At 67.2% G+C, this 55,742-nt stretch carries 53 protein-coding genes and 1 pseudogene (1 of these 54 cut by a window edge); 36 read left to right on the top strand and 18 right to left on the bottom strand.

What is annotated here, in order from left to right; all coding sequences use genetic code 11:
- Positions 1-545 carry the start of an FAD-binding protein gene (locus tag G9E11_RS11690; RefSeq protein WP_190605741.1) on the bottom strand. The gene continues 742 nt to the left of window position 1, outside the view, so 545 of the gene's 1,287 nt are visible here — the first part of the coding sequence; its start codon is at positions 543-545; its stop codon lies off the left edge, out of view.
- A 198-nt stretch (positions 546-743) separates the two neighbouring features.
- Here G9E11_RS11690 and xylA point away from each other — a divergent pair, with 198 nt between their 5' ends.
- The 3 genes from xylA to G9E11_RS11675 all read left to right on the top strand — a co-directional run bounded on the left by xylA (position 744) and on the right by G9E11_RS11675 (position 5,460).
- Entirely contained in the window at positions 744-1,934 is a 1,191-nt protein-coding gene (xylA, locus tag G9E11_RS11685; RefSeq protein ID WP_190605739.1) for a xylose isomerase, read from the top strand.
- A 4-nt stretch (positions 1,935-1,938) separates the two neighbouring features.
- Positions 1,939-3,444, top strand: a complete 1,506-nt coding sequence (locus G9E11_RS11680) for a xylulokinase (RefSeq protein ID WP_190605737.1) — start codon at positions 1,939-1,941, stop codon at positions 3,442-3,444.
- 162 nt (positions 3,445-3,606) lie between these two features.
- The gene (locus G9E11_RS11675) at positions 3,607-5,460 is read left to right on the top strand and encodes an HNH endonuclease (protein ID WP_190605735.1); all 1,854 of its coding nucleotides are present in this window, start codon (positions 3,607-3,609) and stop codon (positions 5,458-5,460) included.
- A 3-nt stretch (positions 5,461-5,463) separates the two neighbouring features.
- On the opposite strand, the gene G9E11_RS11670 is transcribed toward G9E11_RS11675, so the two are convergent.
- From G9E11_RS11670 to G9E11_RS11640, 7 genes are read right to left on the bottom strand one after another with little or no spacing between them, the layout of a single operon-like run.
- On the bottom strand, positions 5,464-6,594 hold the full coding sequence (locus G9E11_RS11670) for a Gfo/Idh/MocA family protein (RefSeq protein WP_190605733.1): 1,131 nt from the start codon (positions 6,592-6,594) through the stop codon (positions 5,464-5,466).
- Positions 6,579-7,277: a ThuA domain-containing protein gene (locus tag G9E11_RS11665; protein ID WP_190605731.1), complete on the bottom strand. Its 699-nt coding sequence runs from the start codon at positions 7,275-7,277 to the stop codon at positions 6,579-6,581. Before G9E11_RS11665 ends, G9E11_RS11670 begins: the two co-directional genes overlap by 16 nt.
- 38 nt (positions 7,278-7,315) lie before the next feature.
- Entirely contained in the window at positions 7,316-8,320 is a 1,005-nt protein-coding gene (locus G9E11_RS11660; RefSeq protein WP_190605729.1) for a sugar phosphate isomerase/epimerase family protein, read from the bottom strand.
- A gap of 28 nt (positions 8,321-8,348) precedes the next feature.
- Positions 8,349-9,542: a Gfo/Idh/MocA family protein gene (locus tag G9E11_RS11655; RefSeq protein ID WP_190605727.1), complete on the bottom strand. Its 1,194-nt coding sequence runs from the start codon at positions 9,540-9,542 to the stop codon at positions 8,349-8,351.
- Positions 9,543-9,589: 47 nt separating this feature from the next.
- Positions 9,590-10,492, bottom strand: a complete 903-nt coding sequence (locus G9E11_RS11650; protein ID WP_190605725.1) for a carbohydrate ABC transporter permease — start codon at positions 10,490-10,492, stop codon at positions 9,590-9,592.
- Positions 10,492-11,394, bottom strand: coding sequence for a carbohydrate ABC transporter permease (locus G9E11_RS11645; protein ID WP_190605722.1), 903 nt, complete (start codon positions 11,392-11,394; stop codon positions 10,492-10,494). Before G9E11_RS11645 ends, G9E11_RS11650 begins: the two co-directional genes overlap by 1 nt.
- A 4-nt stretch (positions 11,395-11,398) precedes the next feature.
- The gene (locus G9E11_RS11640; RefSeq protein ID WP_246468856.1) at positions 11,399-12,688 is read right to left on the bottom strand and encodes an extracellular solute-binding protein; all 1,290 of its coding nucleotides are present in this window, start codon (positions 12,686-12,688) and stop codon (positions 11,399-11,401) included.
- A 309-nt stretch (positions 12,689-12,997) separates the two neighbouring features.
- Between G9E11_RS11640 and G9E11_RS11635 the strand changes: the two genes are divergently transcribed.
- The 5 genes from G9E11_RS11635 to G9E11_RS11615 all read left to right on the top strand — a co-directional run bounded on the left by G9E11_RS11635 (position 12,998) and on the right by G9E11_RS11615 (position 17,935).
- On the top strand, positions 12,998-14,083 hold the full coding sequence (locus G9E11_RS11635) for a LacI family DNA-binding transcriptional regulator (RefSeq protein ID WP_190605719.1): 1,086 nt from the start codon (positions 12,998-13,000) through the stop codon (positions 14,081-14,083).
- A gap of 245 nt (positions 14,084-14,328) precedes the next feature.
- Entirely contained in the window at positions 14,329-15,858 is a 1,530-nt protein-coding gene (locus G9E11_RS11630; protein ID WP_311764360.1) for a sensor histidine kinase, read from the top strand.
- A 30-nt stretch (positions 15,859-15,888) separates the two neighbouring features.
- Positions 15,889-16,707, top strand: a complete 819-nt coding sequence (locus G9E11_RS11625) for an HAD family hydrolase (RefSeq protein WP_190605715.1) — start codon at positions 15,889-15,891, stop codon at positions 16,705-16,707.
- A 107-nt stretch (positions 16,708-16,814) separates the two neighbouring features.
- Positions 16,815-17,057 (top strand): hypothetical protein, encoded by a 243-nt coding sequence (locus G9E11_RS11620; RefSeq protein ID WP_190605713.1) that lies wholly within the window; start codon positions 16,815-16,817, stop codon positions 17,055-17,057.
- 20 nt (positions 17,058-17,077) lie between these two features.
- Positions 17,078-17,935, top strand: coding sequence for a glycerophosphodiester phosphodiesterase family protein (locus tag G9E11_RS11615; protein WP_414635190.1), 858 nt, complete (start codon positions 17,078-17,080; stop codon positions 17,933-17,935).
- Here G9E11_RS11615 and G9E11_RS21105 read toward each other — a convergent pair.
- Positions 17,932-18,399, bottom strand: a complete 468-nt coding sequence (locus G9E11_RS21105) for a hypothetical protein (protein WP_246468854.1) — start codon at positions 18,397-18,399, stop codon at positions 17,932-17,934. The two genes, G9E11_RS11615 and G9E11_RS21105, sit on opposite strands and share 4 nt — an antisense overlap.
- A 172-nt stretch (positions 18,400-18,571) precedes the next feature.
- On the opposite strand from G9E11_RS21105, the gene G9E11_RS11605 reads away from it, so the two are divergent.
- Genes G9E11_RS11605 through G9E11_RS11595 form a run of 3 tightly spaced genes read left to right on the top strand, consistent with a single transcriptional unit; the run spans position 18,572 to position 21,887 of the window.
- Positions 18,572-18,799, top strand: coding sequence for a DUF6480 family protein (locus G9E11_RS11605; protein WP_190605711.1), 228 nt, complete (start codon positions 18,572-18,574; stop codon positions 18,797-18,799).
- 28 nt (positions 18,800-18,827) lie between these two features.
- Positions 18,828-20,708 (top strand): thiamine pyrophosphate-requiring protein, encoded by a 1,881-nt coding sequence (locus tag G9E11_RS11600; RefSeq protein ID WP_190605710.1) that lies wholly within the window; start codon positions 18,828-18,830, stop codon positions 20,706-20,708.
- Positions 20,709-20,762: 54 nt separating this feature from the next.
- The gene (locus G9E11_RS11595; RefSeq protein ID WP_190605708.1) at positions 20,763-21,887 is read left to right on the top strand and encodes a glycerate kinase; all 1,125 of its coding nucleotides are present in this window, start codon (positions 20,763-20,765) and stop codon (positions 21,885-21,887) included.
- Here G9E11_RS11595 and G9E11_RS11590 read toward each other — a convergent pair.
- Positions 21,884-22,381 (bottom strand): DUF6328 family protein, encoded by a 498-nt coding sequence (locus G9E11_RS11590; RefSeq protein ID WP_190605706.1) that lies wholly within the window; start codon positions 22,379-22,381, stop codon positions 21,884-21,886. The genes G9E11_RS11595 and G9E11_RS11590 overlap by 4 nt on opposite strands.
- Positions 22,382-22,558: 177 nt before the next feature.
- Here G9E11_RS11590 and G9E11_RS11585 point away from each other — a divergent pair, with 177 nt between their 5' ends.
- The gene (locus G9E11_RS11585; RefSeq protein ID WP_190605704.1) at positions 22,559-23,458 is read left to right on the top strand and encodes an SDR family oxidoreductase; all 900 of its coding nucleotides are present in this window, start codon (positions 22,559-22,561) and stop codon (positions 23,456-23,458) included.
- 48 nt (positions 23,459-23,506) lie between these two features.
- The gene (locus G9E11_RS11580; RefSeq protein WP_190605702.1) at positions 23,507-24,055 is read left to right on the top strand and encodes a hypothetical protein; all 549 of its coding nucleotides are present in this window, start codon (positions 23,507-23,509) and stop codon (positions 24,053-24,055) included.
- Between the two features lie 40 nt (positions 24,056-24,095).
- Here the strand turns inward: G9E11_RS11580 and G9E11_RS11575 are convergent, their stop codons facing one another.
- Complete coding sequence (locus G9E11_RS11575) at positions 24,096-25,448, bottom strand: uracil-xanthine permease family protein (RefSeq protein ID WP_190605699.1); 1,353 nt, start codon at positions 25,446-25,448, stop codon at positions 24,096-24,098.
- 276 nt (positions 25,449-25,724) lie between these two features.
- On the opposite strand from G9E11_RS11575, the gene G9E11_RS11570 reads away from it, so the two are divergent.
- Positions 25,725-26,330, top strand: coding sequence for a malonic semialdehyde reductase (locus tag G9E11_RS11570; protein ID WP_190605697.1), 606 nt, complete (start codon positions 25,725-25,727; stop codon positions 26,328-26,330).
- A gap of 218 nt (positions 26,331-26,548) precedes the next feature.
- Here G9E11_RS11570 and pgm read toward each other — a convergent pair whose 3' ends face one another.
- The gene (pgm, locus tag G9E11_RS11565) at positions 26,549-28,210 is read right to left on the bottom strand and encodes a phosphoglucomutase (alpha-D-glucose-1,6-bisphosphate-dependent) (RefSeq protein ID WP_190605695.1); all 1,662 of its coding nucleotides are present in this window, start codon (positions 28,208-28,210) and stop codon (positions 26,549-26,551) included.
- A 404-nt stretch (positions 28,211-28,614) separates the two neighbouring features.
- Here pgm and G9E11_RS11560 point away from each other — a divergent pair, with 404 nt between their 5' ends.
- Entirely contained in the window at positions 28,615-29,562 is a 948-nt protein-coding gene (locus G9E11_RS11560) for an NERD domain-containing protein (RefSeq protein ID WP_190605693.1), read from the top strand.
- Between the two features lie 89 nt (positions 29,563-29,651).
- The gene (locus tag G9E11_RS11555) at positions 29,652-30,194 is read left to right on the top strand and encodes a DUF4190 domain-containing protein (protein WP_190605691.1); all 543 of its coding nucleotides are present in this window, start codon (positions 29,652-29,654) and stop codon (positions 30,192-30,194) included.
- A gap of 99 nt (positions 30,195-30,293) precedes the next feature.
- Here G9E11_RS11555 and G9E11_RS21500 read toward each other — a convergent pair whose 3' ends face one another.
- Positions 30,294-31,139, bottom strand: a complete 846-nt coding sequence (locus G9E11_RS21500; RefSeq protein WP_190605689.1) for a phosphotransferase — start codon at positions 31,137-31,139, stop codon at positions 30,294-30,296.
- Between the two features lie 42 nt (positions 31,140-31,181).
- Positions 31,182-32,612, bottom strand: a complete 1,431-nt coding sequence (locus tag G9E11_RS11545) for an amidase (protein WP_190605687.1) — start codon at positions 32,610-32,612, stop codon at positions 31,182-31,184.
- A 122-nt stretch (positions 32,613-32,734) separates the two neighbouring features.
- Between G9E11_RS11545 and G9E11_RS11540 the strand changes: the two genes are divergently transcribed.
- From G9E11_RS11540 to G9E11_RS11530, 3 genes are all read left to right on the top strand, one after another.
- Positions 32,735-33,061, top strand: a complete 327-nt coding sequence (locus tag G9E11_RS11540) for a rhodanese-like domain-containing protein (protein WP_190605685.1) — start codon at positions 32,735-32,737, stop codon at positions 33,059-33,061.
- A gap of 47 nt (positions 33,062-33,108) precedes the next feature.
- Positions 33,109-34,086, top strand: a complete 978-nt coding sequence (gene pheA, locus G9E11_RS11535; RefSeq protein ID WP_190605682.1) for a prephenate dehydratase — start codon at positions 33,109-33,111, stop codon at positions 34,084-34,086.
- A 92-nt stretch (positions 34,087-34,178) separates the two neighbouring features.
- Positions 34,179-34,394: a hypothetical protein gene (locus G9E11_RS11530; protein WP_190605680.1), complete on the top strand. Its 216-nt coding sequence runs from the start codon at positions 34,179-34,181 to the stop codon at positions 34,392-34,394.
- 50 nt (positions 34,395-34,444) lie between these two features.
- On the opposite strand, the pseudogene G9E11_RS11525 reads toward G9E11_RS11530, so the two are convergent.
- Positions 34,445-35,467 (bottom strand): annotated as a pseudogene (locus G9E11_RS11525) (diacylglycerol/lipid kinase family protein); the annotation flags it as partial.
- Positions 35,468-35,522: 55 nt separating this feature from the next.
- On the opposite strand from G9E11_RS11525, the gene serS reads away from it, so the two are divergent.
- Positions 35,523-36,803, top strand: a complete 1,281-nt coding sequence (gene serS / locus G9E11_RS11520; protein WP_190605676.1) for a serine--tRNA ligase — start codon at positions 35,523-35,525, stop codon at positions 36,801-36,803.
- Between the two features lie 139 nt (positions 36,804-36,942).
- Entirely contained in the window at positions 36,943-37,788 is an 846-nt protein-coding gene (locus G9E11_RS11515; RefSeq protein ID WP_190605674.1) for an HAD family hydrolase, read from the top strand.
- 28 nt (positions 37,789-37,816) lie between these two features.
- Here the strand turns inward: G9E11_RS11515 and G9E11_RS11510 are convergent, their stop codons facing one another.
- On the bottom strand, positions 37,817-38,416 hold the full coding sequence (locus G9E11_RS11510; protein WP_190605672.1) for a hypothetical protein: 600 nt from the start codon (positions 38,414-38,416) through the stop codon (positions 37,817-37,819).
- A gap of 195 nt (positions 38,417-38,611) precedes the next feature.
- On the bottom strand, positions 38,612-39,100 hold the full coding sequence (locus tag G9E11_RS11505) for an inorganic diphosphatase (protein ID WP_190605671.1): 489 nt from the start codon (positions 39,098-39,100) through the stop codon (positions 38,612-38,614).
- Between the two features lie 154 nt (positions 39,101-39,254).
- Between G9E11_RS11505 and dacB the strand changes: the two genes are divergently transcribed.
- The 4 genes from dacB to hpt all read left to right on the top strand — a co-directional run bounded on the left by dacB (position 39,255) and on the right by hpt (position 43,663).
- Positions 39,255-40,757, top strand: coding sequence for a D-alanyl-D-alanine carboxypeptidase/D-alanyl-D-alanine endopeptidase (gene dacB / locus G9E11_RS11500; protein ID WP_190605669.1), 1,503 nt, complete (start codon positions 39,255-39,257; stop codon positions 40,755-40,757).
- A gap of 57 nt (positions 40,758-40,814) precedes the next feature.
- Positions 40,815-41,933 (top strand): zinc-dependent metalloprotease, encoded by a 1,119-nt coding sequence (locus G9E11_RS11495; protein WP_190605667.1) that lies wholly within the window; start codon positions 40,815-40,817, stop codon positions 41,931-41,933.
- A gap of 99 nt (positions 41,934-42,032) precedes the next feature.
- Entirely contained in the window at positions 42,033-43,082 is a 1,050-nt protein-coding gene (gene tilS, locus G9E11_RS11490; RefSeq protein WP_190606029.1) for a tRNA lysidine(34) synthetase TilS, read from the top strand.
- 29 nt (positions 43,083-43,111) lie between these two features.
- A complete protein-coding gene (hpt, locus tag G9E11_RS11485) occupies positions 43,112-43,663 on the top strand; it encodes a hypoxanthine phosphoribosyltransferase (protein ID WP_190605665.1) in 552 nt (183 codons plus the stop codon).
- Between the two features lie 121 nt (positions 43,664-43,784).
- Here hpt and G9E11_RS11480 read toward each other — a convergent pair whose 3' ends face one another.
- Positions 43,785-44,618: a type IV toxin-antitoxin system AbiEi family antitoxin domain-containing protein gene (locus tag G9E11_RS11480; RefSeq protein WP_190605663.1), complete on the bottom strand. Its 834-nt coding sequence runs from the start codon at positions 44,616-44,618 to the stop codon at positions 43,785-43,787.
- Positions 44,619-45,008: 390 nt separating this feature from the next.
- Between G9E11_RS11480 and ftsH the strand changes: the two genes are divergently transcribed.
- The 11 genes from ftsH (at position 45,009) to G9E11_RS11425 (ending at position 55,674) form a co-directional block, all read left to right on the top strand.
- Positions 45,009-47,075: an ATP-dependent zinc metalloprotease FtsH gene (gene ftsH, locus G9E11_RS11475; protein WP_190605661.1), complete on the top strand. Its 2,067-nt coding sequence runs from the start codon at positions 45,009-45,011 to the stop codon at positions 47,073-47,075.
- A gap of 10 nt (positions 47,076-47,085) precedes the next feature.
- Complete coding sequence (gene folE, locus G9E11_RS11470; RefSeq protein WP_190605659.1) at positions 47,086-47,724, top strand: GTP cyclohydrolase I FolE; 639 nt, start codon at positions 47,086-47,088, stop codon at positions 47,722-47,724.
- A 10-nt stretch (positions 47,725-47,734) separates the two neighbouring features.
- A complete protein-coding gene (folP, locus tag G9E11_RS11465; protein WP_190605657.1) occupies positions 47,735-48,655 on the top strand; it encodes a dihydropteroate synthase in 921 nt (306 codons plus the stop codon).
- Positions 48,656-48,680: 25 nt separating this feature from the next.
- Positions 48,681-49,040: a dihydroneopterin aldolase gene (gene folB, locus G9E11_RS11460; protein WP_102973367.1), complete on the top strand. Its 360-nt coding sequence runs from the start codon at positions 48,681-48,683 to the stop codon at positions 49,038-49,040.
- Positions 49,037-49,633 carry a 2-amino-4-hydroxy-6-hydroxymethyldihydropteridine diphosphokinase gene (folK, locus tag G9E11_RS11455; RefSeq protein ID WP_246468853.1) on the top strand — a complete coding sequence of 199 codons (597 nt, stop codon included), beginning with the start codon at positions 49,037-49,039 and terminating at the stop codon, positions 49,631-49,633. The genes folB and folK overlap by 4 nt, the downstream gene beginning before the upstream one ends.
- The gene (locus tag G9E11_RS11450; RefSeq protein WP_190605655.1) at positions 49,630-50,157 is read left to right on the top strand and encodes a DUF3180 domain-containing protein; all 528 of its coding nucleotides are present in this window, start codon (positions 49,630-49,632) and stop codon (positions 50,155-50,157) included. The genes folK and G9E11_RS11450 overlap by 4 nt, the downstream gene beginning before the upstream one ends.
- Complete coding sequence (locus G9E11_RS11445) at positions 50,138-50,650, top strand: PH domain-containing protein (RefSeq protein ID WP_190605653.1); 513 nt, start codon at positions 50,138-50,140, stop codon at positions 50,648-50,650. The genes G9E11_RS11450 and G9E11_RS11445 overlap by 20 nt, the downstream gene beginning before the upstream one ends.
- Positions 50,647-52,128 carry a PH domain-containing protein gene (locus G9E11_RS11440; protein WP_190605651.1) on the top strand — a complete coding sequence of 494 codons (1,482 nt, stop codon included), beginning with the start codon at positions 50,647-50,649 and terminating at the stop codon, positions 52,126-52,128. Before G9E11_RS11445 ends, G9E11_RS11440 begins: the two co-directional genes overlap by 4 nt.
- Positions 52,121-53,038 carry a Rossmann-like and DUF2520 domain-containing protein gene (locus G9E11_RS11435; RefSeq protein ID WP_190605648.1) on the top strand — a complete coding sequence of 306 codons (918 nt, stop codon included), beginning with the start codon at positions 52,121-52,123 and terminating at the stop codon, positions 53,036-53,038. The genes G9E11_RS11440 and G9E11_RS11435 overlap by 8 nt, the downstream gene beginning before the upstream one ends.
- A 32-nt stretch (positions 53,039-53,070) precedes the next feature.
- Positions 53,071-54,000: a 4-phosphopantoate--beta-alanine ligase gene (locus tag G9E11_RS11430; RefSeq protein WP_190605646.1), complete on the top strand. Its 930-nt coding sequence runs from the start codon at positions 53,071-53,073 to the stop codon at positions 53,998-54,000.
- 162 nt (positions 54,001-54,162) lie between these two features.
- A complete protein-coding gene (locus G9E11_RS11425) occupies positions 54,163-55,674 on the top strand; it encodes a DHA2 family efflux MFS transporter permease subunit (RefSeq protein WP_190605643.1) in 1,512 nt (503 codons plus the stop codon).
- Positions 55,675-55,742: the final 68 nt, after the last annotated feature.

Raw genomic sequence — 55,742 nt, 5'->3', positions numbered from 1 at the left:
TCGATGTCGAGGGTCAGGCTGCTGACGATGCCCAGGGCGCCGAGGTTAACCACCATGCCGTCAAAGTCGGGTTCCCCGCGGCGCAAGGTGAGGAGCCCGCCGTCGGCCGCCACCAGCTCAAGGCCGGCGACGGCGGTGGCCAGGTTTCCGTTGCGGTCGCCGGAGCCGTGGGTGGCGGTGGCGACGGCGCCGGCCACGGAGATGTGGGGGAGGGACGCCAGGTTGTGGAGCGCATAGCCCTGCCGCTGCAGCTCGGCCGCCAGGGTCCCGTAGCGTGTGCCGCCGCTCACGGTCACCGTCAGGTTGGCGGCGTCAACCTCGATGGCCGGCTCGAGGTGCTCGAGCGAGACCAGAGTGCCGGTGGTGTCGGCGATGCGGTTGAAGGAGTGCCGCGAACCTAGCGCCCGAAGCTTCCGGGCGCCGGCCACCAGGTCCTGAAGCTCTGCCACGGTGGTCGGCTCGAGCACGTCGGCGGCGGCGTACCTGAGGTTGCCGGCCCAGTTGTGCCCCGCGGTGTGCAGCTCAGTTCCTGCTTCGCTAACCATTGCCTGCCCTTCGTTTGGTGTTTAGGAGAACATAACACCCGGCGCTGGACTGGGGATAGAGGTTCTGCACATCAATACTGCCTGTCCAATTAGGGAAAAACGGTTGACAGCCTCGGAAAATCTAATATGTTTGTTTCTGGAACATATTACGGATCGTCCCGCGGGGACCGATCCCTCCAAACCAAACGGGAGCACTCAATGGCGATTCAGCCCACGCGCGACGACAAGTTTTCCTTCGGCCTGTGGACCGTCGGCTGGGAGGCGCAGGACCAGTTCGGCTCCGCGACCCGCCCGCCGCTGGACACCGTGGAGGCCATCAACCGGCTCAGCGATCTGGGCGCCTACGGCATCACCTTCCACGACAACGACCTGTTCCCGTTCGGCTGCTCCGCGGCTGACCGGCAGCGGGAGATCGACCGGCTGACCGGCGCGCTGAAGGCCACCGGCATGGTGGTGCCCATGGTGACCACCAACCTGTTCAGCCACCCGGTCTTCAAGGACGGCGGCTTCACCAGCAACGACCGCGGTGTGCGCCGCTTCGCCCTCCGCAAGGTCCTGGAGAACATCGACCTCGCAGCCGAGTTGGGCGCTGAGACCTTCGTAATGTGGGGAGGGCGCGAAGGCAGCGAGTACGACGCCGCCAAGGACATCCGCGGCGCCCTCGAGCGCTACCGCGAGGCCGTGAACCTGCTGGGCGACTACGTGACGGACAAGGGTTACAACATCCGCTTCGCGATCGAGCCCAAGCCCAACGAGCCGCGCGGCGACATCCTGCTGCCCACACTGGGCCACGCCCTGGCATTCATCGAGACCCTCGAGCGGCCGGAGCTTGTCGGCATCAACCCCGAAACCGGCCACGAGCAGATGGCCGGGCTGAACTTTACCCACGGCATCGCCCAGGCGCTGTACCAGGGCAAGCTCTTCCACATCGACCTCAACGGCCAACGCAGCATCAAGTTCGACCAGGACCTGGTGTTCGGCCACGGCGACCTGCAGAACGCCTTCTCCCTGGTAGACCTGCTGGAAAACGGCGGTCCGCAGGGCGGTCCGGCCTACAACGGCCCGCGCCACTTCGACTACAAGCCCAGCCGGACCGAGGACATCAACGGCGTCTGGGATTCCGCGGCCGCCAACATGCAGACCTACCTGCTGCTCAAGGAACGCGCCAAGGCCTTCCGCTCCGACCCCGAGGTGCAGGCTGCCCTGGAGGCGTCGCGGGTTTCCGAAATCAACGTCCCCACCCTGAACCCGGGCGAAGGCTACGAGCAGCTCCTCGCCGACCGCTCGTCCTACGAGGACTTCGACGCCGACGCGTACTTCGGCGGCAAGGGCTTCGGGTTCGTGAAGCTCCAGCAGCTCTTCATCGAGCACCTGCTCGGTGCCCGCTAGTCACATGGTGTTGGTTGCCGGGGTCGATTCCTCGACCCAAAGCTGCAAGGTAGTGGTGCTGGACGCGGACACCGGCGCGCTGGTGCGCGAGGGCCGTGCCGGCCACCCGGACGGCACGGAGGTCCACCCGGACCACTGGTGGCGGGCGCTTTCCGAAGCGTTCGACGACGCCGGCGGGTTCGCCGGGGTCAGCGCGCTTTCCGTGGGGGGCCAGCAGCACGGCATGGTGCTGCTGGACCGGGAAGGCAACGTGCTCCGGCCGGCCTTGCTCTGGAACGACACCCGTTCGGCAGGGTCAGCCGCCGCCCTCACGGAAGAAGTGGGCGCGGAGGACTATGCCAAGCGGACCGGCCTGGTACCCGTAGCCTCTTTCACGGTCACCAAGGTCCGTTGGGTCCGCGACCACGAGCCGGAGATCGCCAGCCGGGTGGCCGCCGTCGCACTGCCACACGATTGGCTGACGTGGCGACTGCGGGGATACGGCCCCACCGGCGCCAGCCCGCTGGGACCCGACCTCGGCCAGCTCACCACCGACCGCTCGGACGCCAGCGGCACCGGCTACTGGAACCCTGCTACGGGTGCGTATGACCTGGAGCTGTTCAGGCTGGCCTTCGGGCGGGATGCTGTTGAAGCCGGGACTGATGGAACCGGTGCCGGCTCGGCGGGGGATGGTGCAGGCGTTGGTGATGCCGTGATCCTGCCCCGCGTCCTGGCCCCGGGCGCTTCGCCCGGGATTGTCCACGCTGAAATTGCGGGGCAGCCGATTTTGCTTGGTGCCGGTGCGGGGGACAATGCCGCAGCGGCACTGGGCCTTGGCGCTCGGGCGGGGGACGTCGTCGTATCCGTTGGCACCAGCGGGACGGTGTTCGCCGTCTCCGACGAGCCCATTGGCGACCCGAGCGGGACGGTGGCGGGCTTCGCGGACGCGAGCGGCCTGTTCCTGCTCATCGCCGTGACCCTTAACGCGGCGCGGGTGCTGACGTCCGTTGCCGGGCTGCTGGGAGTGGACTTCGACGAGCTGTCCCGGCTGGCGCTGGAAGCAGAGCCGGGGGCGGGAGGCGTGGTGCTGGTCCCGTACTTCGAGGGGGAGCGGACGCCGAACCTGCCGCACGCCACGGCCAGTTTCTCCGGGCTGACCATCGCCTCGACCACACGCAGCAACATTGCGCGGGCCGCCGTCGAAGGGATGCTGTGCGGGCTGGCCGGAGGTTTGGACGCCCTCCGGGGCCTGGGTCATCCGGCCGAACGTCTCCTGCTGATCGGCGGCGCGGTGCAGAATCCCGCAGTTCAGCAGATTGCCGCTCAAGTATTCGATCTGCCCGTGCGGGTTCCGAGCCCCGGCGAGTATGTGGCCCGGGGAGCGGCCGTGCAGGCGGCCTGGGCGCTGGCGGGGAAGCGGCCGGACTGGCAGGTGGCGCTGGACGGCCACCCCGAGCCGGACTTCCGGCCTGCCATCGGGGAACGGTACAGGGCGGAGCAGCGCAAAGTGGAGCAGGGTTGGGTGCAATAGCACCCAACTGGGTAGCACCTCACGGCGTTCTCAGGCCCGAGAACGCCCTGAAATGCTACCCAGTTTCCGCTCGCACGTGAATCAAAAAAAGTTTTTTGAATTCCGCCTGACTCTGGTCCTGGACCGGCCTTTATTGTCGTACCCCCTCCTCAGACTGTATCTATGGATGGAATCGGGAAATCGGAGCTGGCTTTGGCAGCGGTGCCGCACGGCGGCGTCCTGCAGTCTGCTGCGTTTCCTGACAGCGATTTCCACTTCCCTGACGCCCCGAGTTTCGACGCCGATCCGTACTACGGGTTGCCGTATGACGACGATCTCGGCGCCGTGTATCCGGCATCGTTTCCGGAGGATCCCTTCCCCGAGGTCCTGTTGGCGGACCGTCCTTTCGACGGGTACCTTCTTGACGCCAGCCCTTTCGACGCCGGAACTTATCACGGCGCTTTTCGCACCGGTCCCTCCGGCGCCGCTACTGCCCGGCACGCGGCCGGTTCCATTGTCCAGGACAGTGGAACGAGGCCCGGGTGGTTTCTCCCGGCAGTTGACCTCACCGCCGACGGTGCCGGGTTGATCGCTCAGGTCCGCGCGTATGAGAACGTCAAGTGCTGGGCCGCCGGGCAGCAGGCACGGCTTTCTGTGACCTTCGAGGCGCGGCTCCGCCAGGAACAAACGGAGCGTGGGAACCACTCGGATCGGACGCTGTCGGCGGCGGACCTGGGCAAAGACCGGGACCTGGGCGCGGCCGAGCAGATCGCGCTGGCCCGGGGCGAGTCCCCGCACCGCGGCGGGCGGCTGCTCGGCATGGCCAAAGCCCTGGTCACCGAGATGCCGCACGCCTTGGGCGCCCTGGACACCGGCCAGCTGAATGAAGAGCGCGCCATGTATTTCGTGCAGGAAACAGCTTGCCTGAACGTGGAAGACCGGACCGCCGTCGATGAGGAGTTGGCTGCGGATATGGGGACTTTCACCGGGGTCGGGACCCGCGGCGTCATCGCCGCGGTAAAGGCCGCCGCCACCCGCCGGGACCCGCGCTCCGTCACCCGGCGCGCGAGCCACGCGGCCTCGGAGCGGTCCGTGAGCCTGCGCCCGGCCCCCGACTGCATGACCTATTTCACCGCGCTGCTGCCCGCCCACCAGGGCGTCGCCGTCTACACAGCCCTGACAAGGCGTGCCGAAGCCCTCCATTCCGCCGGCGACCCCCGGGCACTGAATCAGATCAAGGCCGACACGCTCGTCGAATGGACCACGGGCACCCCCGGCGGCATCACCGGGATAGACCTCAACCTCGTCATGACCGACCGCACCCTCCTCCAAGGCGACAGCGAACCAGCCCGCCTCACCGGCTACGGCATCGTCCCCGCAGCGTGGGCACGCAACCTCATCGCGCAGCCGGATCGCATTCGCCCGGCGGCGGGCAGTTCAGCCGGCGACCACGAGGACGCGGTAGAGGAACTCAAGATCTGGCTCCGCCGGCTCTACACCGCCCCGGAGACCGGTGACTTAGTCGCCATGGACTCCCGACGGCGGCTCTTCCCGGCACCGTTGCGCCGCTTCATCCAGGTCCGCGATGACACCTGCCGCACGCCCTATTGCGACGCCCCGATCCGCCACCACGACCACATCATCCCCTGGCACAACGACGGCCCCACGTCACTGAGTAATGGCGCGGGACTGTGCGAAGCCTGCAACCACACCAAAGAACTCCCCGGCTGGAAGGTGAAACCACGGCCAGGATCGAGGCACGCCATCGAAGTCACCACACCTACCGGCCACACCTACCGCTCCACCGCACCGCCACTTCCCGGTAGCAGGCTGCGGACGAATCCACAGCCGCGAACCAGCGAATTCGGAACCGGGCCACCCGTAGTCAGCCAGCCCGGCACCGGACAGTCTGGCACCGGACCGCCTGGCACCGCCCCGTGGGAACTATTCAGCCCGAACGAACAGGACCCACCCCACAACCGGTGTAGCGGCGGCGGAAATACCGCCGCCGCCGAACCCGGCCAAGGGAGGGAGTAGCTCCTACGAGCTGACTTCGGCGACCTGTGCTGCCAAGGTCGTCAGTTCCACCGGCTCCGGACGGACCGCCGTGCTCTTGATCTGCACCGCGGAACCCGTCCGGGCCGAAACCAGCATGGACTCCATCACCTCGAGGACGTGGTATGCCAGCTGGCCGCCGGCACGTGGCTCCCATCCCTGAGGTGTTGCGGCGATGTCGGCGATCCCGAAGCCGCGTCCGGAGTCGACGTAGCCAGCCGAGACGGGCAGGGTTTGCCAGTCGTCGGCGCCCAGCGGGAAGACCTGGACATCGCCGTCGAAATGGTTCGGGTCGGGCACGGCCAGGGAACCGCGCTCACCGTGGATTTCGATGTTGGGCGACTTGGACTTCACGGCGTCGAAGCTCATCAGGAGCGTGGACAGGGCACCGGAAGCGTGCACCAGCACGCCGGTGACATGGGAGTCGATGGCCACCGGAACCTTCTCGCCAGTGCGTGGACCCGAACCGATGGTCCGCTCGCTGCGGGTGTGGCTGGCAGCGCCGACCACGGAGACGACAGGACCCAGCAGCGTGACCAGCGCGGTCACGTAGTACGGACCCATGTCCAGCAGGGGACCCCCGCCGGGCTGGTAGTAGAAGTCCGGGTTCGGGTGCCAGCGCTCATGGCCGGGCGTCACCATGGTGGCGGTTGCGCTGATCGGTGCGCCGATCAGGCCGTCGTCGATCGCCTTGCGGGCGGTCTGGATTCCGGTGCCGAGCACCGTGTCAGGGGCACAGCCAACGACGACGCCCGCCTCGCGTGCCGCATCCAGCACCTGCCGCGCCTCGGCGGTGGTCGCCGCGAGCGGCTTCTCCCCGTAGACGCTCTTGCCCGCTGCGATGGCCTTCAGCGCCACCTCCGCGTGGGCCGCGGGGATGGTCAGGTTGAGGACGAGGTCGACGTCGTCCGCGGCCAGGAGGCCGTCCACGGACAGTGCGCGGACGCCGTCGTAGTCGTTCGCAACAGCCTGGGCGCGCGCGGGATCCAAGTCGGCCACTGCCACCAGTTCGATCTGGTCCAGCCGGCGGAAGTTCGCCAGGTACTGGGCGATGATGGCGCCGCAGCCAATGATGCCGATCTTCAGCGGTTCAGTTGTCTCTAACGGCTTGCCCACAGCAGGCCCCTTTCGATAATGGTGCGGACGTTGGTGTCCTGGAGGATGCCGACATGGTGGCCGGGGGTGGCGACGAAGATCCGGCCCGTGCCCCACTGGCGGGTCCAGATGGCCGGCGAGGTCACCTCGCGGTGCCAAGGGTCCCACTCGCGGACCTTCTGCGTGGTGGTGGCGAGGACGTCGATGTAGTCGTCGGCCAAAACCCAGTACTGTTCGGTGACAAGTTCGAAGTCGCCGATGCCCTCCGTGATGGGGTGGTCCGCGGCGGCCGGGAGCATGTTGACGGTGTAGGGCACGTAGTTGTCGGACTGCTCCCCGACCCGCTCGTCCGGATGCTTGCCGGGGTGGCAGGCGAACTGGCCACCGATCAGGTGCAGGTAGTCGGAGTTGTTGCGGTAGGAATCCGCGATCCCGCCGTGCCAGCCTGCCAGGCCGGTGCCGTTTTCGACGGCGGCCCGCAGTCCCTCGAACTCGTCCTTTTCAATCGTGGTCATGGTCATGCACTGCATAATCAGGTCCACTCCTGCCATGTAGCCGGCGTCGGCGTAGACCTTGGGCGATTCCTCCACACGGACGTCGTAGCCGTTGTTTTTCAGGTGCGGGATGAAGAGCTCGGTGGCTTCGAAGGGCTGGTGGCCGTCCCAGCCGCCGCGCACCACCAGGGCGGATTTTCGTTCAGTCATGTCAGGGGTTTCCTTTGGTTTTCAGCCGTTGGCTGGTGTCATCGGGTGGCGAAGGCGGCGTCGAATGCCGCGGCGGGCGGGGCGATGGCTGCGAGGTCCTTAACCAGGGCGAGGGCCTGGGGTGCGCCGGTCAGCCGGTCCATGCCGGCGTCCTCCCATTCGATGCTGGTAGGGCCGGTGTACGCGATGGCGTTCAGGGTGCGGAAGATCCTGTTCCACTGCACGTCCCCGTGCCCGGCGGTGACGAAGTCCCAGCCGCGGCGCGGATCGGCCCAGGCCAGGTGCGAGCCAAGCCGGCCGTTGCGCCCGTCGAGCTGGCGCACGGATTCCTTCACATGCACATGCAGGATGTGCTCGGCGAAGTCCTGCAGGAACATCACCGGGTCCAGGTCCTGCCAGATGAAGTGGGAGGGATCGAAGTTAAGGCCGAAGGCGGCCCGGTGGCCGATGGCTTCCAGAGTCCGCTTTGTGGTCCAGTAGTCGTAGGCGATCTCGGAGGGGTGCACTTCGAGCGCGAAGCGGACCCCCACCTCGTCAAAGACGTCGAGGATGGGGTTCCACCGGTCAGCGAAGTCCCGGTACCCGGCGTCGATCATGGCCTCCGAAGCGGGCGGAAACATCGCCACGGCCTTCCAGATGGAGGAGCCGGTAAAACCCGTCACGGTTTTCACACCAAGCCGCGCCGCGGCCCGGGCAGTGTCCATCATGGACTGCGCCGCCCGGGCACGTACGCCCTCCGGATCGCCGTCACCCCAGACCTCAGGCGTCAGGATGCCCTGGTGGCGCTCATCAATCGGGTCATCGCAGACAGCCTGGCCGGTGAGGTGGTTTGCGATGGCGAAGACCTGGAGGTTGTTCTTCTCGAGGAGGTCCAGCCGGCCCTGGAGGTAGGAATCGTCTTCTGCTGCGCGGCGCGGATCCAGGTGATCGCCCCAGCAGGCGATCTCCAGGCCGTCAAAGCCCCACTCGCCGGCGAGCCGGGCCACCTCCTCGAACGGAAGATCAGCCCACTGGCCGGTGAAAAGCGTTATGGGTCGTGTCATCGGGTTACCTGTTCTGCAGTCACGGGTTTCAGACTTTTTGCCATTGGCTGGAGTTGGCTGCACTGGCCTCCACCGCGGCCAGCACGCGCTGGACCTGCAGGGCGTCGGCGAAGGACGGTTCCGGCTGCGTGCCTTGCGCGAGCGCGTTGACGAGGTCCACCACCTGGTGGGTGAAGCCGTGCTCGTAGCCCAGGCCGTGGCCGGTGGGCCACCAGTTGCCGACGTAGGGATGCTCAGGTTCGGTGACGAGGATCCGGCGGAAGCCGGCGTCGGGCGACTCGGCTGCATCGTAGAAGGAGAGGGCGTTCATGTCCTCGAAGTCGAAGGCGAGGGACGCTTTGGTGCCGTTCAGCTCCAGCCGCATCGCATTCTTCCGTCCCAGCGCGTAGCGGGTTGCCTCGAAAACCCCGACGGCGCCCGCTGAAGTACCGCCGCCGTCGAACCGGGCGCTGAAGATAGCGGCGTCATCCACGGTGACCGCCCCGCGGGGTGCGTCCTGGCCTAAGTCGCCGTGCCCGCCAAGGCCCACCAGGTCCCCGGCCAGGGGCCGCTCGGGAACGAACGTCTCCAGCAGCGCGGAGACGCCGGTGATCTTCTGCCCGGTGATCCACTGGGCTGCATCGATGCTGTGCGCTCCGATGTCCCCCAGGGATCCGGACCCGGACTTGCTCTTGTCCAGCCGCCAGGTCATGGGGGCGTTCTCGTCGGACAGCCAGTCTTGCAGGTACTGCGCGCGGACATGCCGGATGGTCCCCAGCCGGCCTTCCTCCACCATGCGTTTGGCCAGTGCCAGCGCCGGTGTGCGGCGGTAGCTGAACCCGCACATCGTATAGACACCCCGTTCGGCGGCGGCCTCTGCCACAACGGTCATCCGCTCCGCCTCATCCACGGAGTTGGCCAGCGGCTTTTCGCACAGCACGTGCTTGCCGGCCTCGAGGGCGGCGGCAGCGATCTCGGCGTGGGTGTCGCCGGGGGTGCAGATGTCGATCAGGTCGATGTCGTCACGTTCGATCAGCCGGCGCCAGTCCGTTTCGGCCGACTCCCAGCCGAGCTTGTCCGCCGCTGCCCGGACGCCGCTGGCATTCCTGCCGGCGACGGCGGTGAGCTGCGGCTGCAGGGGCAGGTCGAAGAAGCGGGGTGCCGTTCGCCAGGCGTGTGAATGGGCGGCCCCCATGAAGGCGTGGCCCACCATGCCGACCCGCAGCGGCTTCGTGCTTGTCATCCAATGTCCTTTCGTGAGGAATCCGTATGTTTACTTGCTGAAGCCGGTTACTTGCTGAAGCCGGCGGTCAGTCCGCTGATCAGCTGGCGGCGGGCCACGATGTAGAGAACCAGCAGCGGCAGCGTGGCCAGCACCACCGAGGCGAGCACCGCGGGGATGTTGACGCTGAATTCGCCCTGGAATGTCCACAGCGAGAGGGGCAGCACGCGGGTGGCCGGGCTCTGGGTGAGGATCAGCGGGAACAGGAAGCCGTTCCAGACGTGCAGGGCGTTGTAGATGCCAACGGTGATCACCGCCGGCTTGGTCATCGGCAGGGCCAGCCGCCACAGCATGGCCCAATCCGAGCACCCGTCCAGGCGCATCGACTCGAACAGCTCGTTGGGCACGTCCCGCATGAAGTTCGAGAGGATCAGGACGGAGACCGGAATGGCGAACGCGATGGACGGCAGGATCAGGGCCAGCAACGTGTCGTAGAGATGGGCGCGGGTGATCATCCAGTAGATCGGGATGATGGTGGCGTGCAGCGGAATGGCCAGGCCCAGGAGGAACAGGTTGTTGGTCCAGTTCACGAACCGGCCCTTGCCCCGGACGATCGCGTAGGCAGCCATGAAAGAGACGAACAAGGCAGGAATGACCGTGCCCAGTGTGACGATGACGCTGTTAACGAAGTACCGCGCAAAGTCGTTTTCCAGCACCAGCTTGTAGTTGTCCAGCGTGGGCTCGGTGGGCGGAAGCATCGGGTTGGTGGTGAAGAACCCGGCCTGGTTCTTCAGGCTGGTGATCACCACGTAGTAGATGGGCAGGACGATCACCGCGAGCCAGAGCCACCCGCCGAGGCCGCCCGGAAGGTTTGGCCGGCGCCGTCGGGCGCGACTGGAGCTCTGGCGCGGTGTGGCGGGGGTAAAGGCAGGTGCCTCCGGAGCCGCGGGGAGCTGGGTTGTGGAAGCCATCAGGCTCCTTCCAATTGGCTGTCGTTCCGGTTCTTGCCGCCGAGGCGCTGCAGCAGCAGGGCCAGGCCCAGCCCGATGACGATCAGGATGACGCCCAGGGCGCTCGCAGCACCCATGTCGTTGGCCTTGAAGCCGGTCAGGTACATGTGCAGCGGCAGCAGCCGGGTGCTGTAGCCCGGGCCTCCGCCGGTGAGGACGAAGATCAGGTCGAAGTAAGCCAGGCTCCCTACCACCATGAGCGTGGAGGAGGTGATGATCGTGTATTTCAGCTGGGGCAGCGTGATGTTCAGGAACTGCCGGACCCGGCCCGCGCCGTCGATCTCCGCCGCTTCATAGAGGGAGGTGGGGATCTGCCGCACGCCGCCTTGGTAGATGAGCGTGTGGAACGGCACGAACTGCCACGCGATGACGAAAACCACCACGAACAGAACGAGATCGGAGTTTCCGAGCCAATCTTGGATCAAAATGGGCACCTGAAGGCCCGGGCCGAGGCCGAAGTTAGGGTCCAGCAGCGCCTTGAAGGCGATGGCGACGGCGGCCGAGGAGAGCAGGAGCGGCAGGAAGTACAGGACGGCGAGCGCAGCCCGGTACTTCTGGCTTCCTGCAGTGAAGACGCCGAGCAGCAGGCTGATGGGTGCCTGGACGATGAACGAGAAGAACATGATCTTGGCGGTCACCAGCAAGGCGTTGCCGGTGACGGGATCGGTGAGTACCGTGGTCCAGCTGGCCAGACCCTCAAGCCGGATCTCGCGCAGACCGTCCCAGCTGGTGAAACTGAGGAAAACGACGCCGGCGAGCGGGACGACGGCGAACACCAGGAAGAAGACAAGGGCTGGCGCTGCCAGCCACCCCGACGGGCCCGCGTCGCGGGCCCGTCGGCGGTTGGAACTGGTGATGGTCACGCTGTTACTTCCCGATCGTGGCGTTCATCGTGGAGACGAACTGCTGCGGGGTGATCTTCTTGAGGAAGATTTGGTCAAGGTTGGACAGCATCGCGTCGCCCTGCGCCGGGCTCAGCGCCTGGTCCCAGGACAGCGTGAAACTCGGGGCGTTCTTGGCCAGGCCGTAAACGAAGGTCAGGAAGTCCTTGTCGGGCGAGGCCGCGAGCTTGCTTTCGATGCCGTTGATTACCGGGACGGCTCCCGAGGCGATGAGGGCGTCGGTGTCAGCGTCCGTGAACATGCCGTCCTTGACGTAGTTGAGGGCGGCCTTCTTCTGCTCGTCGGTGGCTTTGGCGGAGATGGACCAGAAGTTGGAGGGGTTGCCCACCACGTTGGCGGGGTCGCCCTTGCCGCCTTCGACGGTGGGGAAGGTGGTGAAACCGAGCTTTCCGCCGGTGACGAAGCTGCCCGCGTCCTTCTTCATGCCCTGGTAGATCCAACCACCCTGCAGGACCATGGCCGCCTTGCCCGTGTAGAGCAGGGCCTGGTCGGCGTTGCTGTCCGCGGCGATGGAGGAGAAGCCGTTCACGAAGCCGCCGGCGTCCGCCAGCTGCTGGATCTTGGTCAGCGCCTCGGTCACGGCGGGATCGGACCAGGCGCCGGGCTTGTCCGCGGCGATGTTAGCGAAGACCTCGGGGCCTCCGATGCGCTCAACGAGGTACTCCAGCCACATCAGGTCCGGCCACTTGGACTGGCCGCCCAGGGAGAACGGGGCGATTCCGGCCTCCTTGAATTTCGGCACGAGCGCCATCAGCTCGCCCCAGGTCTTCGGCGGCTGTGCGCCGACCTTGTCGAAGACTTCCTTGTTGTAGTACAGAACCACGGGCTGGACGTTGTTGTTCGGCAGGGCGTACGTCTTGCCGTCGATCTCGCCGTTCTTCAGGACGGCGGGAAGATAGCGCTCCTTCACCTCGGGGTTCTCCTTGACGAAGGCCGAGAGGTCCTCCACCTGGTCCGCATCAACGTAGGACTTTAGGACACCGCCACCCCAGCCATAGATAAAGGTGGGGCCTTCGCCGGCGCCGACGGCGGTGCGCACCTTGGTCTTGTAGGCATCGTTCGCGAAGAAGTCGAGTTTGATGGACTGGTCAGAGTGTGCACTGTTCCAGGCCTCGACCGACTTCTGCAGCACAGGCTGGTTTCCGCCCGTCAGGCCCCACATGGAGGCACCGTCACCGGCGGCGGTGGATCCCGCGGGGCCGCTGGAGCCGCACGCGGCCAGGCTGACCGAGAGGGCGGCTGCGGAGATTGCCATCGCGACAGAGCGCAACTTTCGAGTAGTCATCTAAACATTTCCATTCATCCATCGGGCTCGACGCTGATAGCCCGGCTTGTAAGTACGGGAGGCCGGCCTGGGGCCAGGCGGCACTGCCCATGAACTGTTTGCTGAGACATTGGCCGCAGTTCCGAAATATTTCGATAAAACTTGCGGTGTGAGATAAAACATAACCATGTGGCTCGGATGCGTCAAGCATTTTTTTGGCGCTGTTGGCGCGGCGCAGCGTTGACGAAACCATGGGAAGCCTGCAGACTGAGGTCTCGAAATCTTTCGAAAAGGGAACGGATGTCCAAGATCGAATCTCAAGGCAAGCTGACGTTGGCTGCCGTCGCACGGGAAGCTGGAGTCTCCACGCCCACAGTCTCCAAGGTGATCAACGGCAGGGACGACGTCTCTGCGGACACCCGTGCCAAAGTGCTGACCGCGCTGGCCCGGACCGGCTACAAGTCTCCGCTGCAGAACCGCCGGAACGTCTCGGGGCGGCAAATTGTCGAGGTGGTCATCGACAGCCTCGAATCCGGCTATGCGGTAGAGGTCCTCAACGGGGTGGTGGAGTCCGCAGCCGTCTCGGATATCGAAGTCCTGCTGAACGTCACCGGAAAGCAGGGGGCATCAACCCTGACCCCGGAACAGCGTGCCCAGCGGATCGTTGATGAGGGCCGCTGCGGCATGATCGTCGTGACATCGGCCTTCGGGGACGCCCAGCTGGACGCCTTTCACCGCCGGAAAATCCCTGTCGTGGTCATCGACCCCCTGAATCCGCCTCCGGGGGACGTGGTCAGCGTCGGTGCAAGCAACTGGGCGGGGGGAAAGGCTGCGACCTCCCACCTGCTGGAGCTTGGCCATCGCAGGATTGCCTACCTCGGCGGCCCTGATGCAGCCGAATGCAACCAGGCGAGGCTGCACGGCTACATGGCAGCCATGAGATCGGCCGGCGTGGGCGTCGAGGACGAGTTTGTGCTGTCGGGTCAATTCCGGTCGGAACACGGCGCCAATGGCATGAAGCACCTGCTTGGATTGGCCCACCCTCCCACTGCCATCTTCGCCGGTAGCGACAGCATCGCCCTGGGTGTGCTCGCCGAAGCGCGCCGGCAGGGCATCCGGGTGCCAGAGGACATGAGCCTGGTCGGCTTCGATGGCACTTACCAGGCCGAGGAGTCGGTGCCGCCGCTGACGTCGGTTTCCCAGCCGCTGCAGGAGATGGGCGCCACTGCCCTGCGATTCGTCCTGCGCCAAATGCGTGGGGAGTTGCTGGATTCGCGGAGAGTGGAGCTGGCCACCCAGCTGGTCGTGCGGGAGTCCACCGCCCCGCCGCGGGAAGATGCTCCCCGAAAAGACGCGCCCCGTAAAGATGGAGCCATGTCACGCTAGCCTCTGCCCGGCCACCTGCTGCGGGTTATTCTGTGACCAGAGCCTTCAAACGGTCGGGGGGACGTTCTTCATGCTGCTCCGGGGGGAAGAGACTGATGAGTCGTGCAAGTGAACCGTGTGTCCAGCCGGAGCTTCGGCCTGGCGGCGGCAGCGGCCCTGACTTGGCCGACAAGGTTGATGCGTTATTTGGCAGCCTCGGAGAACGCGGCCGAGTCATAGTCCGGCAACTGCCCCTTTCCGCCACTGTGCTGTTGGTAGTTGCCGCAGCTGCGATCTTCCACCCCGAAACGCTGGCCGATGAACGCTTCCGGCTCGCCTTGCTGGCCCACACCGCACTCTTTGGACTGAGCGTGGGCGTGCCCTGGGGCAGGCTCCCGAGGGGGGCCTACGCCGTGATACCGGTCCTGGACTGCCTGGCCATCGGCTTCACACGGGACGCTGGCGGATCCAATTTCAGCGTCTTGAGCCTCCTGCTCGTCTTTCCGGTGATCTGGCTGTCCGTGGACAGCAACCGATCCGGCGTCGTCCTCGCCGTGAGTGCAACCGTCCTCAGCACACTGCTGCCCGCAATGGCCTTCGGTGCCCCGCCCTCCCAAGGGGCGATGATTAGGGCGATATTCCTGCCGCTGGTCATGGCCGCCATCGCCGTCACCGCGCACGTAGTGGCGGGCACCCTCTACCGCCAGCGCCAGACGCTGGTCAGGAAGGATGAGGCGCTCGCGGACACCGTCGCCGAGAGTGTGCACCGGCAGCGGCTCCTGGACGCAGTACTTTCCACCGTCAATGTTGGCGTGTGGGTGGTGGACCAGGACGGACACGACGTCCTGACCAACGAAGCCCTGCGGACCGACCCGGCGTTGTCCGGACCGGCGCCGTCAGCCAACCGGCCGCGGCTGTTTCAGGCCGACCGCGCCACTCCGGTGCCGCCGGAACGCTACCCGACGGCGCGCGCGGCCGGAGGCGAGACCTTTACCGACGAGCTGCACTGGGCCGGTGAGGGCGAGGACATGCGTGCGTACTCCGTCACGGCACGCACCATGGTTTCCGCGAACGGAAACCATGCAGGCGCGCTCATCACCTTCGCCGAAGTCACGGCACTGATTCGTGCCCTGTCGGCCAAAGACAACTTCGTGGCCACCGTCTCCCATGAGCTCCGCACGCCGCTGACGTCCATCCTTGGCTACCTCGAACTGGTCCTCGACGAGCCTGGCCACGAGGACATCGAGGAGGAACTGCGGATCGTGCAACGCAACGCCAACCATCTGCTCGGCCTCGTGAACGATCTGATCGCCGTCGCCTCGGAGCGCGTGGAACTGACCCTGCAGGAAGCCGATGTCGCCAGCCTGCTGGCGGGGGTGGTGGCCTCCTCTCATGCCAAGGCCGCCGTCAGCGGTGTGGAACTGGTCCTCGACGTCGAGGAACCACTGACCGCCCGCGTCGATCCCGGCCGGATCAGCCAGGTTTTCGGCAACCTGGTGTCCAATGCGATCAAGTTTTCGCCGGACGGGGGAAGGGTCACTGCCCGTGCCTACCGGTCCAATAGCCACGTTGTCTGTTCGATCGCAGACACCGGCATTGGCATGGACGGGCAGGAACAGGAGCAGGCCTTCACCAAGTTCTTCCGTTCCGCACGCTCCCGCGAAACGGCCATCCCGGGCGCAGGCCTGGGACTGCCCATCAGCAAGACCATCGTCGAGGGCCACGGCGGCTCGATCAGCCTTCGCAGTGCGCCGGGCAAAGGAACCACGGTAACGGTGAGCCTCCCCGTCTCCTGAGCATCCGGACGGCCCACGTAAACTGGCAGCATGCGGTTGGTAGCGAGTGACATAGACGGAACGATCCTTGGGCACGACGGAAAAATCAGTGACCGCACCATCCGGGCCTTCCACGCCTGCCGGAAGGCCGGCGTTGAACTCGTCTTTGTCACCGGCCGCCCGCCGCGTTGGCTGCACCCGCTCGAGGAGCAGCTGGGCCACACCGGCACCGTGATCTGTTCCAACGGCGCCGTGGTGTGGGACCTCGAGGCGGACAAGGTTGTCTCGGCGCAGACCATGGCCATCGACGACATCTTCGAAATCCGGCGGATCATCAAGAAGGTGCGTCCCACCGCCCTCTTCGCCGCCGAAACCCTCACCGGCTTCCACCTCGAACCCGGCTTCATCGAAAACGGCTCGAGCGAACTGCTATCTGAATTCACCCCTGCCCCGCTGGCCTCGACGCTCACCGCGGAAGACGCCGTCGTCAAGTTCCTGGCCATCGTCCGCGAAGGCACAGCCGACGACTTCCTCGCAGAGGTAGGGCCCGCAGTCGGGAACCTGGCCTCGGTAACGCACTCGGCACCCACCGTCGCCATGCTGGAACTCGCCGTGCCGGGGATCAACAAGGCCGTCACCCTCGCCGACTACGCCGCCTCGCTGGGCATTGATGCCGCGGACGTCGTGGCGTTCGGCGACATGCCCAACGACATCGAGATGCTCCGCTGGGCTGGCCACGGCTACGCCATGGCCAGCGGGCACCCGGAAGCGATCAGGGCCGCCGGCCAGCAGGCGCCGCATTTTGACGACGACGGCGTGGCCCAGATTCTCGAGGAAAAGCTCGCCTCGCTGGGCCTCCAGCTGCCGTAAGGCCGCCGTCGCCCGCCTGCCACCGAACTCCCGGCTGGCGGTCAACTTGCGTTCATGTCCGCACCATAGGGTGTGGCCTGTTGGGTGAGTGACCGATAGGGGACATCGTGGCCAGGAAAAAGACCAAAAATAGTGCCGAGGTTCCGCTGCGTCCCGTGAAGCCGGCCCCGCACTGGTCGGCCCTGCGTGAGGGGGACCGGGTCAGCGTGTTGCTTGCGCCGGGATTCGAAACCGGCGGCCGCGTTTCGGCCGTCACGCCGGACCGCAGCGTGGTGTGGGTGGATCTCGACGGCGGCCGCGGCCGCACGCTGCTGCACTGCAGCGACGGCGTGGAGATTCTGCCCGCCTGAGGCTGGTCTAAGCTTCGGGGATGACGGGAACCCTGCCTTACTTCTCCGCTCCCGGCCCTGAACCAGGGGCAGCTTCCGGTGTGGGTGAGCCGGGTTCCTTGCCTGGCTCGGGCAGGCCGGTGGCCATGGCCCACAGGGGATTTTCGCTGGCCGGTCTGGAGAATTCGCTGGCGGCGTTCCGCGCCGCCGTCGAGCTTGGCTATTCCCATCTGGAGACGGACGTCCACACCACGTCCGACGGCGAGCTGCTCCTCTTCCACGACCGCACCCTGGACCGGGTCACGGACGGCCACGGGAGGATCCATGACCTCACGGCGGACGAGGTGCGGCGGGTGCGGATTGGCGGGACGGAGCCCGTGCCAACGTTCGACGAACTTGTGGCGGCGTTTCCGGACGCGCGCTTCAATCTGGACGTCAAAGACTGGCACTCCGTGCCCAGCGTCGTGGCCGCGATCGAGCGCCACCAGGTCCACCACCGGGTGCTGATCGCCAGTTTCTCGGACCGCCGGCGCCGCGCAGTCCTGAAGCAGCTCAGCCGCAGGACCGCATCGTCGGCGGGGACCTTTGCGAATGCCCTCTTCCTGGTGTTGGGGCCACTGCTGTCCGTTCGCCCGCTGGCGTCCCCGGTTCGGGCGGTGTTGCTCCGGGCGCTGCGAGACGTCGATGCCCTGCAGGTGCCGGTCCGCTACCGGGCTATTCCTGTTGTAACGCCGGGATTCGTGCGCCGGGCGCATGAGCTCGGGCTGTACGTGCACGTCTGGACCATCAATGAGCCTGCCGAGATGCACCGGCTGCTGGACCTCGGAGTGGACGGCGTCGTCTCCGACCGCGCCGACCTGCTGAAGGAGGTCCTGCAGGCGCGCGGGCAGTGGCGCTAGCCGCGCCCCAGGCCGGTGCCCGGGTCCTGGTCCCCCTCGGAAGGATCTGCCCGCAGTTCTTCCGGGTCCGGTTCGGGCAGCCCGGCCGGCCCGGGTACGCCGCGCGCTGCTTCGGGGGCGTCCGTGCCTGCCGCTCCGATGCCGCCAGACGTCGCCGCCCCGGCTGACTCGTCTGTTCCCGATGACTCTTCCGTGCCCGACGTTCCGGCCGTGCCGCCGGTGCCCTGGCCCCCGCCCGTCCCGGTACCGGGGCCCTGCGGTGTGGAGGTCGTGTGCACACCTGCTCGCGGACCGTCGTCGCCATCCCTGGCATTGGAGCCCTCACTTATGGAGGAGTGGACCTGGATGTCCTCGTCGGACGCTCCCGGCTCGGGCGCGTGGGCGTCGTCGGTCGGGTCGGACGTCTGCCCCAGGTCCTCCATCGCGTTCTCCGCTGCTTTGCCAATGCTGTCGCCGATTCCCATCAGTTTGCTCCTTCGAAACGTTCCGGTCGGGCCGGACTGTGCGGCATCTGACTGTTCCAGAATTATCAGCATGCTTACAATTAGTCCAGTGTTGCCGGGCCCCGGCAGCCTGAGTCCGTCACTGAATCCGTCGCCACGCAGGCGCACCTGTTCCAAGGAGGACCGCAGAACCATGAGCAGCTACCATCCCGAAAATGACCCAGCGAACCCGGACCGCGACGCCGCCAGGACAGGCGAAGCCGGAACCGACGACGCCGCCCGCGGGGACTCGGCCGCCACGCCCAACCCCGATCCCTTGAACGGCAACGTCACGGGCCTTGAGCCGGGCGGGGGAGTGCCGCCCGGCGAGACGCCGCCCGCCGAAGACCAGATGAGCGGCGACCAGGGGCACGACGAATAAGCAGGACGACTATCAAAAGGAGTGTGCGATGGCTGACCGGCTGGTTGCCGACGTAATGGTGGAGCGCCTCAAAGCCTGGGGCGTCAACAGGGTCTTCGGCTACAGCGGGGACGGCATCAACGGCTTCATGGGCGCGCTGCGCCGTAGTACGCAGGGCGGCGGCGCCGAGAGCGGTGACAGCCCCGGCGGCGGCGGAGATGGCGTCGAATTCGTCCAGGCCCGCCATGAGGAAACGGCGGCGTTCATGGCCGTCGGGCACGCCAAGTACACCGGCCAGGTGGGTGTGGTGACATCCACCCAGGGGCCGGGCGCGGTGCACCTCCTCAACGGGCTCTACGACGCCAAACTGGATGGCGTCCCGGTGGTGGCCATCATCGGCCAGCAGAGCCGCAGCGTGCTGGGATCGGCCTACATGCAGGAAATCGACCTGCTCACACTCTTCAAGGACGTGGCGGCGCAGTTCGCGCAGATGGTCAGCACACCCGAGCAGCTTCCCATGGTGCTGGACCGCGCCTTCCGCACAGCGCTCGAAACCCGCACCCCGTGCGTCGTGATTGTCCCGCACGACATCCAGAAGGCTCCGGCGCCGGAGCTCGACCAGGAGCACGGCATCATTGTCACCGCGCCCGAATGGCAGCCTTCGCGGGTGCTGCCTCACGATGACGACCTGGCCAGGGCTGCCGAGGTGCTGGGAGACGGTAGTAAGGTGGCGTTCCTGGTGGGTCAGGGCGCCAAGAACGCCCAGGCCGAGGTGGTCGCTCTCGCGCAGCAGCTGGACGCCGGCATCACCACCAGCCTCCTGGGCAAGCCATACATGGATGAGACGCTGCCGTTCGCGGCGGGGACCATGGGGCACCTCGGTTCCACCGCAAGCGCCCATCTGATGGGGAACTGCGACACGCTTCTGATCATCGGCTCCAACGACCCCTGGACCGAGTTCTACCCGAAACCCGGGGCCGCCCGGGCCGTCCAGGTGGACATCGACGGCCGGAAGGTCGGCAACCGCTATCCCGTGGAAGTGGGTCTCGTGGGCGATGCGGCCGAAACCCTTGCCAGGCTGGCGGAGCTGCTGAACGGTGCCGGCGGGCAATCAGATGGGAACCCGCAGGCCAGCAGTCCGCAGGCACAGGCCCGCAAGCAGTGGCGGGCCGAAGTGGAGGAGCAGGTCCGCAGCTGGCGCGACCTTGCCGAGGAGCGCTCCCGCGTTCCGGCCAGCCCCGTCAACCCCGAGCTCGTGGTCCGCGAGCTCAGCGGCAGGCTCCCGCACAACGCCCAGGTGAGCGTCGACGTCGGGAGCTGCGTCTACTGGTACGCGCGCCAGCTGACCCTGCCGGCCGGAGTTCCGGCGCACCTTTCGGGGACGCTGGCAAGCATGGGCTGCTCCGTTCCATACGGGATCGCGGCCAAGCTGGCCCGGCCGGACAGGCCCGTCGTGGCCCTGGCCGGCGACGGCGCCATGCAGATGGCAGGCATCGCCGAGCTGGTCACCGTGGCGCACCGCTGGCGGCAGTGGTCCGACCCGCGGTTCGTGGTGTGCGTGTTCAACAACAGGGATCTGGCCGAGGTCACGTGGGAGCAGCGCGAGACCGAATCCGAACCGCGGTTCCCGGACAGCCAGGAAATCCCTGACTTTCCCTACGCCGGTTATGCGGAGCTGCTGGGGCTGACCGGCATCCGCGTTGACTCCCCGGAGCAGGTCGCCGATGCCTGGGACCGGGCACTCGCCGCGGAACGCCCGGTGGTGATCGAGGTGCTGACCGACCCGGATGTGCCCCTCCTGCCGCCCTTCCCGGCGGGCGCCGAAAAGCTGGACGGCATGCGCTCCGCCCTCTCCGAGGAAGGCGAAGCCGGGAAGGGTGCAGCGGCGCTGCTGGACACCTACGCGGGCCAGGAGGAGTCCCGCAGCTGACCGCATGACGGAATGGGTAAGCGCGTTCCCCGGTAGGGGTGGCAGGATAGGGGCATGCGTATCCTCATTGCCCCGGACAAGTTCAAGGGGTCACTCACCGCCGTCGAAGCCGCCGCCGCCATCGCCGAGGGCGCACTCCGGGTCTACCCGGACGCCGTGACCACGCAGTTCCCGGTGGCCGACGGCGGCGAGGGAACCCTGGAAGCCGCCGTCGCCGCCGGCTACGAGGAGCGGATCAACGCCGTCGTTGGTCCCATCCTGGCTCCGATCGGCGCCGCCTGGGCCCTCCGGAAGGACGGGTCCGGCGCCACCACCGCAGTTATCGAAACGGCGCAGGCCTCCGGTCTGGCCCACATGGAGCCGACGCCGGAGAACTCCCTGCGGGCACACAGCTACGGCTGTGGGCAGCTCATCGCCGCCGCCCTCGATGCTGGCGCCACCGAAATCGTGCTGGGCGTCGGCGGCTCGGCCATGACCGACGGCGGCAGCGGCGCCCTGCGCGCGCTGGGCCTCAAGCCGCTCGACGCCGCCGGGAACGTGGTGCCGCTGGGCGGCGGGTCCCTGGCCGACGCCGTTTCCCTGGATGTCTCCGGGCTGGATCCGCGGCTGTCCGCCGTCACGTTCCGGATCGCCGTCGATGTCCAGAGCCCGCTCTACGGCGCCACCGGTGCCGCGCACGTCTTCGGCCGTCAGAAGGGCGCCGACGACGACGCCGTTGAGAAGCTCGACGCCGGCCTGCGCAACTGGGCATCCCTCCTCCGGGAGGCGACGGGCCGGGACGTCAACGTCCCGGGCGCCGGGGCCGCCGGCGGCTTCCCGGCGTCGTTCCTTGCTTTCACCCGGGCCACGCTGGAAGGCGGCTTCGCTCTGGTGGCCGCGCTCACCGGGCTGGCCGAACGGCTGGCCGACGCCGACCTGGTGATCACCGGCGAGGGCTCCATGGACGCCCAGTCGCTCACCGGCAAGGCGCCGATCGCGCTGGCGGAGGCCGCCCGGGACCGCGGCATCCCGGTCGTCGCGGTGGCGGGGCGCATTCTGGTCACGCCGGAGGAGCTGGCTGAGCACGGTGTGGTGGCCGCGGCGCAGCTGCTGGACGTCGCGCCCAGCCCGCAGGACGCCATGTCCGACGCCGGCAAATACCTTGTATGGGCCACGCGGCAGGTGCTGGAAGGGGCTTAGCCGCCCTCTTTCTTGGCCCTCCGGTGCAGGTGCACGGGGACGTAGGCCAGGAGGATGGCCAGCACAGCAAGGAGCACGCCGCCGGCGATAAGGCCCACGGTGCGGCCTGCCGTAACGTCGAACACCAGCGCGGCGGTTCCCACGCTGAGGGAGGCCACTCCGCCCAGGGCGATCTTGGTGATGTTGTCCGCGCTGGCAACCAGGGTTGCCTTGAGCCGTTTGCGGAACAGCCGGCGGTGGACGCTGACCGGCAGGAGGATAAACGCGGTGGTCAGGGCGGCAAGGGCCACGTTCACGAGATAGAGCGTGACCTGGAAATCGTCGAGGGTCTCAAAGCGCTGCTGGAAAGGCAGCGTCAGCAGGAAGCCGGCGAGGATCTGGACGCCCGTCTGCAGGACCCGCAACTCTTGGATCAGTTCCATCCAGTTCCGGTCCAGCTGCTCCTCGCGGGTCTCGTTCCGGCCGCTGCCAGCCAGGGCGTCCGTATCGGTCATGAACCCTCCTCTGTCTGGCCCGCAGCGGGCGCGCTTGCTCCAAACCTAGGCTCAAGTCTGCCCCAATTCAACAAATGCTAAGTTTACTGACTAGTCTTGCGTTAGGTGGTGGACTTGCTCCTCAAACCTGCGTTAGGTTCGAACAACCGGCAGCCCGACAATGTGAGCAGGTGGATAATGAGCGACCCAGCCAAGCAGTCCGACCAGCCCGGTGATCCCCGGGGAACGTACCACTCAGGGCCCTTCCCCGAGCAGGAGCAGAAGCAGCCGGGCCTGACGGCACCGATGGATCCGCAGCCGGACCACGGCGAGCTGAGCTACGAGGGTAGCGGGGCGCTGGAGGGCAAGGCGGCGCTCATCACGGGCGGCGACTCCGGAATCGGCAAGGCGGTGGCCATCGCCTTCGCACGCGAGGGGGCCGACGTCGCCATTTCCTATCTCCCCGAAGAGGAGGACGACGCGCAGGACACAGCCGAATGGATCCGCAAGGCTGGCCGGCGGGCACTGCTCCTCGCGGGCGAGGGCAGGAACGAGGACTTCAGCACATCGATAGTCGAGGACGCCGTTGCCGAGTTTGGCCGGCTCGACGTGGTGGTGCTGAACGCGGCGTACCAGAAGAACCGCGACAGCCTTGAGTCCCTGCCCACCGAGGAGTTCGACCGCGTCTTCAAGACGAACCTGTACTCGCTGCTGTGGACAGCCCGGGCCGCGGTGCCGCACCTAAAGGCCGGTGCCTCGATCATCACCACGGCCTCCATCCAGGCATTCAATCCGTCTCCCGGGCTCATTGACTACGCCATGACCAAGGCGGCCCAGGTGGCCTTCACCAAGGCCCTCGCCCAGGAACTGGGACCCAAGGGGATCCGCGTCAACGCCGTGGCGCCCGGGCCAATCTGGACCCCGCTCATCCCCGCCACCGAATGGCCAGACAAGCTGCCCAAGTTCGGCCAGGACACCCCGCTGCAGCGCGCCGGACAGCCCGCCGAGCTCGCCCCCGCCTACGTGCTGCTGGCGTCCGACGCCGGTTCGTACATGTCCGGCGCGGTGGTCCCTGTCACCGGCGGCAAGGGTCTTTGAGTTTCCAGCAATTCCCAGCCAAGCATTCCCACCAAGCAGGAGGAACAGATGAGCCAGGACAACCAGCAAGCAGCCCCTGAAGAGGAAGCGGGAGGCTACGGCACGCCCACCGCGGAGCAGGAAGCCGGCGGCCGGCAGTTTGCCCAGCCCCGCGAGGAGGAAGACTTCGACGCTGCGGGCCTGAACCAGAACAGCCCCGAGGGAGAGACCTTCCAGACCGGCACCCCGAACCTCAGCCACTTCGCGGAGGAGGACCAGGACAGCTCGGGCGAACCCGGGGCCGGTCGCTTCGGCGGAACCGATGACCAGCTCCACGCCGAGGGTGAAAGTAACGTGGCGGGCTTTGACCCGGTCCCCGGTGAGTCACCGCTGCCGCGCGATCCGGACGCCTCGCCCGGGGCTGGCGCGGAGGACAGGGACACGGCCGTGCCCTCGGCGGACGCCGAGATCGACGAAGGCAACGCGGACGAATCCGGCGCCGGGCAGTTTTCCTCGGAGCCCGGGCAGGAGGCGGCCGGTATTCCGGACGGCAGCGGAAACGACCTGCCAAAGGAGGAGTCACCCAACGACGACGACGAAACGTTCGACGCCGGGTAGGCCCGGCGCGGAGTGATTTCGGAGGCAGTCCAGGAAGCGTTTAACGCTTCTTGGGCTGCCTCTTTGCCGCGGCGTTGATTGCTGCCTTGGCGGCTGGCGGCAGGCCCTGCTGCTCAGTCTCGGGCTCGGCAGCGGTGCCGCGTGCCTTCGCGATGGCCTTCATGCCGTGATAGATCACGAGGGCCGCGGCGGATCCGAGCGCGATGCCCGTGAACTTCAGGTCCCCCACGGTCCAGGTGTAGTCCGCGATGCCGATGATGAGGGAAACTGCGGCCGTGGTCAGGTTCACCGGATTCGAAAAATTGACCTTGTTCTGGACCCAGATCTTCACGCCGAGGATGCCGATCATGCCGTACAGCATGGTTGCGGCGCCGCCCAGCACGCCCGGCGGGACAGTGGCGATCAGTTCGCCGAACTTGGGGGAGAAGCTCAGCAGGATGGCGAAGATGCCGGCCACCCAGTAGGCGGCAGTGGAGTAGACCTTGGTGGCCGCCATGACGCCGATGTTCTCCGCGTACGTGGTGGTACCCGAACCACCGCCGAAGCCGGCGAGCACCGTGGCGGCACCATCGGCCATCAGGGCACGGCCGGAGACGCCGTCCAGGTTCTGGCCGGTCATGGCCGACACCGACTTCACGTGGCCGATGTTTTCGGCCACCAGCACCAGGACCACCGGCACGAACAGGCCCAGTACGCCGATGTGGAACTCGGGCGTCTGGAAGTGGGGGAGTCCCACCCAGGCGGCGGCGTCCATCTTGTCGTAGCTCACCTCGCCGCGGAGCATGGCCACGAGGTAGCCCACCAGCACACCCACCAGGATGCTGAGGCGGCCGATGATTCCGCGGAACAGGACGCTCACCACGATAATCGTGGCCAGCGTGATTAGTGCCGTTACGGGGGCGGCGTCGAAGTTGTTCTTGGCGGCAGGAGCCAGGTTGAGCCCGATCAGGGCCACGATGGCGCCCGTGACAATCGGCGGCATCAGCCGGTTGATCCAGCCGGCGCCGAACTTCTGCACGATCGCGCCGATCACGGCGAGGCCGGCGCCGGCCAGCACCACGCCGCCCAGCGCCCCGGGGATGCCGAACTGCTGCTGGGACGCCGTGATGGGCGCAATGAACGCAAAGCTCGAGCCAAGGTAGCTGGGAACGCGGCCCTGGGTGATCACGAGGAACAGGAGTGTGCCGATGCCCGAGAAGAAGAGCGTGGTGGCCGGCGGCATTCCGGTGATGATCGGCACCAGGAAGGTGGCGCCGAACATGGCCACAACGTGCTGCATGCCCACGCCGATGGTGATGGGCCACGCGAGCCGCTCGCCGGGAGCCACCACCTCGCCCGGACGTACGGCCTTGCCGTTGCCGTGCAGCTTCCATTTGGTTCCGAGCATGCTCATTGGCGGGGCCTTTCGGAGGGGAGTTTGCCCGCTCGCCGGGCTGGATCTTCAGGAGCAAGAATACCCCGCCGGACGCGGGCACGAGAGGGCATCCGGCCAACAGCCGCCGCAGCACTGTGCAGCACGCAAAGGGGTGCCGCGGTGTGTGAAACGTCACGCCGCTTATTTGTCCATTCCGGGAAGAGTGCGCCGCTGGATACGGTTGAACCCAACGAAAGCAACCAGGACTGTCCGGCTGCGCCGCAGGCGTATGTCGGCATAGTGAAAGGGGCGCGAATGACAATCGCCCATGAAGAAGCAGTGATCGATTCCGCCGCCGTGGATGCCATCTTCGCCGAAGCCCGCACCGCCAACGCGTTCACCGGCGAGGTCAGCGAGCAGCAGGCCCGCGCCATCTACGAACTGACCAAGTTCGGCCCCACCGCCTTCAACTCCCAGCCGCTGCGCGTCACCTACGTGCGCTCGGAGGACGCCCGCGCCAAGCTCGTGGCTGCCCTGTCCTCAGGGAACCGGGCCAAGACGGCCTCCGCACCCCTGGTGGCGATCCTCAGCTACGACACCGCCTGGCAGGAGCAGTGGGACAACTTCCTCCCCGGCTACAACGCCCCCAAGGCCATGTATGACGCCGCACCGGACCTGGCCACCTCCACGGGCAACAACAACGCCCACCTGCAGGCCGGTTACTTCATCCTGGCCGTCCGCTCGCTGGGCTTCGCCGCCGGCCCGATGACCGGCGCGGACTTCCCCGCCATCGACGCGGAGTTCTTCCCCGCAGGCGACCAGAAGAGCTTCCTGGTGGTGAACATCGGCCAGCCCGGCCCCGAGGCCTGGGGCGAAGCAAAGCCCAAGTTCGCCTACGAGGACGTGGTCCGCACGGTCTAAGGACCGGGTTACGGACAGCCTCCGAACACGGAATGCCTCCGGCAATATGGGGGACATTCCGGAGGCATTCTGGACAGTATTTCTGCAGTCAAAACTGCAAGGCATGCATCCGGGCCACTTCCCATGTTAGTCCTGTTTGGACTTCTTGAGCATAAGCAAAGCGCCGGATGGCCAACAGCCATCCGGCGCTTTCTTGTTCCTAGGGAACCAGTAATCTCCTAGGAAATGACCCCGTCCACCAGCGCCTTGGCCTCGGCCTGGACCTGCTTGAGGTGGTCGGCGCCCTTGAAGGACTCAGCGTAGATCTTGTAGACGTCCTCGGTGCCGGAGGGGCGGGCCGCGAACCACGCGTTCTCGGTGACCACCTTCAGTCCGCCGATGGATGCGCCGTTGCCCGGCGCCTCGGTCAGTTTCGCCGTGATGGCCTCGCCGGCCAGTTCCGTCGCAGTGACGTCCGACGGCGACAGCTTGCCCAGCGCCGCCTTCTGGTCCCGGGTGGCGGCGGCGTCGATCCGTGCATACACCGGCGCCCCGAACTGGTCCGTGAGGCCTTTGTAGAGCTGCGACGGCGACTTGCCGGTGACGGCCGTGATCTCCGAGGCCAGCAGCGCCAGCAGGATGCCGTCCTTGTCCGTGGTCCAGACGCTGCCGTCGCGCTTGTTGAACGAAGCGCCGGCGGATTCCTCGCCGCCGAATGCGCCTTCGCCGGAGAGCAGGCCGGGGACGAACCATTTGAAGCCCACGGGCACCTCCACGAGCTTGCGGCCCAGGCCGCCGGCCACGCGGTCGATGATCGAGGAGGACACCAGGGTCTTGCCCACAACGGAGTTCGGGTTCCAGCCGCTGCGGTTGCGGTACAGGTAGTCGATGGCCACCGCGAGGTAGTGGTTGGGGTTCATCAGTCCGCCGTCAGGGGTAACGATGCCGTGCCGGTCGGCGTCGGCGTCATTCCCGGTGGCGACATCGAACGCGGTGGACCCGTCCGCACCAACCGCCATCCGGTTGATGAGGGATGCCATGGCCGACGGCGAAGAGCAGTCCATCCGGATCTTCTCGTCCCAGTCCAGGGTCATGAAGGCCCACTGCGGGTCCACCGTGGGGTTGACCACCGTGAGGTTCAGCTGGTGGCGTTCGCCGATCTCACCCCAGTAATCCACGGACGCGCCGCCCATGGGGTCGGCGCCGATCCGGACGCCGGCGTCGCGGATGGCGTCCAGGTTCAGGACGGACGGCAGATCGTCCACATAGCTGCTGAGGAAATCGAACTTTCCGGTGGTTTCGGCCTCGAGGGCCTGGGCCAGCGGAATCCGCTTCACGCCGCGGAGCCCGTTCTCCAGCAGTTCGTTGGCGCGGTTGGCGATCCATCCCGTCGCGTCGGTGTCGGCCGGGCCGCCGTGCGGAGGGTTGTACTTGAAGCCGCCGTCGGCCGGCGGGTTGTGGCTGGGGGTGACAACAATGCCGTCAGCCTGCGGCGCTCCGGCAGGGGCGTTGTTGTTGTACGTGAGGATGGCGTGGCTGAGGGCCGGGGTGGGGGTGTAGCCGTGACGCGCGTCGATGAGGACGTTCACGCCGTTCGCGGCCAGCACCTCAAGGGCGGAGTTTTGCGCCGGTTCGCTCAGTCCGTGGGTGTCCTTGGCCAGGAACAGCGGGCCGGTGATGCCCTGCCCGGCGCGGTACTCCACGATCGCCTGCGTGATCGCCACGATGTGCCCTTCGTTGAAGGACGCTTTCAGGCTTGAGCCGCGGTGCCCGGAGGTTCCGAATGCCACGCGCTGGCCGGGATCCCCCAGGTCAGGCTTGACGTCGTAGTACGCGTCGAGCAGTGCGGTCAGGTCGACAAGGTCTTGGGGTTGGGCAACTGTGCCCGCTCGGCTAGCCATGGCACCAGCATGCCAGACGACGGCGAAGGTCAACACGCAGTGTCCGGAATCCGGCCCCTGTGACGCAGAATGTCACGAAATTGCGGCGCTACTTGCATTTATCCGGAAGAAAAAACTGAGTAGTGCGGAAAAAGTACTTATATACCCGCCCCTGAGGGGGCTGTTACGTTCAAACGGCAGGAACACCCGGTGCCAGTACGACGCCGGGCGTCCGGACCAGCGGAAACGTCCCGGGAGCCTGTGGCTGAATTTCTAGCCGTGCCATCCGCGGGAGGGTTAATTCCGCCCGCTGGGGCCAGCAATTCGTCCGGCCATTGGGCCGGGAAAATTTACGGCCGGGTGATGTGGTTCGGTTGAATTGGGCCGGTCATTCGGAAGACGAGCGAGCAATGCAGAGGTGAACAATGGGGGCTGGAGATGCAGCATTCGAACGGACGAGGCTCGCCTCCGAACGGATCGCGCGGCTGAAGCGCGACCTCGCCCCCAGCGGCGGGGGCCCGGTTGAGGGCGCGAGCTTCGGTCCTGCTGGCCAGTTTGGAGCGGGCAAGGCCGGAGTGGTTCCTGTTGGATCCGGCCTTGTTGGTGCCGGTTCTGTCGGTGCGGAGCAAAGCAGCCACCTGGTGGCCGAACGGCTTGCCGAGCTGGGGCCCTACGGCTGGTTCCTCCTTCACGACGTTCATTGGCCCGGCCGCCCGCTGGCCCGGCTGGAGCACGTGCTGGTGGGACCCGGCGGTGTGGTGGTGGTCAGCGTCAAGAACTGGTCCGGCCACATCGACGTCGTGGATGGCGCGCTCCTCCAAAACGGTCATGACCGGTTCCCGGCGGTGGAGACGTCGCTGGCGCAGGCAGCCGCGGTGGCCGCGGTCCTGCCGGCGCCGTGGCGGAGGCTGGTCCGCTCGCTGATCTGCCTGACAGCCCAGCCGGAACTGCGGGGCACCACCGGGTCGGGCATCGACGTGCGGGGGATCGACGGCCTGGCGGCCGCCGTGACAGGCCTGCCGGACGTGCTGGATGCGCCTTCGGTCCTGCGGCTCTACGCACAACTCGGGCAACTTCTAACCCGTCCGCAGGTGCCGGAGGCCGGCCCTGTCCGGAACCCTGCGTACCGCCCAGCCAGGGGCCCGGCCACAGGCCGCCCGAGCACCAAGGGAACGGATGACGCGAACACGTCCGGGGCAGCGCTCCGGCGTCCGGCCCACAAGCGTCCCGCCCCACCGCACTACCGGTATGGCCGGGATCAGCGGCCGGGTACCGTGCTTCGGGTGGTGGGACGGTCGCTCGTCGCGGGTCTCGTATCAGCTGCACTGCTGGCGCCGCCCCTGTGGCTGTTGTGGGAGCTGCTCCCCAAGTAAGGGCGGCCAGTGCCCTGATCAGATGCCCCCGGCATAAATGGCCGGGGACGGCGGTAGTGTTCTGTTGAGGACAGAATGAGGGGATTTCCATGACAGAGCAGCGTCCCGGAACCGGCGACGAGCCGAAACCGGACACCCACCAGCAACCGCCGTACGGTCAACAGCAGGGTTCGGACATTCCGGCCCCGCCGTTGTACAACCCGCCGCTGTATTCCCCGCCCGGCCAGCAGTTTGGCGGGCAGCACGCTGACGCGGGCACCGGCGGTGCCTACGGCCAGCCGGTGAGCCCCTACGGCCAGCACTACGGGCAACAATATGGCCAGCAGTACAATCAGCAGTATTCCAGCCCGTACGGCCAGCCGTCGTACTACGGTGCAGCGCCCCAGCCGAAGGGTCTCAGCATTGCGAGTCTGTGCTGCGGCATTGCCGTCTATTTAGGCTTCGGGGTCTTCATCCTGCCGCAGCTGGCCGCCGTGATCCTGGGCCACATGGCGCTGCGGCGTGAACCGTCAGGCCGCGGCTTCGCCATTGCCGGCCTGGTGATGGGGTATCTCGGCCTCGTCCTGACGGTCCTCGCGATTGTGGGGCTGGCCATCCTGGCGAGCGTCGCAAGCACGTCCAGCACTATCTGAAGCCCAGCACTACCTGAAGCCCAGCACGATCTGAACGAAGCCCAGCGCGATCTGAACGAAGCCCAGCACGATCTGACCGTAGGCCGTGATCTGGCCAGGCTAGCGTGTCAGTGCTGCCGTCAGCCTTGCCTCGTTGTCCTCGAGCCACTGCCGGCGGCGGCTGATCACTTCGCCAACTCCGTCGCGCCACATGCGTGCCCAGCCTCCTCCGAGGTTCCGGGCGTTATGCTCCATGCGTTCGAGCGAGAGCTCCGCGGCCTCCGCTCCGAACTGTGGAAGCCGCCGTCGTTCTTCCGGTGTCCAGCCGTAGGCGTCAGCGAAAATCCTGAGCCGCCGGAAGGGGTCCGCCATTTCCCAGCCGGCCCACGCATCGGCCGGATCCCGCAACGGAACCCAGTGCATGGCAGTGTTGTAGGAATCCTTATAGGTGGTGCTGAGTCCGGCGAGGTCGAAGTCGATGAGTCCTGCGGCGGGGCCCCCGCGGACCACAACGTTCTGCGGGGTTACATCGAGATGGCAGACCAGCGTGCCCGGGTCCTGCCTGACCGGCCGTGGCGGGAACGGATGCCTGGACGGGGTATATCCTGCGGACGTCTGATGCAGCCGGCGGAGGAAGCAGGCCACGGAGCGCAGCAGATCCTCTGACTGCGCCCACTGTTCAGGCACGGCGCCGGCACATGTGCCCGGAAGGAACGTGAGCACGTCACGGCCCGCGCTGTCCCGGCCGAGGAATCGGGGCGATCCCTCGAAGCCGGCGTCCTCCAGCCAGTCCAGGTAATCCGCCGCGGCATAGCTTTGCGGCTGGTGCGGCCGGCGCACCGTTCCGCCAACCCGCACCACGCCGTCGGTGACGTCGCCTGCCGGCAGGAGTTCGACGTCGCTCTCCTCGCCGGGGGCAGGAATGTAGATGCGGTTCTCGGCAGGGAGGCGCGTTCCAGGATCCACCCGGCAAGCGTACGCCCGGGCAAGAGGAACCCGAGGAGGCGCTCAGAACCCCAGCTGGGCCGCAACCTGCAGGAGAAGCGCCTCCGAGCCGGGCCGGCCGATCAGTTGGATGCCCATCGGCAGTCCGGCTCCAGGGCTGCCCCCGGTCCAGTGCACGGGAATGCTGACGGCCGGAAGGCCGCACACATTGACCATGGATGACCATGGTGCGAACTCGCACTGCCTGCGGTAGTCGCCGTCGGCGTCGCCTGCCCATTCCGACGCCGGCCAGCGGCCGTCCCCGTGGCCCGACCCGGTGAACCAGCCCACCGGGCGCGGTGTCTGGGCCAGGGCAGGCGTCAGGATCAGGTCCCAGGCTGAGTACTGCGCCAGGGTGTCGCGCGCGAATTGCCGCAGGAACGCCAGGCATTCGTTGAGCTTGGCGGCGCTCCGCTGCTGCGCGCGCCGCCGGAACGTGCGCGTCAGCGGCGTCAGCAGGGCCTCGCGGTGCGGCGCAATCCGGGCCGCACCCACTCCTGCCGTCCAGGCGGTGGTGAACGCGTCGGGGTAACGGTTGTCGTACCGGATCTCAGCCTCGGCGACGTCGTGCCCGGCCGCGGTGAGCAGCCGGACGCCGGCGTCCAGCGCGTCCAGTGCCTCCGGGTCAGGGGTAAACGGGAAAATTCCGGCCCAGGGGCTGTCCAGGCTGACGCCGATCCGCAGCGGAGCGGGCGCGCGGCCTACGGCGTCCAAATAGTTGGCGCCGTTGGAGGCCAGGACGTCCAGCAGCAATGCGGCATCGCCCGCAGAGCGCGCAAGCGGTCCGGCCACCACCAGTCCGGCGGGGTCCCCGCTGCTTTCACCCGCAGGGACCACGCCCCTGCCGGGTTTCAGGCCCAGCAGGCCGCATGCCGCCGCCGGGATTCGGATAGATCCTCCGCCGTCGGTTCCGGGTGCGAACGGCACCAGTCCCGCCGCCACGGCAGCGGCGCTGCCGCCGGACGAACCCCCCGAGCTCCTGCTCAGGGCATGGGGATTGCGCGACGGCGGTGCGATGCGGTTTTCGCTGTAGGCCGTCAGCCCGAATTCGGGAACCTGCGTCTTGCCGAGGGAGATTGCACCGGCGCCCCTGAGGGTTGCGGCGAGGGCGCCGTCGGCCGGGGCCGGACGGCGGTCCAGCGCTGCGCTGCCGTGGGTGGTGACCACACCGGCAACATCCGTGAGGTCCTTGAAGGCGACCGGGATCCCGTGCAGGGGCGGGAGCGGCTGGTCCGGGTGACGCCGGGCGAACAGAGCGTCTGCGGCGGCGGCCTCGGCCATCGCCCTCGGCCCGGTGACGGTGATGAAGGCCCCCAGCCTCGGGTTCGATTCCTCGATCCGCGCCAGGAAATGCGCCGTGACTTCGCGGGCGGAGACCTCCCCGGAACGCAGGGCGGCCCGCAGTTGCACTGCCGGCAGTCGATGGATGTCAGCGAGGCGGTGTGGGGCGGACACTGTGCTCCTTTGCGGCGGCTCGCGGGCTTCGGACCAGCGTAACCTGTGCCGGCCGAAGGGTACGGGGTGCTGCGCTGGCGATACGCTGGAGCTGAAAGCTTGAGGCCAAGGAGAGGACTCCCATGAGCGACTTCGATACCGTCACCGTGACGGACGTCCCCGCGGATGCCACCATCCTGGACGTGCGGGAGGACTACGAATGGGCGGCCGGGCACGCTGAGGGCGCCCTGCACATCCCCCTGGACCAGCTGCCCGGCAAGCTGGACGACCTCGATCCGGACGAGGATCTGTACGTCATCTGCCGCACCGGCGGGCGTTCCTTCCGCGCAGCCCAGTGGCTGGTGGGCCAGGGGTATACGGCGGTCAACGTGGCCGGCGGGATGGACCAGTGGCTGGAATCCGGCAAGCCGCTGGTGTCCGACAACGGCCTCAAGCCCGTGGTTCTGTAGGCCACTTCGCCGTCGCTCTGCCCTTCCCATACCCGCAAAGGAATACCATGCCCGCCCGCCGTACCTACACCTTCCTCGGCCCCGAGGGCACGTTCACGGAGGCGGCGCTCCTGCAGGTTCCGGATGCGGCCGAAGCCGTGCGCATCCCGTCCTCCAACGTCAACGCGGCGCTGGACCGTGTGCGTGACGGGTCGGCCGATGCGGCGATGGTGCCCATCGAGAACTCGGTGGAGGGCGGCGTCACGGCCACCCTGGATGCCATTGCCACCGGGCAGGAGCTCCGAATCATCCGTGAGGCCCTCGTGCCCATCAGCTTCGTGCTGGTGGCGCGGCCCGGCGTCGAGCTTTCCCGGATCCGCCGGATCTCCACGCACGGGCACGCCTGGGCTCAGTGCCGGCTGTGGGTAGACGAACATATTCCCGGCGCAGAATACATTCCGGGTTCTTCTACGGCCGCCGCTGCGATGGGCCTGCTGGAGGATGATGGGCACTATGACGCCGCCATCTGCGCGCCGATTGTCGCCGCCGAGCAGCCCGGACTCAGCGTGGTGGCCCAGAACATCGGTGACAATCCCGGCGCCGTGACCCGGTTCATCCTGGTCGGCCGTCCGGGCGTCCTGCCGGCCCGGACCGGCGCGGACAAGACAACGGTCGTGGTGCCCCTTCCCGAGGACCGGCCGGGCGCGCTGATGGAAATCCTGGACCAGTTCGCCACCCGGGGCGTTAACCTGAGCCGCATTGAGTCCAGGCCCACTGGGCAGTACCTGGGGCACTACTTCTTCAGCATCGACGCCGACGGCCACGTAGGCGATGCGCGGGTGGCCGACGCCCTCGCCGGCCTGCACCGCATCAGCCCCGCCACGCGGTTCCTCGGTTCCTACGGCCGTGCCGATGCGCAGGCGGCCATAGTGCCCGAGCACACGTCCGACGAGGCATTCCGGGCAGCGCATGATTGGGTCAAAGGGATACTCGGTGGCGGATCCCTGGGTTCGGAGTTGCCGGTGGAAGCTTCGCCTTCAGCGTAGATAAATGCCCCGCGGGGCACTTCCCTGCAAATGTTGCTGTGCGTATGCTTGCATGATCAACAAAGGGATGGCCCCAGCGAAAGGAGCGGGTCATGTCGGACAAGAATGACAATGACGGCCAGGGAATGATTGTCAACCCAAAGCCCACAGCTGAGAACCAGGACTGGGACGGGGATGAGGCCGATCGTGCGGACCGCCTGCGTTTCGAAGAGGAGCAGGCCATGATCCGCGAACAGTCCGAGGCCCGGGCAGCCGCTAAGGCCGCTGCCGAGTCCGCAAAGCACGCAGGCACCGCGCAGTCAGCCTAGGGGCGCGTCCCCAGGCGCGCGGTTTCTTCCCTGACCCGCACCAGCAGCGATCCCGGCTCCACCTGGACCGTTACCTTCGTGGCGTCCCCCGACGTGTCGCCGTCGAGCTGGGTGGGCATGGGTTCCGGGCACCTGATGACCACCTTGCCGGAACGGTACATGCTCATGACGGGCAGATGCCGCTTGTGCTTGAACAGGATCTTGGCGTACATCGCCAGCCAGCCCAAGGCGCTGCGGGGGCTCATGACCACCACGTCCAGCATCCCGTCGTCGATCATGGCCTGCGGGATGAAATCGATGCCGCCCGGCACCAGGCCGCAATTGGCAAAAAGGACGCTGCGGATCTTCCTCGACTGGTCAGGCTGGTCATCCAGCGAGATGGCTACCTTCTTCCTGCGCCCGGGAAGATGGCGGACTCCTGCTTCCGTGTAGGCAAGCCAGCCGACGGCGCGCTTGAGGCCATCGTTCGTGTCACCCACAACCTCGGCGTCCATGCCGATGCCGGCCATGACGAGGAACGAGTGGCTCGAGGAGTGGCCGGTGAGCGAGTTCTCGATTTCCATCCGCGCAGTGTCGATGAACCGCTGGTGGCCGAACAGCGCTGTCTGGATGTTGCCGTACAGGTCGTAGACGTTCAGGTCCACGTTGCGGGCCAGCAGGTTGCCGGTGCCGAGGGGGATCAGGCCCATGGCCACCCCGGTGTGCGCAAGGGCCTCAGCTGCCACGCGCACTGTACCGTCGCCGCCGCCCACAAGAACGACGTCGGCCCCGTACTCCAGCGCCGCCCGGACCTGCGAGTGGCCCGGGTCCTCTACAGTCGTTTCGAAGAACCGCGGCTCCTCCCAGCCGGCAGTCAGGCAGGCGCGCTGGATGGTGGCGCGGGCTTCATCGGCCTTGGCTTTGATGGGGTTGAGGATGACGGCGACGCGCTGGCGTTCCAGGCCGTGTTCGTGGGCCGCCTCCCGCACGGCGCTGCGGACATGCAGGGCCTTCAGCCTGCGCACGCCCCACCAACTGGAGACGGCGAAGGCCAGCGCTGCAGCGATCAAGACGTAAAGAAGCAGGTCGCTCATGGTGCTCCAACACTATCCCGCCCGGAGTGTCCCGCAGATTCGATACCCTTGTCTGGTGATCGACGTAAAAGACCTCAGCGAAAATCCGGACAAGTTCCGCGCCAGCCAGCGCGCCCGCGGTGCGGACGAAACCCTGGTGGACGCGATCATCGACGCAGACGCCGCCCGCCGCACAGCGCTGATCAGCTTTGAGAACCTCCGCGCCGAGCAGAACGTGTTCGGCAAGAAGGTGGCTCAGGCCAAGGGCGAGGAAAAGCAGGCGCTGCTAGCCGAGGTCCGCGAACTTGCGGGTGCGGTGAAGGCCGCCTCGGCCGAGGCCGACGCAGCACAGGCCAAGCAGGAAGAACTGCTGCGCACCATCCCCAACCTCATTGAAAACGGCGTGCCGTCAGGGGGCGAGGACGACTACGTTGTGGTCAAGACCGTGGGCGCGCCGCGCGAATTCCCTGACTTCGAGCCCCGCGACCACCTCGAAATCGGCGAGCTGATCGGCGCGATCGATATGGAGCGCGGCGCGAAGGTCTCCGGGGCACGCTTCTACTTCCTCCGCGGCGTGGGCGCCCGGCTGGAAATGGCCTTGCTGCAGATGGCCATGGAACAGGCGATCGAGGCAGGCTTCATCCCCATGATCACCCCCACCCTCGTCCGCCCCGAGACAATGCAGGGCACCGGATTCGACGTAAAGCACGACGCCGAGATCTACCGTCTCGCCGAGGACGACCTTTACCTGGTGGGCACCTCGGAGGTGCCCCTCGCCGGATACCACGCGGACGAGATCCTTGACCTCTCCGCCGGCCCCATCCGCTTCGCCGGCCAAAGCTCCTGCTACCGCCGCGAGGCCGGTTCGCACGGCAAGGACACCCGCGGGATCATCCGCGTCCACCAGTTCAACAAGGTGGAGATGTTCATCTACACCACGGTGGAAGAAGCCGCGGCCGAACACGAGCGCCTGCTGGCCTGGGAAGAGCAGATGCTGGCCAAGTGCGAGCTTCCGTACCGCGTGATCGACACCGCCGCCGGCGACCTCGGCATGTCCGCGGCCCGCAAGTTCGACTGCGAAGCATGGGTCCCCACGCAGGGCGCGTACCGCGAGCTGACGTCCACGTCCAACTGCACCACGTTCCAGGCGCGCCGCCTGAACATCCGTGAGCGCGTGTTCACCGAGGACGGCAGCCCCAAGGGCACCCGTGCTGTGGCCACACTCAACGGCACGCTGGCAACCACGCGCTGGATCGTGGCCCTCCTGGAGCACCACCAGAACGCCGACGGCTCGGTCAACGTGCCTACGGCCCTGCAGAAGTACCTCGGCGGCCTTGAGGTTCTCCCCGTTCTTTAGGAGCCGGTTCTCTAAGCGGAAGTCCGCCTGGCGGGTAAATACTCACACCGGGACAACCTGTGAGTATTTACCCGCTGTTCACACGCTGCTGTGCTCTGCGTCCTAGCTGGTGTCAGGGGCACCTGCTCTACTAGGAAGCATGACTACATTGACTGAATCCTCAGCCGCCGGCATCGAAGACCGGCGAGAAGCACAACAGAAACTCATGATCGCCCTGGACGTGGACGGCACCCTGGTAGACCACGACGGCCACATGTCCGCTCCGGTCCGCGACGCCGCACAGGCTGTGGTGGCGGCCGGGCACGAGGTCATGATCGCCACCGGACGCTCGCTTAACGCGACCCTTCCCATCCTCGAACAGATCGGCCTGGACCGCGGTTACGCTGTCTGCTGCAACGGCGGCGTGACGCTGCGCCTGGACCCCGGACTGCCGAGCGGCTACGACATCATCCACAAGGCCACCTTTGATCCTGGCCCGGCGCTTCGCGCCCTCCGCAAGCGCCTGCCGGCGGCGAAATATGCGCTGGAGGACGAGGACGGGAACTTCCTCTCCACCGAGCGCTTCCAGGACGCGAGCTTCGGTGTCGAGGCCATCGGCGTGGACTTCCAAACCATGCTCGAGGCCACGGCCGTCCGCGTCGTCGTCTTCAGTGCGGAGAACACGCCGGAGGAGTTCAACGAAGCCATCGAGCATATCGGCCTTGCCGGTGTGACCTACTCGGTGGGCTGGACCGCGTGGCTGGATATCGCGGCTGCCGGAGTCACCAAGGCCAGCGCGCTGGAGAATCTCCGCAGCCGCCTTGGCGTCGATCCGGCCGCGACGGTTGCCATCGGCGACGGCCGAAACGACATCGAGATGCTCACCTGGGCGGGCCGCGGGGTGGCCATGGGCCAGGCTCCGGAGGAAGTGGTCGCCGCGGCGGACGAGGTCACCAAGTCGGTATACGACGACGGCGCCGCCCACGTGCTGCGCAGCCTTTTGTAACAGGCGGCTTTAGTTGTAGCTGGCGGCTCTACCGCACGTCGAGGATCATCGAGAGGAGCCTTGCCGCTGCCGGCCGGGCTGCGTGCTCCTCGTTCCACTGCGACCTCGCCACAGCCTTGCTGACAGCCTGGGACGTAATGCCGAGTTCGGCGGCGACAGTCTTCTGCTGGCCGCGCACCCCCGGGGTCATCAGGTCAAGCACGCGCCACTCGGCCTCGCTCCTGTCCCGGACTATGTGGCCCAGCAGGCGGAGCACCGACTCGGATTCCGCCGCGACGTCCGTCAGGGGACCCTCCACGGCCACGGGGATGCGCTCTTTGCTGTTGTGGAGGCGGTCCACGGCGCGGCGGGCGTAGATGAGGCCGTGCCCGCTGGCGTCCTTGATCTGGTTCGGCAGCGGCTCATTCACCGGGCCCACGCCGATCCCCACGTACCAGCTCCCGCAGCGGAGTGCGATCAGGGCGGCATCCACCGCCTGGTGCGGGCAATCCACGATGCCCTGCACCTCGTCCTCCACGGAGCGGTCGAAGTCCAGTCGCGCCGGGATATGCCGCAGGTCCTTGAGGAGATGCGGGACCCGGTCGCCGTCGCGCCGGCTGTCTGTTTGATTGATAGTCAGCGTGAACATGGTGGACATCAGACTACCCGGTGGCCCCGTCGAGGCAAGCTGGGAGCCGACGGGACGTTACGGATCTCACGCAAACAACGACGGCGGCCGGTACCGTTCGTTTGGAACAGTACCGGCCGCCTCCCCACCGCCGCCTAACCTTGCTTCGCTCGGCCAGGGAACCCTGGCGGCATGGGCCCAGGTTTTGATGGAACGTTAGTGTGCTGCGGGCACGTAACGCTTGATGGAAGCCTCAAGTTCGGCTTCGGCAGCAGCGCGGTCGGCCCAGCCTTCGGCCCTGACCCACTTGCCGGGTTCCAGGTCCTTGTAGCGGGTGAAGAAGTGCTCGATTTCCTTGATCAGGAATTCGTTGACGTCGCTGACTTCCTGAATGTGGTCGAACCGCGGGTCGGCCGGAACGCAGAGGACCTTGGCATCTCCGCCGCCGTCGTCCGTCATGTTGAAGACGCCGATCGGACGGGCCTCGACGATGACGCCCGGGTGCAGATCGAAGTCCTGCAGGAGCACCAGTGCGTCCAGCGGGTCGCCGTCTTCGCCGAGGGTGTTCTCGAAGAAGCCGTAGTGGGTGGGGTACTGCATGGAAGTGAAGAGGACACGGTCCAGGCGGACTCGGCCGGTCTCGTGGTCGACTTCGTACTTGACGCGCGATCCCTTGGGGATCTCGATGGTCACGTCATGCTTCATGGAATGCTCCTCGGCGATTGCTTGGTGTTCGCGGCACACGCGATGATCAACCAAAAATGGACCGTCGGTGCCGCCGACTACTATTGAGGATATAGCGAGAGGCCCAGGTTTCAGGAACTAATGGGGTAATTTCAGGACTTTGAGGACCAGCAGCATGAGCGGCACCAGGGGCACGGCGAGCGGCCGCGGCAGGCTTTCCACAGTGGTCCGGAGCTGGCCCACACTCCTGATCACGGTACTCCTCCTGGCGCTGGCCATTCCCGCAGGGCTGCTCATTGCGCCCGCGCTCACCGGCCCGGCCCGGTCGACGGCCCAGCCTGCCCAGACCCCCGCCTGGCAGCTGGTCCCGAAACGCCTGTCCGTGCCGAAAGGGATCGATCCGCTCAGCACCGCCGCTCCGGTGCCGGTTCCCGCCGATGTTGCTGCCCGGCTGGACCCCGTCCTCAAGACCGACGGCGGCGGCTCCTTCACGGCCGTGGTCCAGGACGCCGCCACCGGCAAGGTCCTCTATGACCGGGAAGGCGCCGCCAACAGGATCCCGGCCTCCAACATGAAGCTCCTCACCGCCGTGGCCGCTTTGCGGGGGATCGGCCCCGAGGAACGGTTCAGCACAAAGGTGGTCGCCGAACCGGTTGCAGCGGCAACGTCGGCTGCTGCCGCCACGAGATCCGTGGTGCTGGTGGGCGGCGGCGACGTCCTGCTCGGTGCCGGCGAATCCGCCGAGGACAAAGTCATGGGGCATGCCGGGCTCGGCACGCTGGCCAAACTGACTGTGGACTCACTGCGGAAGGGCGGCTTCAAAGGACAGGTCCAGGTGCTTGTGGATGATTCCCTCTTCACCGGGCCTGCGCTGAACCCGGCCTGGAGCGCGGATGACGTTGCCGCCGGCGAGACGGCCCCGCTGTTTCCGCTCGCCCTGAATTCGGCACGGTTTGATCCTGCAGACACCACGTCACCCCGGCCGCAGGACGCCGCCATCTCCGCCGGGGAGGCGTTCGCCGCCGGCCTCAAAGCGGCCGGGGCGGCCGCGGGCCTCACGGTGGCACCCGCCGTCGTACGTCTTGACGGAAAGCCGACGGCGGACGCCAAAGTCCTCGCCGAAGAGCAGTCCGCGACGGTCAGCCAGCAGGTGGACCTCATGCTCCAGACTTCAGATAACTACCTCGCCGAAACCCTTGGCCGCATGACCGCGGTGGCAGACGGCCAGCCTGCGACCATCGAGTCGGCCAAGGCCGCCGTACTGGGCCAGCTCTCCGGCCTGGGCATTCCCACGGAAGGGATGGTCGCCGCCGATGTTTCCGGCCTGGCCCTCGCCAACCAAGTATCCGCCCGCCAGTTCTCTGAAGTGGTGCGTGCCATCACCAACGGCAAGGACACCCGGCTCAGGGCCGCGCTGGCGGGGTTCCCCGTGGCGGGGCTGACAGGCACGCTCGGGGACAGATACATCGACGAGTCCACGGCCGAGGGCGCCGGCCTGGTGCGGGCCAAAACGGGAACCCTGAACACGGTGATCGCGCTGAGCGGGTACGTGGTGGACGCCGACGGGCGGCTCCTGGTGTTCTCCTTCATCGGCAACGGCCTGACGCCGGGAGCCGAAGGCAACAAACCGGCCCTGGACACGGCGGCCACAGCGCTGGCCGGCTGCGGCTGCAGCTAGTTCGCCGGTCAGCGAACTTAAGGCGCGCTGACGGGCGGGTATGTTCTGATGGACCGTATGGAGTCCACTGCAAGCCAGTCATCCGCCCCGGCCCAGGCCCTCATCAACTGGGACCTTGCCGCGTCCGCCGCAGCACGGCTGGCTCCGCCGGGCCCGTCGCTGACTGCCGCCGAGATCGGGGACGCCGTCTCCCAGCTGCGCGAGCTGGCAGATGCCTCCGTTCCGCACGTGCACCAGATCACCGGGCTGGAAGCCGCGCGCGACCTGCGTGACTCATCAGTCCTGGTGGTGGACCGGGCCTCCTGGGCGAAGGCCAACACGCAGAGCTTCGCGGTGATGCTCAAGCCCGCAATCGAAAAGATGCTGGAAAGCCGCCGCGGCACCATCAGCCCCGGAGCCGCCACTGTCAGCGGCGCCATCACCGGCAGCCAGCTCGGCGCCGTGCTGGCATTCCTCTCGAGCAAGGTCCTGGGCCAGTATGATCCTTTCGCCGCCCTCGCCGAAGGATCGCTGGCGCCGTCGGGCGGCCGCCTGCTGCTCGTCGCGCCCAACATCATCGCCGTCGAGCGGGAACTCAATGTGAATCCCACGGACTTCCGGCTCTGGGTGTGCCTGCATGAGCAGACGCACCGGGTGCAGTTCGCCGCGGCACCCTGGCTCCGGCACCACATGCTGAACGAGATCGACAACCTCAGCGGGCACCTGCTGGGCAACGTGGACTCCCTGATGGAACGCGCTTCAGCAGCGGCGCGCTCGCTCAAGGACCGCGCCGCCACCGGTTCCACTCCTGGCCGGGGCGCCATCCTCGATCTCCTGCAGGACCCCGAGGAAAAGGCCTCGCTGTCCCGCCTCACGGCGGTCATGAGCCTGCTCGAAGGCCACGCCAACGTGGTGATGGACGCCGTGGACGCCAGCATCGTCCCGTCCGTGAAGACCATCCGGCAGCGGTTCAACGCCCGCGGCAAGGACAGGGGCGTCGTCGAGAAGTTCATCCGCAGCCTGCTGGGACTTGACGCCAAGATGAAGCAGTACAGCGACGGCGCCAAGTTCGTCCGGGCTGTGGTGGACGTGGCCGGGATGGACGGCTTCAACCGCGTTTGGGAAGCTCCGGCGAACCTCCCCACCGAGGAGGAGATCCACAACGCCCGGATCTGGCTCGACAGGATGGGTTTCTAGGTTTCCGTGCAGCACCTCCCCAACACTGCAGGCGCCCCTGTCCCCAGCGGCCGGCGGCGGCCGGGCCGGCTCGCTCCGGTTCTCGGCACGGCACGGAAAATGCTGCAGGCTGCTTTGGCTGAAGCGGGTTACCCGGAGCGGGTCCTGGTGGCCTGCAGCGGGGGCCCCGACTCCCTGGCACTGGCCGCTGTGGCCGCCTACTTCGCCCGGCGCGGCCACGTCGACGGCCGGCCGGTTGCGGTGGGCGCGGTGGTGGTGGACCACCAGCTGCAGGCCGGTTCCTCTAACGTTGCCGCGGGAACTGCCCAGACCCTGCGGGAGCTCGGCCTGGACCCGGTGCAGATCCGCACGGTCGATGTCGCTTCCACTGGCTTTGGACCGGAAGCCGCAGCCCGCGATGCCCGCCACGCCGCGCTCGACGCGGCGGCGGGGGAGTGGGGAGCCGGCGCCGTCCTGCTGGGGCACACGCTCGACGACCAGGCGGAGCAGGTGCTGCTGGGCTTGGCCCGCGGCTCGGGGACACGGTCCCTGGCCGGAATGCGGCCCGCGCGGGGGAAGCTGCTCCGGCCGTTCCTTGGCCTGCGCCGGGCAGACACCCTGGAAATTTGCCGCGCAGAGGAGCTGGACGCTTGGCACGACCCCAGCAACGCCGATCCCGCCTTCGCCCGCTCGCGGACCAGGGTGGAGGTCATGCCGGTGCTGGAGGAAAAACTCGGCCCGGGGGTGGCAGAATCCCTGGCACGGACGGCTGCCATCCTTCAGCTGGATGCCGACTATCTGGAGGACGTGGCCAACAGCACTTACACCTCGCTCGTTGAGCACGAGGGACCGGACGCCAGCCTCCCGGAGGCTGCCCTGACTGACCTGGCCCCGGCCATCAGGTTCCGGGTAATCGCGAAGGCGGCTGCCGGCGTCGGCGGCCAACAGCCCAGTTATCAGCGCCTTTTGGCGGCGGAAGCACTGCTGCGGCGGAAGGGCTCGGCCGGTCCCGTGGAACTGCCCGGCGGGGTCAGCGTGTACCGTCTTTCGCTGGCCGAGCTGCAGGACCGGGAGCATGCCCAGGGCCAGGGCGGGGCGGAAGGCGTTCCCCGCGAGGACGCCCGCTGTGGGAAGCTTGTATTCCGGCTTCATAAACCGTCCCGCAAATAGTCGCACCCGCATCTACACAGGAGCAATTGGTGGATTCATCCGACGTCCAGGCAGACCTCAAGCACGTTCTCTACACCAAGGAACAGATCCAGCAGCGCATCACTGAGCTCGCGGCCCAGATCGACAAGGACTACGAGGGGCGCGACCTGCTCATCGTCGGTGTGCTGAAGGGCGCTGTCATGGTGATGGCCGACCTCGCGCGGGCACTCCACAGCCACGTTTCCATGGACTGGATGGCTGTCTCCTCCTACGGCTCCGGCACGCAGTCCTCGGGCGTGGTGCGCATCCTCAAGGACCTCGACACCGACCTGATGGGCAAGGACGTGCTGATCGTCGAGGACATCATCGACTCCGGCCTCACCCTGTCCTGGCTGAAGACCAACCTCGAATCCCGCGGCACCGCGTCGGTGGAAATCTGCGCCGCCTTCCGCAAGCCGACCGCCGCCAAGGTGGAGATCGACGTCAAGTACGTCGGCTACGACATCCCCAACGAGTTTGTGGTGGGCTACGGCCTGGACTACGCCGAAAAGTACCGCAACCTGGACTTCGTGGGCACCCTCGCCCCGCACGTCTACGAGTAAACGCCAGCCGCGCATTTTTGCAGAGCTTTCGCTGACCGCGCCGCCGTCGAGCCCCGGAACCACGGGCTCGACGGCGGCGCGAGCCGCTTAAAGCGGTGCAGAAAAGTCCGCGGGACCCGGGTTAGAAGGGCATCCGCGGGGGCGTGGTGAGCGTCAGCCGGATCTGCTCCAGCATTTCCTCCGGCCGGTGCAGCACATCCTCGTAGAGGTAGCGCAACACCCGATAGCCGGTGGCCGCGCCAACGTTGTTCCGCCGAATGTCCTTCTTGAACTGGGGCTTGTTCAGGTGGAACCCCACGCCATCGATTTCTACGATCAGGCAGCCGTTGAGCAGGAAATCCACATAGCCGATGCCCGCCAGGTAGACCTGGGTGCGCACGTCGAAGCCGTGCCGCCGGAACAGTACCCGGGCAACCGTTTCCAGCAGGGAATCCGATCCGAGTTCCACCAGGTCGAGCACCGCGCGGGCCCGCCCGTTCCGCGGTCCGGGGAGTAGCCTGCGCAGGAAATCGAGGTCAATGTCGCCGCGGCCAAAGGCGCATTCCACCATGACCAGGGCCTCCAGTTCCGGAAGGCACTGCAGCGCGTGGACGAGGACATCCTTCAGCGGGAGCACGGGCGGGTGCAGGGTTGAGATGTTGCCGCTGAACCTGTGCGGCAGGATGCCGCGCGCCAGCCGGCGGTGACAGGCAGCGAGGTGCGGCTGGCCGGGTGTCTGCAGGGTCCAGAGGGCGTAGTGTCCCGCGGCCGAGACGCAGGTGACCGCGGCGTTGGCTTCGTAGGCACTGACAAAGTCGCAGTTCGCCTCCGGCAGTCGGTAGATCCCGTGGCAGGGATTCTGCATCAGCCCGGAGTCCACCGCCCGGCCAATCTGCCCCCGGGTGAATCCTGCCCGCCGCAGGTGTGCCAGCCTGGCCACACCACCGTGCCGTGCGAGGAAGTCCGTGGGCTGCATGCCATCCAGCGTGGGGCCGCCGCGGTGCATTCCGGCAGTCAGAGGCCCGCGTATGTGGACAACCGGGGCCGCGGAGACGCTGTGGAGGGAGGTGGCAGCAACTGGTCCTGCATTTCTGCACCACTTTCGCGGGACGTCGAGGGGCTCGGGCCAGCAACGCCGCGGACGGGTTTTCCGGGCGGCCTTGAGGCGGTGCAGAAATGTGGCGGCACAGCCCAATAGGGGCGCGACCCCGGCCCGACCAGCCACTACGCCCTGAGGGAACTTTTGTATTACACCGTGCGTGAATTACTCCTGACGGTGTATAGCTAGAAGCGACGCAGCACCACACGCGCGCAGTCCTCGCGCCGTGCAGCACTACCAGGAGGGACGGGGCCAGCCCCCGAACAGATGAAAGCTAAGAGTTTCTTCAAGGGCCCGGGCATTTGGATCATTGTGGTGGTCGGCATGCTCCTGCTGGCCTTTGCAACGTTGGCTCCGGGCGGCTCGACGCGCATCGACACGCAGCCGGGCCTCGAGCTCCTCGCCCAAAGCGGCAAGGTGGAACAGGCCAAGATCTTCGACGGCGAAAACCGCGTCGACCTGGTGCTGAAAGACAACCTCGTCATCGACGGCCAGGACAAGGGCAAGAACGTCCAGTTCTTCTTCGTCAATGACCGCGGCCCGGACGTCGTCAAGGCCGTGACCGCTGCCAACCCTTCCAACGGCTACACGGACCAGCCGATCGAGAGTAACTGGCTCTCGGGCCTCTTCTCGCTGCTGGTGCCGGTGCTGCTGCTCGGTGTCCTGTTCTGGTTCCTGCTGTCCCGCATGCAGGGCGGCGGCTCCAAGGTGATGCAGTTCGGCAAGTCCAAGGCCAAGATGGTCAGCAAGGACATGCCGCAGGTGACCTTCGCTGACGTGGCAGGTGCAGACGAAGCCGTCGAGGAATTGCAGGAGATCAAGGAATTCCTTGCAGAGCCGGCAAAGTTCCAGGCCGTAGGCGCCAAGATCCCCAAGGGGGTGCTGCTCTACGGCCCTCCGGGCACCGGCAAAACCCTGCTGGCGCGCGCCGTCGCAGGCGAGGCCGGCGTCCCGTTCTTCTCCATCTCCGGCTCCGACTTCGTGGAAATGTTCGTCGGTGTGGGTGCTTCCCGCGTCCGCGACCTGTTCGAGCAGGCCAAGTCCAACGCGCCCGCCATCATCTTCGTCGACGAAATCGACGCCGTCGGCCGCCACCGCGGTGCCGGCATCGGCGGCGGCAACGATGAACGCGAGCAGACCCTCAACCAGCTCCTGGTGGAGATGGACGGCTTCGACGTCAAGACCAACGTCATCCTGATTGCAGCCACCAACCGTCCCGACGTGCTGGACCCGGCGCTGCTGCGCCCAGGGCGCTTCGACCGCCAGGTTTCCGTTGAAGCCCCGGACCTGATCGGGCGCGACCAGATCCTCCAGGTCCACGCCAAGGGCAAGCCGATCGCGCAGGGCGTGGACCTCAAGGCCGTGGCCAAGAAGACCCCCGGCTACACCGGCGCTGATCTGGCCAACGTGCTGAACGAAGCTGCGCTGCTGACCGCCCGCTCCAACGCCAACCTGATCGACGACCGCGCACTGGACGAAGCCATTGACCGTGTCATGGCCGGCCCGCAGAAGCGCAGCCGCGTCATGAAGGAGCACGAGCGCAAGATCACGGCCTACCACGAAGGTGGGCACGCCCTGGTTGCCGCGGCGCTGCGTAACTCCGCCCCGGTCACCAAGATCACCATCCTGCCCCGCGGGCGCGCACTGGGCTACACAATGGTTGTCCCGGAGAACGACAAGTACTCCGTGACCCGCAACGAGCTGCTGGACCAGATGGCGTACGCCATGGGCGGCCGCGTGGCCGAGGAAATCGTCTTCCACGATCCGTCCACGGGCGCCTCCAACGACATCGAAAAGGCCACCTCCACGGCCCGCCAGATGGTCACGCAGTACGGCATGAGCGAGCGCGTGGGCGCCGTGCGCCTGGGCCAGGGCGGCGGCGAGCCGTTCCTCGGCCGGGATGCCAGCCATGAGCGGAATTACTCCGACCAGATCGCCTACATCGTGGACGAGGAGGTCCGTCGCCTGATCGACCAGGCCCACGACGAGGCCTACGCCATCCTCACTGAAAACCGGGACGTCCTGGACCGGTTGGCTCTGGAACTCCTGGAACGGGAAACGCTGAATCAGTCGGAGATCGCCGACATCTTCCGCGACATCCGCAAGCGCGACTTCCGCGAGGTCTGGCTGTCCAAGGAAACCCGTCCGGTGCAGACTGCCGGCCCTGTGGAGTCCCGTCAGGAACGGGCCGAACGCGAGGCCCAGGAAGAAGCCAAGGAAGCCCGTCTCGAGGAACCGCTGGACGCGATTCCTCCGCACCCCCAGGGTGTTCCGGAGGATGCCTCCTTCCAGGGCGGAGTAACGGAAGCGGGACCAGACGGCCACCGCGGCTAAGCTCTTTGGTGTGACTCACTTCGACGACGACGACATCACCCCCACCGCCGACCATTCGGCGGTGGGCGGATCAGGCCACCACCACAAGGTGGACAGGCCCCGAATTGAAGCAGCCGTGCGGGAAATCCTGCTGGCCATAGGCGAGGACCCGGACCGCGGCGGGCTGCAGGACACGCCCAAGCGCGTGGCCAAGGCTTATGCCGAGGTGTTTGCCGGCCTGCACCAGGATCCGGGCAGCGTGCTCGGCACCACGTTCGACCTCGACCACGAGGAACTCGTGCTGGTGAAGGACATCCCGTTCTACTCCACTTGCGAGCACCATCTGGTTCCTTTCCACGGCGTCGCGCATGTGGGGTACATCCCCTCGCACGACGGCAGGGTGACGGGCCTGAGCAAGCTGGCACGCCTGGTGGACATCTACGCCCGCCGCCCGCAGGTGCAGGAGCGCCTCACCACCCAGATCGTCGAAGCGCTGGTCACATTCCTCAAGCCGCGCGGAGCCATTGTGGTAGTGGAATGCGAACACATGTGCATGTCCATGCGCGGCATCCGCAAGCCCGGAGCCAAAACCGTCACAAGCGCGGTTCGCGGGCAACTTCATGACCCGGCCACCCGTGCCGAAGCCATGAGCCTCATACTCGGAAGGTAAAAAACAGACTATGGATTCCCTAGCTGCAGCACCTGGAACCGGACCGGCAACGTCACCCCTGCCCATCCTGCGCAAACCGCGGCCGGCAGCCAAGTTCGACGACCTGCCCACCGACCGCACGCTCGTCATGGGCATCCTCAACGTCACCCCGGACTCGTTCAGCGACGGCGGCAAGCACGCGACGGCGGACACCGCCATCGCCGCGGGCCTCCGGATGTTCTACGCGGGAGCCGACATCATCGACGTCGGCGGCGAATCCACCCGCCCCGGTGCGGAGGAAGTCAGCCCGGAGGAGGAGCAGCGGCGGGTGGTGCCTGTCATCGCAGCCCTCGTGAAGGCCGGCGCCCTGGTCAGCATCGACACCACCCACGTCTCCACCGCCGAGGCCGCGCTGAATGCCGGAGCTGCGATCATCAACGACATTTCCGGCCTTAGCATCGAACCCGGCATGGCCGAGCTCGTGGCGAAGACCAAGGTGCCGTATGTCCTGACCCACCGCCGCGGCGACGCCAAGACCATGACGTCCCTGACGGAGTATGACGACGTCGCGGACGACGTCGTCTCCGAGCTGAACGGCGTCCGCGACAAGCTGTACGCGGCCGGCGTTCTCCCCGAGCAGATCATCGTGGACCCGGGCATCGGGTTCTCGAAAACTGATGTGCAGAACTGGGAACTGCTGCGGAACCTGGACCGGCTCGATGCCATGGGCCACAAGGTGCTGGTGGGCGCGTCCCGCAAGCGCTTCCTGGGCACGCTCCTGACGGTCGCCGGCAAGGCGGCGCTCCCGGAAGAGCGCGACGCCGCCACGGCCGCCATCACCGCCATCAGCGCCGCCCGCGGCGCCTGGGCCGTGCGCGTGCACGACGTCGGATCCAGCCTTGACGCTGTGAAGGTCGCCGCCCGCATGTCCTCCCCGGACCACGGCAGCTGAGCAGGAAAGGCTGAGCAGAACCGCCATGGACAGGATCTCGCTGACCGGTGTCACCGCCACCGGCTACCACGGGGTGTTCGATTTTGAGCGCCGCGAAGGCCAGCCGTTTGTTGTGGACGCCGTGCTGCACCTGGATTTCAGCCAGGCTGCGGCGTCGGACGACGTGCGCGACACCGCCCACTACGGCGAGGTGGCCGGACGGATCACCGACTGGATCACCGGCGAGCCCCTGAACCTGATAGAAGGGCTGGCGGTACGGATGGCCGAGGGCCTGCTCCAGGAATTCAAAATCCAGGCCGTGGAGATCACGGTGCACAAACCGAAGGCGCCCATCGAGGTGCCCTTCGGCGACGTCGCCGTCAGCGTCTACCGGGAGCGGACATGAATCCGGCACCCGCACTGCATGAGAAGCCCGCGCACGGGAAGACGCCGGCGAAGACCTCCTATTCCCGCGCGGTACTGGCGCTGGGCAGCAACCTCGGGGCGCGGAACGAGACGCTGTCCGAGGCCGTGGCGGACCTTGTGGACCGGCCGGAGGTGCGGCTCCTGGCCGTCTCGCCGATAGTGCAGACCAAGGCCGTCGGCGGTCCCGACGGGCAGCCGGACTTCCTCAACATGGTGATTTCGGTGGAAACCTCGCTGGAACCGCTCGAGCTCCTGAAGCACTGCCAGTCGGTGGAGAACAAGCACCACCGTGTTCGTGAGATCCACTGGGGTCCGCGCACGCTCGACGTCGATGTAATCGTCTACGGGGACATCGAGAGTTCCGATCCTGTACTGACCCTGCCTCACCCGTTCGCGGCTGTGCGGGCCTTCGTGCTCTACCCCTGGTCCCAGATGGACCCCTCGGCCACCCTGAACGGGCAGCCGGTGGGGGAGCTGGCCGCCAGGGCCGCCGATTTCCCGGACCTCAAGCCGTTCGACGGCTTCGGGGATTTCGACGGCGTGCCCGACGTCGGGGCGGTGGAGCAGCCGTGAAACCTGTCAGCCCGCTGCTCCTCGCGGTCGTGGGCCTTGCCCTGGCCGTCGCCGGCTGGTCCGCTGCCGTCCTGACCGTCCGCTACGGCATGGCCACGCCGGTCCTGCCGGCCACGGCGCTGGTCACCATGGGCGTGATCGTGGCCCTGACACTGGTGCTGGGCATCCGCGTGCTCCGCTGGCGGAATGGCAAAAAGAAGAAAATGCTGAACCCCATCCTGGCGGCGTGGACGCTGGTCCTCGCCCAGGCCTGTGCCTACACCGGCGCGATGCTGCTGGGCTGGCACGCCGGGATCTTCCTGGACCAGCTGCGGTTCTGGAGCATCCGCAGCGGGCTGGACGTCACCTGGCTCGCCCTCGGCATGGCCGGCGGCGGGCTGGTCATGATCGTTGTGGGGCTCGTCGTCGAACGCTTCTGCAAGATCCCGCCGGAGGACGGCGAGACGGACGCCCCAGAGGGCCTGCCGGGCCACGGCCGGGGCAAGGCCAAGGGGGAAGGCGAGTATGCCTACCGCGGCGATTGATCCCCCCGGGATCACCTGGCTGCGCGTGTCCCCGAAGTACGTCACGGTCCGGATTGTGGAGTGGGCCCTCGGCAACCTGGTGATGGTGGCCGTGCTGAGCCTGCCGCTGGTGTTTGTCCGGCTCGGCTGGTGGCGGTGGCCGCCGCTCTGGCTGGCCATCGGCCTTCCGGCTTTCATGCTGCTGCTGGCGCTGTGGCGCCTGGTCCTGATCCCGCGGCAGGTGCGGGCCATCGGCTACGCCGAACGGGAGGACGACCTCCTCATCCGCGGGGGCATCTTCTTCCAGCGCGTCATGGTGGTGCCGTACGGCCGCATGCAGTACGTGGACATCAGCGCCGGCCCGGTGGAACGCGGGCTGGGCCTGTGCACCCTGAAGCTGCATACGGCATCGGCCGGCACCAACGCCGGCATCCCCGGCCTTCCCGCCGCGGAAGGCGCCCGGCTCAGGGAACAGCTCTCGGCGCGCGGCGAAGCCAGGCTGGCCGGGCTGTGAGCGCCGGCGGCCTCGCTTCCGGAAAGCCCGACGGCGAGTGGCTGCGCGTGCACCCGGCGACACCGTTTGTTCGGGGCTGGGTTGCGCTGGCCGCCATCGGCTACTTCTTCGGGCGTGACAGCTTCGAACGGATGCTGCAGGGCCAGCCGCTGCTCGATGACCGCCTCGCGGGGCGCGCCCCGTGGCTCCTGGGCGCCGGGGCGCTGATGCTGGTGCTGGCGGTCCTAAGCTTCATCCTGTCCTGGTATTTCACCCGGTACCAGGTGGCGGAGGGGTACGTCCGTGTCAACACCGGCTTCCTGTTCAAGCAGCAGCGGCAGGCGCGGCTGGACCGGGTCCAGGCCATCGACATCGTCCAGCCGCTGCTCGCCAGGATCTTCGGCCTCGCGGAACTGAAGTTTGAAGTTGCCGACGCCGGCGAGTCGGCCGTCCGCCTGGCCTACCTGCGCATTGGTGATGCCCGCCAGCTGCGCGCCACCATCCTCGCCCGCGCCTCGGGCGTCCGGCTGGATCCCGCGCAGCCCGAAGCAGCCGCTCCCGAGGCGCCGCAGCAGCAGGTCCTGCAGGTCCCGCCGTCGCGCCTGTTTGGCTCGCTCCTGCTCAGCGAGCAAACAGTATTCATTGTCCTGGGTGCCGCGGCCTCCGTGGTGCTGTCCGCGCTCACCGAGAACAGGGCTTTCTTCCTTTACCTGATTCCGGCGGCGCTGGGTTTCGTCGCCGCATACTGGAGCTCGTTCACCAAGGGCTACAACTTCACGGCGGCCATCTCCCCGGACGGGATCCGGCTCCGTTACGGGCTGCTCGACACGCAGGCGCAGACACTGCCGCCGGGCCGGATCCAGGCGCTGAAGGTGGCGCAGCCGCCCCTGTGGCGCCTTTTCGGCTGGTACCGGATGCAGGTCAACGCCGCCGGTTACGGAGCCGGGGCGAATAACGGCGAGGGGGGCTCCCGCACCACTTTGCTGCCGGTGGGAAAGATGGACGACGTCCTGAACATGATGGCCCTCGTGCTGCCGGACCCCGGAACGGCTGATCCGCTGCGCGTTTTCCAGCAGGGCGTGAATGGCCTGGATTCCGACGGCGGTTTTGTCACCACGCCGCGCCGGGCGAGGCTGCTCGCTCCGCTGGGCTGGCGTCGCAACGCCTTCGCGGCCACGGACACCGCGCTGCTCATGCGGTCGGGCCGCTGGTGGCGGCAGCTGGTGGTAGTCCCGCACCAGCGGACGCAGTCGATCGCGCTGCAGCAGGGACCCCTGGCGCGCCGGTTTGGGCTGGCCGACCTCGTGCTGCACACCACTGCAGGGCCGGTTGCCCCACGGGTGATCCAAGCGGACCTCCGGGAAGCGCAGGCGCTCTTCGACGCGCAGGCAGCCCGCGCGAGGGCGGCGCGGCGGCGGCAGACGAGCGAACAGTGGCTGGCCCAGGTTGATCAGCGACCAACTCCAGCACCCCAACAGGAAGGCCAGCAACGTGGCTAAGCCAGGACGCCTCGGCGTCGGAATCATCGGTGCCGGCAAAGTGGGCGCTGTCCTCGGTGCGGCGCTCCGCGCGGCCGAGCACGCCGTCGTCGGGGTTTCCGCCGTCTCCGACGCGAGCCGGGAACGGGCCGAAACCCTGCTGCCCGGCGTTCCCGTCCTGGAGATCCAGGACATCGTGGAACGCTCCGAACTGGTGCTCCTGGCCGTTCCGGATGATGCCCTCGCCGGGCTGGTGGAGGGGCTCGCCAAGCTCGGTGCGTGGCAGCCCGGCCAGCTCGTGGCGCACACATCGGGCCGGTTCGGTGTCGGCGTGCTGCATCCGGTCCGGGCGGCCGGTGCCGTGCCGCTGGCGCTGCACCCGGCCATGACCTTCACCGGCATGAGCCTGGACCTGACCCGGCTGCTGGACTGCACATTCGGTGTCACGGCGGACGCCGCCATGCTTCCCATCGCCCAGGCGCTCGTCGTCGAGATGGGGGCCGAACCCGTGGTGATCGCCGAGGGCGACCGCACCATCTACCACGCGGCCCTGGCCCACGGCTCGAACCACCTTGTCACGCTCGTGGCGCAGGCGTCGCAGCTGCTGGCCGAGGTGGGCGTCGAGGCGCCGGACCGCATGCTCGGACCACTGCTTCGGGCGACACTCGAGAACGCTCTCGCCTCCGGCGAATCGGCCCTGACGGGCCCGGTGGCGCGGGGGGACGCCGGGACGGTGAAGGCGCACGCCCGCGCGCTGCGCGAGCACGACGGCGGGACCGGCGGCGACGTCCTCGCTGCGTACCTCGCCATGGCGCAGGCCACCGCAAAACGTGCTGAAGCGCGGGGCCTCCTGAAGCCGGATCAGGCGGACAATATTCGTACCGCACTTGAGGACACAGAGGACGACGGCCAGGATGACGGCCGTGCATGAAACCGGCCACGGGGCCAAGGGAGGACATTGACATGGCAATACGACTCGTAACGACGGCGGACTCCCTCCGCGCGCAAAGCCGACTGCTGCTGACGCAGAAGAACGGCTCCTCGCTGGGCCTCGTGCCCACCATGGGCGCCCTGCATGCGGGCCACGGACGGCTGGCGCGAACCGCCGCCGAACAGAATCACGTAGTGGTTGCCTCCATCTTTGTGAACCCGCTGCAGTTCGGCGAGGCGCAGGACCTGGACCGGTATCCGCGGACCCTCGAGGCTGACATGGCGCTGCTCGAGGAGCAGGGCGTGGATCTGGTCTTCGCGCCGTCGGTCGAGGAGATGTACCCCGGCGGCCCGCCGATGGTCAGAATCACTGCGGGCCCGCTCGGGGAGAAATGGGAGGGCGCATCCCGGCCCGGCCACTTCGACGGCGCGCTCACCGTGGTGGCCAAGCTGCTGCACCTGGGCATCCCCGGCACCGGCCTGCCCGGCGGCCGTGCCTTCGTTGCCGGCTCCGGCGGCGGGCTGCCCGCGTACCGCGCCTACTTCGGGCAGAAGGACGCCCAGCAGCTGGCCCTGGTCCGCCGCATGGTGGCCGACCTGAACTTCCCCGTGGAGATCGTTGCCGTGCCAACCGCCCGCGACGCCGACGGGCTGGCGCTGTCCAGCCGGAACCGCTTCCTTTCCAACGAGGAGCGCGAGGCAGCGCTGGTCCTGTCCCGCGCGCTGCGCCTCATTGAGGAGCGCGCGAACGCGAACGAGCCGCTAGATGTCGGTTCGGCCAGGGCCCTGATCGAGTCCCAGCCCCTGGTCCGGCTCGACTACCTCGACGTCGTCGATCCCGTCGCGCTGGAGCCGCTCGCCGAGAACTGCCACGAGACACCCTTCCGCGGTGAAGGGCTGGCACTCGTTGCCGCAAAGGTGGGCGCCGTGCGGCTGATCGATAACGTGCCCCTCAGCTCCTGACGGACAAAGTGGCCGGATAAATTGCGCACTGCTCAATTCCCGGGTGACTTGAATCTCGCCGACTAAATCCCGTGTACGGGAATGGGTCCGGCCACTACACTGTTGGAGTCTGCAGCGGCGCTGACCGCCAGCCACCAATTCCAACACCCCGAGGGTCTCGCCATGTCTACCAAAGTCACGTCCAATCCGTCTGGCGAACCTCCCCAGGAGCCGGCCGCTCCCGTTGCAGCCCCGGTCGCAGCAACGGCGCCGGCCGCAGCACAGCCCTCGGACAGGATGTCCCGCGAGTCCGTGACGGTGATCGTCACCCTCTTGGTGGCCACCTTCGTGGTGATCCTGAACGAAACCATCATGAACGTTGCCCTGCAGCGGCTCATGGTGGACCTGCGCGTCGATGCCCCCACCGTCCAGTGGCTCTCCACCGGGTTCATGCTCACCATGGCGGTGGTGATTCCGACCACCGGGTTCATCCTCCAGCGGTTGTCGACGCGCGCCGTCTTCCTCCTGGCGATGGGCCTGTTCGCCGGCGGTACCGCGCTGGCCGCAGCGGCGCCCGGCTATGAGATCCTCCTGCTGGCAAGGATCATCCAGGCCGGCGGCACCGCCATCATGCTTCCGCTGCTGATGACCACCATCCTTACACTGGTGCCGCTGGCCCGCCGCGGCGCAGTGATGGGCAATGTCAGCATCGCCATCTCCGTTGCACCGGCCATGGGGCCCACCGTCTCCGGATTCATCCTGCAGCACTTCTCCTGGCGCTTCATGTTTATCTTCGTCCTGCCCATCGCACTGGCAGCGCTGGCCATCGGCGCAAAGTTCCTGACCAACGTTGGCGAGACCGAGAAATCCAGGCTCGACTTCCTCTCCGTGGTGCTGACCGTCCCGGCCTTCGGCGGCCTTGTCTACGGCCTTAGCCAGATCGGCGGCGGCCACGGCGGCAGCAGCGGCCCGAGCACGCTTGCCGTGGTGGCGCTGGTTCTTGGCGTCGCCGGCCTTGCGGCGTTCACGTTCCGCCAGCTCCGGCTGCAGAAATCCGAGGCCCCGCTGCTGGACCTGCGGGCCTTCAATTTCAGGATGTTCACGGTCTCCGTGCTGCTGATGGTGGTGTCCATGGTGGCCCTGTTCGGCGCCGTGATCCTGCTGCCGCTGTACCTGCAGGAAATCCGCGGCCTGCAGTCCCTCGAGACCGGCCTGGCCCTGCTGCCCGGCGGCCTCGCCATGGGCCTGCTCGGCCCGGTGATCGGTCGCCTGTTCGACAAGGTGGGGCCGCTGCCGCTCACGGTCACGGGATCCTCGCTGATGGTCCTGACTCTGTGGCAGTTCTCGATGCTCGACGCCGGCACCCCGATCTGGTGGATCGTCACCCTGCACGTCGGGCTCAGCTTCGGGCTGGCGCTGCTCTTCACGCCCGCGTTCACCACCGGCCTGAACCCGCTGCCGCCGCACCTGTACTCGCACGGCTCGGCCATCATGAGTACCCTGCAGCAGGTGGCCGGCGCGGCGGGAACGGCGCTGCTGGTGTCCATCTTCGCGGTCGTTTCGGCGGGCTCCGGCCTCGTTGCTGGCATGAATGCAGCGTTCCTGACGGCGACCGTCATAGCCGTTGCCGCCGTCGTCCTCTCCACGATGATGCGGAAGACAGCAGGCGCTGAAGGCGCACCCGCGGCGCACTAAGCCCACCATCAAGAGCAACGCGGGGTCACTTCGCGCCCAATCCGGAGGGTTTATTGGGCGCGAAGTGA

Source organism: Arthrobacter ipis (assembly GCF_014694315.1).
Lineage (GTDB): Bacteria > Actinomycetota > Actinomycetes > Actinomycetales > Micrococcaceae > Arthrobacter > Arthrobacter ipis.
Note: the sequence above shows the minus strand (reverse complement) of the source record. Positions and strands in the feature narration are given on the sequence as shown.

What these genes read in the sequence shown, in the direction of transcription:
- xylA (WP_190605739.1), top strand. Translation starts at nt 744, where the DNA reads ATGGCGATTCAGCCCACGCGCGACGACAAGTTTTCCTTCGGCCTGTGG.
- G9E11_RS11680 (WP_190605737.1), top strand. Translation starts at nt 1,939, where the DNA reads ATGGTGTTGGTTGCCGGGGTCGATTCCTCGACCCAAAGCTGCAAGGTA.
- G9E11_RS11675 (WP_190605735.1), top strand. Translation starts at nt 3,607, where the DNA reads ATGGATGGAATCGGGAAATCGGAGCTGGCTTTGGCAGCGGTGCCGCAC.
- G9E11_RS11665 (WP_190605731.1), bottom strand. Translation starts at nt 7,277, where the DNA reads ATGACTGAACGAAAATCCGCCCTGGTGGTGCGCGGCGGCTGGGACGGC.
- G9E11_RS11660 (WP_190605729.1), bottom strand. Translation starts at nt 8,320, where the DNA reads ATGACACGACCCATAACGCTTTTCACCGGCCAGTGGGCTGATCTTCCG.
- G9E11_RS11655 (WP_190605727.1), bottom strand. Translation starts at nt 9,542, where the DNA reads ATGACAAGCACGAAGCCGCTGCGGGTCGGCATGGTGGGCCACGCCTTC.
- G9E11_RS11650 (WP_190605725.1), bottom strand. Translation starts at nt 10,492, where the DNA reads ATGGCTTCCACAACCCAGCTCCCCGCGGCTCCGGAGGCACCTGCCTTT.
- G9E11_RS11640 (WP_246468856.1), bottom strand. Translation starts at nt 12,688, where the DNA reads ATGGCAATCTCCGCAGCCGCCCTCTCGGTCAGCCTGGCCGCGTGCGGC.
- G9E11_RS11635 (WP_190605719.1), top strand. Translation starts at nt 12,998, where the DNA reads ATGTCCAAGATCGAATCTCAAGGCAAGCTGACGTTGGCTGCCGTCGCA.
- G9E11_RS11625 (WP_190605715.1), top strand. Translation starts at nt 15,889, where the DNA reads ATGCGGTTGGTAGCGAGTGACATAGACGGAACGATCCTTGGGCACGAC.
- G9E11_RS11615 (WP_414635190.1), top strand. Translation starts at nt 17,078, where the DNA reads ATGACGGGAACCCTGCCTTACTTCTCCGCTCCCGGCCCTGAACCAGGG.
- G9E11_RS21105 (WP_246468854.1), bottom strand. Translation starts at nt 18,399, where the DNA reads ATGGGAATCGGCGACAGCATTGGCAAAGCAGCGGAGAACGCGATGGAG.
- G9E11_RS11605 (WP_190605711.1), top strand. Translation starts at nt 18,572, where the DNA reads ATGAGCAGCTACCATCCCGAAAATGACCCAGCGAACCCGGACCGCGAC.
- G9E11_RS11600 (WP_190605710.1), top strand. Translation starts at nt 18,828, where the DNA reads ATGGCTGACCGGCTGGTTGCCGACGTAATGGTGGAGCGCCTCAAAGCC.
- G9E11_RS11595 (WP_190605708.1), top strand. Translation starts at nt 20,763, where the DNA reads ATGCGTATCCTCATTGCCCCGGACAAGTTCAAGGGGTCACTCACCGCC.
- G9E11_RS11590 (WP_190605706.1), bottom strand. Translation starts at nt 22,381, where the DNA reads ATGACCGATACGGACGCCCTGGCTGGCAGCGGCCGGAACGAGACCCGC.
- G9E11_RS11585 (WP_190605704.1), top strand. Translation starts at nt 22,559, where the DNA reads ATGAGCGACCCAGCCAAGCAGTCCGACCAGCCCGGTGATCCCCGGGGA.
- G9E11_RS11580 (WP_190605702.1), top strand. Translation starts at nt 23,507, where the DNA reads ATGAGCCAGGACAACCAGCAAGCAGCCCCTGAAGAGGAAGCGGGAGGC.
- G9E11_RS11575 (WP_190605699.1), bottom strand. Translation starts at nt 25,448, where the DNA reads ATGAGCATGCTCGGAACCAAATGGAAGCTGCACGGCAACGGCAAGGCC.
- G9E11_RS11570 (WP_190605697.1), top strand. Translation starts at nt 25,725, where the DNA reads ATGACAATCGCCCATGAAGAAGCAGTGATCGATTCCGCCGCCGTGGAT.
- pgm (WP_190605695.1), bottom strand. Translation starts at nt 28,210, where the DNA reads ATGGCTAGCCGAGCGGGCACAGTTGCCCAACCCCAAGACCTTGTCGAC.
- G9E11_RS11560 (WP_190605693.1), top strand. Translation starts at nt 28,615, where the DNA reads ATGGGGGCTGGAGATGCAGCATTCGAACGGACGAGGCTCGCCTCCGAA.
- G9E11_RS11555 (WP_190605691.1), top strand. Translation starts at nt 29,652, where the DNA reads ATGACAGAGCAGCGTCCCGGAACCGGCGACGAGCCGAAACCGGACACC.
- G9E11_RS11540 (WP_190605685.1), top strand. Translation starts at nt 32,735, where the DNA reads ATGAGCGACTTCGATACCGTCACCGTGACGGACGTCCCCGCGGATGCC.
- pheA (WP_190605682.1), top strand. Translation starts at nt 33,109, where the DNA reads ATGCCCGCCCGCCGTACCTACACCTTCCTCGGCCCCGAGGGCACGTTC.
- G9E11_RS11530 (WP_190605680.1), top strand. Translation starts at nt 34,179, where the DNA reads ATGTCGGACAAGAATGACAATGACGGCCAGGGAATGATTGTCAACCCA.
- G9E11_RS11515 (WP_190605674.1), top strand. Translation starts at nt 36,943, where the DNA reads ATGACTACATTGACTGAATCCTCAGCCGCCGGCATCGAAGACCGGCGA.
- G9E11_RS11510 (WP_190605672.1), bottom strand. Translation starts at nt 38,416, where the DNA reads ATGTTCACGCTGACTATCAATCAAACAGACAGCCGGCGCGACGGCGAC.
- G9E11_RS11505 (WP_190605671.1), bottom strand. Translation starts at nt 39,100, where the DNA reads ATGAAGCATGACGTGACCATCGAGATCCCCAAGGGATCGCGCGTCAAG.
- dacB (WP_190605669.1), top strand. Translation starts at nt 39,255, where the DNA reads ATGAGCGGCACCAGGGGCACGGCGAGCGGCCGCGGCAGGCTTTCCACA.
- G9E11_RS11495 (WP_190605667.1), top strand. Translation starts at nt 40,815, where the DNA reads ATGGAGTCCACTGCAAGCCAGTCATCCGCCCCGGCCCAGGCCCTCATC.
- tilS (WP_190606029.1), top strand. Translation starts at nt 42,033, where the DNA reads ATGCTGCAGGCTGCTTTGGCTGAAGCGGGTTACCCGGAGCGGGTCCTG.
- G9E11_RS11480 (WP_190605663.1), bottom strand. Translation starts at nt 44,618, where the DNA reads ATGCAGCCCACGGACTTCCTCGCACGGCACGGTGGTGTGGCCAGGCTG.
- ftsH (WP_190605661.1), top strand. Translation starts at nt 45,009, where the DNA reads ATGAAAGCTAAGAGTTTCTTCAAGGGCCCGGGCATTTGGATCATTGTG.
- folP (WP_190605657.1), top strand. Translation starts at nt 47,735, where the DNA reads ATGGATTCCCTAGCTGCAGCACCTGGAACCGGACCGGCAACGTCACCC.
- folB (WP_102973367.1), top strand. Translation starts at nt 48,681, where the DNA reads ATGGACAGGATCTCGCTGACCGGTGTCACCGCCACCGGCTACCACGGG.
- folK (WP_246468853.1), top strand. Translation starts at nt 49,037, where the DNA reads ATGAATCCGGCACCCGCACTGCATGAGAAGCCCGCGCACGGGAAGACG.
- G9E11_RS11445 (WP_190605653.1), top strand. Translation starts at nt 50,138, where the DNA reads ATGCCTACCGCGGCGATTGATCCCCCCGGGATCACCTGGCTGCGCGTG.
- G9E11_RS11430 (WP_190605646.1), top strand. Translation starts at nt 53,071, where the DNA reads ATGGCAATACGACTCGTAACGACGGCGGACTCCCTCCGCGCGCAAAGC.
- G9E11_RS11425 (WP_190605643.1), top strand. Translation starts at nt 54,163, where the DNA reads ATGTCTACCAAAGTCACGTCCAATCCGTCTGGCGAACCTCCCCAGGAG.